Source organism: Stenotrophomonas sp. Ker107b, assembly GCF_053847245.1.
In genome coordinates this window covers 1-55,506 of sequence record NZ_JBSPHX010000001.1, presented here as the reverse complement: position 1 = coordinate 55,506, position 55,506 = coordinate 1, and the positions used below count along the sequence as shown (strand labels likewise).

Sequence of the window (55,506 nt, the reverse complement as noted above, 5' to 3'; positions counted from 1 at the left end):
TTGTGCACTCCTGCGCAGCGCCGCCTGCAGCCCGGACGGCCACACGCGCTGTAGACGGTCCTGCACCCGCCTGTCGAACGCGACCGGTGCGCTGGGCTCATCGAGCTGGAAGCCAAACATGCAGCCGGACAGCACGCCCCCGTAGCCGGCCGCCGTACCGAAACCGATCACGCTGGACAGATGGTGGCCCGGGAACGCCAGGCGCGCGGCGGGATCCTGGTTGCCGGTATTGCCCACTGTGCCACTGAGGGTGCCGTCGCCGTATTCCAGGCCCAGCCTATCCACCGCGTAACCATGCTGCACCAGCACCGCACGGACGTGCCCTCGCTCGACGATGTCGTCAATGCTGAAAAATGCCCCGCCAGCCCCGCCGACATGCACCGCATCGACGCGATCGGGCCCCTGCCCGGCAGCGTAGGAGAGGGTCAGCCCGTCCACGAAAACGTAGCCCTGCAGCGTGATGCTGCGGATCGGCCCGGTGGGTGGTACTGGAAGCGTCACCGTTGCCGGCTCAGGCACCCTGTCGTCGTAATAGGAGCCGATCAACATGCTGAAAAGCTCACGATCCAGCCGCACCTGTATGGCATCCGGATAGCGGGCCGTGTCGAAGTACGCCCAGCAGTCGCGCATGTCGCCCAGGCTGATCTGCAATTGGCTCCGCAGCGTGTAGACCGACGCCAACGGCTCATTGCGATGGCGCCCGCCGTCGTGAGGATGCGCCTTGGCAGTCGCCTGCAGCTGCTGCTCGACGACGGCATCGTAGTAGGCACCGTAATCCGCAATGCCGGACTGCAGCTGCGCCTGATAATCCAGGATCACGGCGGCAGGAAAGCCGCGACGATGCCCTTGCTGCACCGCCTGCCGCAACAGCCCCAGATGCAGGTTCGCCACCGGCACGAACAAGGGCAGCAGGCGGGCCTCGTGGCCTTTCAGCATGAACCCCTGGATGGAGGCGGTGAATGACACGTTCATGGCATCGATGACGCTGCGGATGTGCTGCGCATCGCCGGTCTGCAGCGCCGACAGGAACAAGCGCGTCGTGCGGGTGAATCCGACCAGCGATGCCTGCACCTGGAGATAGATCGCGTCGTCGAGCTTCTGGTCAACGATCCGGTTGACTGCGTCGATGTACTGCCGCCATTGCGCATCCTCACTGTCGAACAGGTGGGTGGGAATGAACAGTCCGCCGAAGAACGAGAGAATGCCGCCGACCTCAGGCACGGCTGCCAGTGCCTTCAAGGTGAGTGCGCGAAAGGCTCCCCACCACCAGTCGCCATCGAAGGTTGCGGTGGGCGCCGCCTCCAGATGCTGTGCCAGAGAGGTGGTGGGCAGGGCCAGACCGGTGCCTCCCAGCGCGGCCAGGCCGAGGAAACGACGCCGGTTCAAGACCGGTGGGCGGAGCATCATGGGCTTGACCGTTGAGCGGAAACGGCCTGCAGAATAGGCAGCGCTCGAGGCAGGGACGTAAACCTTGCGTTATAACGGCCGCACGATCAAAACAAAATGCTGATCACGACATCTCGATCATCGCCACGTATTGAATTATCGTCCCGGCGTGCGTGCCCGCTGCGATCAGGGTCAGACACGGATGGATGTGCATGCAGACTCGAATCAGGCGCTGGAAATGAGCCCACCGGATCAAACCCGTATCGACAATACGCTGCACATCGGCCTGTTTTTCGATGGCACGCGCAACAATGCCGACAACCTGCAGCGGGCGTCGCGCCCACCGGGCGCTACGACGCCCGTACCGCGGCCGCCGGCCGTGATGGCCGATGATGCATCGCCGTATCAAAGCCGCTTGACCAGCAGCTACAGCAACGGCCTGACCAACATCGCGCGGCTGCAGGCCCTGTATCCGGACCATAGGCAGATGCCAGCAACCGGCGACACGCTGGCGCTGTCGATCTACATCGAGGGCGTGGGTACGCGCACGGGTGAAGACGACGACCTGATGGGGCTGGCGTTCGGGATCGGCCGCACCGGCGTGCGCGCCAAGCGGCGCCGGACGCTGGAGCAGCTGCTGCCCGAAGCGCTGCGCCAACTGGCCCGCGCGCAGCCCGGCCGCGCAGTGAGCAGTGTGCACGTGGATCTGTTTGGTTACTCGCGCGGCGCGGCCAGCGCGCGCGATGCGGTGGCCTTTCTCAACGCAGCCGGAGCAGCCGCCTGGCTGGCCGAACAGCTGGTGCGGTGCGGCTGGTCGCTGGCACCGGGTTTCCCGGGTGCCGCACGGCTGGTGCGCTTCGTGGGGCTGCTCGATACCGTGGTGGCGATCAGCCGCCAGCACCGTGATGAGATGCCGGTGGTGGCGCTACCGGCGGGCTGCGCCGACAAGGTGGTGCAGCTGGTCGCACGCGATGAACACCGCGAGCATTTCGCGCTGACCAGCGTGGCACCCGAGCATGAGGAGATCGTCCTGCCCGGCGTGCATGCCAACATCGGCGGTGGCTACGACCAGCGCATCGAAGGGCCCAAGCTGCTGAGCCGCCCGCAGGGGCAGCTGCTGCGTGGCACCGGGCTGGCGGCAGGAGAGGTACCACCGCTGGCGCTGCTGCGCACGAGCACGGTGTACCGCAACGCGCAGGCCACGTGTCGGCGCTGGCAACGCGCGCTGGGGCTGGGAGAGGAGGCGATCTGGGTCGATGTCTGGCACCAGTGGCAGCAGCAGCGTGTCGCCGGCAGCCGCAGTGTCCTGCCGCAACTCACCTTGCGTGCGTACGCCGCAGTGGTCCTGCGCCGCGAGATCGATGCGCGTTACCAGTTCATCGCGCTGCGGCTGCTGCACCAGCGTGCCGCGGCAGCAGGTGTCGCGTGGACGACCTCACCGGACGCATTGCCCGCACTCGCACTGCCCGCGGAACTGCAGCCCATCGCGGCGCGGTTGCTGGCCGGCCAACCGCTGGAGGTCGCGCAGGAGCTCACACTTCGCCAGCACTACCTGATGCAGTCGGCACATTGGAACTTCGATGCTTTGGGCGATACCGCCCTGCTCTATGCGGCTGATGCGGGCACCCAGGAGCTGCCGTATCGGCCGGGCCCGGGGCTGTTCTACGTGAACCGGCCAACCGGAAACGGTCAGCGCGTGGTGCTGGCCAACACCTGACCGCGCAGTTCGGTCTGTTCGATCAGCTCGGCCAGTTCTTCTTCGTCGAATCCGGCCAACAGGCGCGCTTCCAGGTTGAACGGGCCATAGAGGAAGCCGCCGGCGTACTCGCGCAGCAATGCCATGAACCGCGGGCGTGGCTCGACGTTCTCGCGCGTGCAGTACCAGCGGTACCACCGCGAACCAGCGGCCACGTGCGCCACCTCTTCGCGCAGGATGATCTCCAGCACATCGGCGGTGGCATGGTCGCCACCAGCACGCAGCTTCACGATCATCCCCGGGGTGACATCCAGCCCGCGCGCTTCGAGCACGCGCGGCACCAGCGCCATGCGCGCCAGCCCGTCGTGCGCGGTCTTCTCGCACATTTCCCACAGGCCGTTGTGCGCGTCGAAATCGCCGTAGGCATAGCCGTTGGCCTGCAGCCGATCGTGCAGCAGCATGAAGTGGCGCGATTCGTCATCGGCCACGCTGACCCAGTCGGCATGGAAGGAGCTCGGCAGGCCGCGGAAACGGTAGACCGCATCCCAGGCCAGGTCGATCGCATTGAGTTCGATATGCGCGATGGCGTGCACGAACGCGGCACGCCCTTCCACGCTGCCCAGGCCACGACGCGGCAGATCGCGCGGGTGGACGAGTGTGGGCCTGGCCGGGCGGCCCGGCATCCGGATCGGCTCCGGTGGCGGCGCATCGGCCGGTGCCTTCAGGCGACCGGCGCGGAACTGCACGGCGTAGTGCTGGGTCAACGCGACCTTGCGCAACGGATCCGGCTCGGCCAGGCACTGCTGCGCGGCCTGCAGCAGATCACCGGCCGCGCTGTCCAACACGTCACTCATGCCCTGCCCTCAGGCGCGACGCTTGTGCTTGGCATCGTCCGAACGCAGCTGCTGGATGCGCTCGAAGTACCCCGGCTCGATGCCGGTGGGGTAGACGCCGTTGAAGCACGAGGAATCGAACGACTTCAGCTCCGGGTTGCCTTCGCTCACCGCCGCTTCCATGTCCTCGATGTCCTGGTAGATCAGCCAGTCGCAGCCCAGGTGCTTCTCGATTTCTTCAATGCTGCGGTTGTGCGCGACCAGTTCTTCGGCCGCCGGCATGTCGATGCCGTAGATGTTCGGGTAGCGCACAGGCGGCGCGGCGCTGGCCAGGTAGACCTTGCGGGCACCGGCGTCACGCGCCATCTGCACGATCTGCTGGCTGGTGGTGCCGCGCACGATCGAGTCGTCCACCAGCAGCACCACGCGGTTGCGGAACTCCAGGTGGATCGGGTTGAGCTTGCGGCGCACCGATTTCACCCGTTCACCCTGGCCCGGCATGATGAAGGTGCGGCCGATGTAGCGGTTCTTGATGAAGCCTTCGCGGTACTTCACCCCGAGCGTGTTGGAAATCTCCAGCGCGGCATCGCGCGAGGTATCCGGGATCGGGATGATGGTGTCGATGTCGTGATCCGGGCGCAGGCGCAGGATCTTCTCGCCCAGCTTGATGCCCATGCGCATGCGCGCCTTGTGCACCGAGACGTTGTCGATCATCGAATCCGGGCGGGCGAAGTACACGTACTCGAAGATGCACGGGCTGTGCTCGACCGGCTCGGCGCAGACTTCGGAGAACAGCTCACCCCGCGCGGTGATCACCAGCGCTTCGCCCGGGCGCACATCACGCACACGCTGGAAGCCGAGCACGTCCAGTGCGGCCGATTCGGAGGCCACGATGTATTCGTCGCCTTCGGCGTGGGCACGCTTGCCCAGCACCAGCGGGCGGATGCCGTGCGGATCACGGAAGGCCACCAGGCCCAGGCCCAGCACCACGCTGATCACCGCATAGCCACCCTTGACGCGGCGGTGCACGGCGGCCACGGCGCGGATCGCCGCTTCCGGGGTCAGCTGGCGCTGTGCGTCCAGTTCGAACGCGAACACGTTCAACAGCACTTCGCTGTCCGAGTCGGTGTTGACGTTGCGGCGGTCCTGCTCGAACACCTGCTGGCGCAGGGCTTCGGTATTGATCAGGTTGCCGTTGTGGGCCAGCGCGATGCCGTACGGCGAGTTCACGTAGAACGGCTGCGCCTCGTCCATGCCTTCCGAACCGGCCGTGGGATAGCGCACATGCGCGATGCCGACGCGGCCTTCCAGCGTGGACATCCGCTTGGCATCGAACACATCGCGCACCAGGCCATTGGCCTTCTGCACGCGCAGGCGGGTGCCGTCGGCGGTGGCGATGCCGGCCGCGTCCTGGCCACGATGCTGGAGGACGGTCAGGCCGTCATACAACTGCCCGGCGACGTTCTGGTTGCCGACGATTCCGACGATGCCACACATGGTGCGAATTCTCCGCTGGGCTGCGCCCATCTACAGTGAAGGTGGCCGTGCCTGGCCGGGGGTACCGTTCCGTGCCGGAGCGGTGTCGTCCGGACGCGGTTGCGCCGGCTCGATATTGACTGGCAGTGTGGAAGCCGGCCCGCGCGCCGCAGCGTCGGCAGGTGCCGTCTCCCTCCCCTCGTCAACGGGACGCGGCCATCCGCGCCCTGCCACTACTTCGCCAAGGACGCCATTATCGCCTGTCGCGAGCGGCTTGCCCAAATCCATCGTCGGCAGTTGCGGCAGATTCACCTCCGGCAACGCCATCTCCGGCAGCTGCGCCTGCATCCAGCGCACGCCGGGTTGCAGCAGTGGCCGCACCTGCGAGGTCTGCCAGGCCGGCTCCTGCGGCAGCGGCGTGAACGCAGCCAGCATCAGCAGCACGCAGCCCAGGAAGGCGCCGCGGACCAGGCCCAATGCGCCGCCCAGCAGGCGGTCGGCGCCGGTCAGGCAGGTGACCTTCACGGCCGCCTTGATCAGCATGCCGATCAGGCCGACGGCGATCATGACGATCAGGAACACCCCCAGGTAGCCGGCAACGTAATGGCCGGTGCCCGGTTCCAGCGGCGCCGCCCACCACTGGGCTGCGTCATTGCCGAACAGGAACGCGGCCCAGCCGGCCAGCAGCCAGGACAGGGTGCTGACCACGATGCCGACAAAGCCGCGCATCAGGCCCAGCAGGACCGAGGCCCCGATCAGGACCAGCAGGACGATGTCGATCATGCCGGCAGGCCGAACGGTCCGGGCCGTCCAGCGGGTGCGGGGCGGCGTGGATCAGGCATCAGGGGTGCGGGCGGACCATGCCGGCCACACCGACCTTGGCGGCCACCTGCGCCTTGAGGTTCTCGGCATCGGCGCGGTTGGCGACCGGCCCGACGCGGACCCGGTTGAGGGTGCCCTTGTCGGTACGGACCTGCTCCACGAAGGCGCTGAAGCCGGCGGCGCGGACTTTGTCGCGCAGCGCGTTGGCCTCGGCCGCCTGGCCGAAGGCACCAAGCTGCACGGCGAAACCGACGCTGCTGGCGGCCGGGGCAGCCGGAGCAGCCGGTGCCGCGACGGCCGTCTCGGGCTTGGGCGCCGGGGCCGGTTTGGGCTCGGGCTTGGGCGCGGCCGGCTTCGGTTCCGGCTTGGCGGCCGCGACCGGCTCGGCCGGCAGGGATTCGGTTTTCACGGTAGTGCCCGCCGGCGCGGCGGCAGCGCTGGAGGCCGACGGGGTCGGTGCAGTCGCAGCCGGCGTGGCGGCAACCGCGGTATCGGCGCGAGCATCCAGGGTGATGACCTCGGCCTTGACGTCGTTGCGCACCTTCACCGCCTGCAGACGGCCGGCTTCGGCCAGCGCGCGATCGGCGTAGGGGCCGACGCGCACGCGCCAGGCCTGCCGGCCATTGATCGTGGCCGGCTCGCGGAAGCCCGCCAGCTGGGCGCTCTTCAACGAGGCGATGACGCGGTCGGCATCGGCTTCGGTGGCATAGGCACCGAAGCTGACGGCGTAGTTGCCCGCGGCCACGGCCGGCGAGGTGTCTGCCGGCGCCGGATCGGCGGCGACCGCAGCGCCGTCGGCCAGCGGCTGCGTGGTGGATGCCCCGCTCTGCAGGCCGGTGGCGCCACCGGTCGGTGCGACCAGCGGCAGCTCGCGGGTTTCGAACTGGCCATCGGACGGCGCGGCCGGTGCACTGATCGGCACGTTGGCGACACCACTGTCAGGTGCAGGGCCCTTGACCAGCATGGGCAGGAAAATCACGGCCAACGCCACCAGGACGATGGCACCAATCAGTCGCTGTTTCAGAGGAGTATCCACGTGAAGGCAGGCAGGCGGCGCGGCGGAATGCCACGGCGATTATACGGGTGCGCGCGTGTGCGGCGGCTGATGCGGCTGAACGGCGCTGCAAAGCACCCTCAGGCGCCGGGATCGAGGGCCTGCAGCGCCTGCGCGGCGGTGTGGAAGGAGCCGAACACCAGCACGCGATCGCCGGCCTTGGCCTGCGTCACGGCATGCTGCAGGGCGTCGGCGACGGTGGCATGCGGCGTAGCGCCGGCCGCAGCCGTACCGGTCAGGCGTGCCCGCAGTTCCTCGGCGCTCTGCGCACGCGCCCCCTCCAGCCCGGCCAGGTGCCACTGCTGGACCTGATCGGCCAAGGCCTCGACCACCCCGGCGGCATCCTTGTCCTGCAGAGCGGCAAACACCGCGATGGTGTCGCCGGTGACGCGACTGGCCTTCAGTGCGGTGGCCAGTTCGCGTGCGGCCTGCGGGTTGTGGCCGACATCGACCAGCACCTCCACGCCGTCACGATCGAAGGCCTGCAGACGGCCACGGATACGCGCGGCGGCGACGCCTTCGATGAAGGCGGTGCGCGGCAGCGGACGATCCAGCGCACGCAGCGCGGCGATCGCCGTCGCGGCATTGGCCCGCTGGATGGGCCCGCGCAGCGTCGGATGCGGCAGTTCGATACGGAAGCCGACATCGCGCCAGCGCCAGCGCTTGCCATCGATGGCATCGGCGAAGAAATCGCTGCCGCCACGGATGGCGTTGGCACCCACCAGATAGGCACGCGCGAGCACACTCGAGGGCGGATCGATTTCGCCGAGGATCACCGGCTTCCAGCCTCGGATGATGCCGGCCTTCTCGGTCCCGATCGCTTCACGGTCCTCGCCCAGCCAGTCGCTGTGGTCGATATCGACGGTGGTGATCACCGCCACGTCGCCATCGACGATGTTGACCGCATCCAGACGCCCGCCAAGGCCGACTTCAAGCACGGCCAGATCCAGGCCCGCCTGCGCGAACAGCTGCAGGGCGGCCAACGTGCCGTACTCGAAGTAGGTCAGCGTGGTATCGCCACGCGCGTCCTCAATGGCGTTGAAGGCCGCCATCAGAGCGTCATCGGTGGCGTCCTGGCCATCGATGCGCACGCGCTCGTTGTAGCGCAGCAGGTGCGGCGAGGTGTACGCACCGACCTTCCAGCCGGCGGCACGTGCGATGGCCTCGATGAAGGCCACGGTGGAGCCTTTGCCGTTGGTGCCACCGACCACGATGCTGCGCTCGGCCGGCGCGCCCAGCCCCATCGCCTGCGCCACGGTACGCACCCGGTCCAGCCCCATGTCGATGGTGGCCGGGTGCTGCTGCTCGATGTAGCTGAGCCAATCGGAGAGGGTCTGCGGGCGGGCGGTGGTGGTCATGGTCGTTGGATCGGAATCGTTGGGGCGGACGGCAGGATGGGACGCAGTGCGTTACAGCGCGCGGTGCTTGGCTTCGCCGAAGAACGGGGTGTGGTGCGCACAGTCGTTGAGGCGGACCACTTCCAGCTGCTCGAGGTCGGGGCCTTCGAGCAGGTTGAGGGTGGTCGGTGCCTGGCGGAAGGTCCACAGGCGCGAGATCGGCAGGCCGAGGATGCGGCACAGGATCACGCGGTTGACGGCGTCATGGGCGACCACCAGCAGGGTGTCGTGCTCGCCCAGGCCTTCAGCGGCACGGGCCAGGCCACGCCAGCTGCGCTCGAGCACCAGGCGCAGCGATTCGCCGCCGGGCATCAGCACGGTGTCCGGTTCTTCGCGCCAGGCGCGCAGGCGGGAGGGATCCTTGTCGTGGATTTCGCTGGCCAGCAGGCCTTCCCATTCGCCGTGGGCGATTTCCTGCAGGTCCGGCTCGGTCTGCAGCATCGGGGCACGCTCGGCACCGAGGGCGAGCTGGGCGGTGAGCTGGGCGCGCGAGAGCGGTGAGGCAACGGCGCGGGTGATGTCGACGGACTTCAGACGTTCCCCCAGTGCCTTGGCCTGGGCTTCGCCGATCGGCGACAACGGGATATCGATCTGGCCTTGGTAGCGGCCTTCGGCATTCCACGGCGTTTCGCCGTGACGGGCAAGCAGGATGCGCATGCGGACAAGGGGTCCTTGGGGGAGGAGGTTCCGGCGCTTCGTTCACATCCTGTGAAAGCACGCGGAACAGGGATGATACCCGGTCGCGGCTGTGAAGCTGTGTGGCTGTTTGCTCTTGATTGCTCGCTTGATGACGGATGGCTCGTAGAGCTTGGCGCCTGATTGGCCCGCATTGGCTGAGGCCGGGCAGCCTCTGGCAGGACACGCCGTGAACCCATCCCTGGGGGCTCGTACGACGGCATCCATGCCGTCGAACGGTCCTGCCAGGGGCTACCCGGCCTCAGCCACCAAGGTTTCCGTTGCTGACGCGGACACGAGGGCCAATGCCGCGGCTGCTTGTTCCCTTCCGTCGAACGGTCCTGCCAGGGGCTACCCGGCTCAGCCACCAAGGTTTTCGTCGCTGACGCGGACGCAAAGCGCAGGTGCAGTGCAGCTTCGCCTTTTTGTCCGCACACCGGCATTTGTCCAGAGCGCGCCGGGCAGGGCTGGGCGAGACCGTTCGACCGCATGGATGCGGTCGTACGAGCCCCCATGGATGGGTTCACGGCGTGTCTCGCCCAGCCCTGCCCGGCGCGCTCCCGCAGGAGAAAGCAAGACGCCACGCGTTTGACTGTCATTCGCACATGAAAAAACCCCGCAGATGTCGCTGCGGGGTTCTGGAAACCGACGTGTCGGTTTACTTGCTGAGGTTCAGTTCTTTGAGCAGCTGCGGCGCCGGCGCCACTTCCTGCATGATCCACTGCATGTAACGGCTGTCGACCGCGATCATGCGGGTCATCACCGGATCGAACACCCAGTTCGAGCTGACCGACTCCCAGTTGCCATCGAAGGCCAGGCCGACCAGCTTGCCGTTGGCATCCAGCACCGGCGAACCGGAATTGCCGCCGGTGATGTCCAGGTTGGACAGGAAGTTCACCGGCACCGAGCCGATGCGCTTGTCTTCCAGGCCGCCGTAACGCTTGGCCTTGACCGCCTCCAGCAGCGCCTTGGGCGAATCGAACGGGTCTTCGCCGGTTTCCTTCGCGGCCACGCCTTCCAGGGTGGTGAACGGGGTGTAGTTCACGCCGTCCTTGCCGTAGCCCATGACGTTGCCGAAGGTGATGCGCAGCGACAGGTTGGCGTCCGGATAGACGAACTCGCCCTTGCTCTTCTTGTAGTCGGCCACGGCCTGCAGATACAGCGGGCGCGACACCAGCGACTCGCCTTCGCGGGTCTTCTTCTGCTCTTCCTGCTTGAGCAGCGCCGGCATCACCGCCACCGCGTACTGGATGGCCGGATCGGTGCTGGCTTCGAAGGCGGCGCGGTCGGCCTTGAACCACGTCAGGCGCTCATCCAGGCTGCCCAGCCTGGTGGCCGAGAGCTTGCCGACCAGACCCTGCACGGCCGCCGCATCGCTGCCTGCCAGCCACTGGTTGAGCACCTCGTTGGTGCGCTGGGCCGCCGGCAGGGCCACGTACTGGCTCAGCCAGTAGGTCTGCAGCTGCTGGTCCATGCGCGGCACGTAACGGCGGTCCATCTGCTTCAGGCCGCCTTCGATGGAGGGCAGATCGCGCTCCTGATAGCCGACCTCACGCTCGGCATCGGCCTTGCTGCGCTCGATCGAGAGGCGGTACAGGGTGATCGCCGAGCCCACGGCCGAGGTGCTGTTGAACTGGCTGACGAACAGGTCGCGCTCACGCGTGGCCTTGCTGGTGTCCAGGTGCTGGATCAGCTGCGCATGCGCGGCCAGGGCCGGTTTGCCGGCGGCGCCACGCTTCTTCAGCCAGGCCAGCACGGCGGCTTCTTCGGCCTGCTTCTGGCCGGCCGCGTCGATGCGCTTGAAGCCTTCCAGCTGGCCGGCGTAGTTCTTGGCCACGTTGTTCATGCTGGCCGCGGTGGCGGCGTACTTCACCTTGATGTCCGGATCGGCCTTGCCGGCCTCGTCGATCATCTTCAGCACCGCGTTGTAGTGGCGCGCGATGGTCGGGTAGGTCCAGCTGGCGGTTTCATTGAACTCGCCGGCCAGCGCGTAGCGGTTGGTGCGGCCCGGGTAACCGGCCACCATCACGAAGTCGTCGGCGCCCAGCGGCTGGTCGGCGAACTTCAGGAAGTGCTTGGGCTGGTAAGGCACGTTGTCGGCCGAGAAGGCGGCCGGCTTGCCGTCCTTGCCCACGTAGGCGCGGTAGAACGAGAAATCACCGGTGTGGCGCGGCCACATCCAGTTGTCGATGTCGCCGCCGAACTTGCCGACGCTGCCCGGAGGCGCGTAGACCAGGCGCACGTCCTTGATTTCCATGTTGCGGAACAGGCGGTAGGTGTTGCCGCCGGAGAAGCTGTACAGGCGGCAGCGGAAGCCGGCATCGGCTTCACAGGCGGCGGTCTGGGCCTTGTCGAAGGCGTCCAGCGCGCGGGTACGGGCCAGCGGGTTCTTGCCGGCGGCGGCGATCGCGGCCTTGGCCTGGTCGGTGACGTCGGTGATCTGGTCCAGCACGAACACGCGGGCGTTCGGGCCGGCGCTCAACTCGTCCTTCAGGGTCGGCGCATTGAAGCCGTCCTTGATCAGGTTCTTCTCGGCCGTCGAGTTCAGCTGGATCGCACCGTAGGCGCAGTGGTGATTGGTGACCACCAGGCCCTGCGGGGAGACGAAGCTGGCGGTGCAGCCGCCCAGCGCCACGACTGCGCCCATCGGGTCGCCGGTCAGGTTGGAGATCTGCTCCGGGGACAGCTTCAGGCCGGCCTGCTTGAGCGGGCCGGCGATTTCCGGCAGCTGCTGCGGCACCCACATGCCTTCAGCGGCATGGGCGACCTGGACCAGCCCAAGGCTGGCGACGACGGAGAAGGCAAGCAGGTTCGAGCGCATTGAGCGGCCCCTGGTGAAAGAACCGCCGAGTGTAGCCCAGCCCCTGCCCCGGCCCGATCCCCGGAAGTCATGGGCCGGGCCATGCCGCCGTCCGCCGGGCATGGCCCGGCGAGCGCAGCGGCGCCGTTCGAAACGCCCATGCACCCCCGCCTTTCGTTCCGCCAGCGCACCCGCAGCGCAACATGGGAATTGCGCGCAGCCCTCTATAATCCGCGTTTTCCCCCAGACGAGTTCCACCCCGATGGCGCAGCAAACAATGAAGGCCCTGGTCAAACGCGAAGCCGCCAAGGGCATCTGGCTGGAAGACGTTCCGGTCCCCACCCCCGGCCCGAACCAGGTCCTGATCAAGCTGGAAAAAACCGCCATCTGCGGTACCGACCTGCACATCTACCTGTGGGACGAGTGGAGCCAGCGTACGATCAAGCCGGGCCTGACCATCGGCCACGAGTTCGTCGGCCGCATCGCCGAGATCGGCCCGGGCGTGACCGGCTATGAGATCGGCCAGCGCGTCTCGGCCGAAGGCCATATCGTCTGCGGCCATTGCCGCAATTGCCGCGGTGGCCGCCAGCACCTGTGCCCGAACACCGTGGGCATCGGCGTCAACGTCAACGGCGCCTTCGCCGAATACATGGTGATGCCGGCCAGCAACCTGTGGCCGATCCCCGATCAGATCCCGTCCGAGCTGGCCGCCTTCTTCGATCCGTACGGCAACGCCGCGCACTGCGCGCTGGAGTTCAACGTGATCGGCGAAGACGTGCTGATCACCGGCGCCGGCCCGATCGGCATCATCGCCGCGGGCATCTGCAAGCACATCGGTGCGCGCAACGTGGTGGTCACCGACGTCAATGATTTCCGCCTGAAGCTGGCCGCCGACATGGGCGCCACCCGCGTGGTGAACGTCTCCAACACCTCGCTCAAGGACGTGATGAAGGAGCTGCACATGGAGGGCTTCGACGTGGGCCTGGAAATGAGCGGCAACCCGCGCGCGTTCAACGACATGCTTGACTGCATGTACCACGGCGGCAAGATCGCCATGCTCGGCATCATGCCCAAGGGCGCTGGCTGCGACTGGGACAAGATCATCTTCAAGGGCCTGACCGTGCAGGGCATCTACGGCCGCAAGATGTACGAGACCTGGTACAAGATGACCCAGCTGGTGCTGTCCGGCTTCCCGCTGGGCAAGGTGATGACCCACCAGCTGCCGATCGATGATTTCCAGAAGGGCTTCGACCTGATGGAACAGGGCAAGGCCGGCAAGGTGGTGCTTAGCTGGAATTGATCACCTGTGCCCTCGGCACAGATGATCAAGTGTCTATTCCACTTTATCCCCGCACCGTTGGCGCGCCCTTTGAACAGCAAGGGGGCTGTTCTCCAGCAAGGGTTCCGGTGTGAGGTCACCATTGAAAAGGCGCCCATCCGGGCGCCTTTTCTGGTTCGCGAGGTGGTCGGCGGTGTGGGGCGCCGGTTACTGCCCGATGCCGACCGTGAACACCACACGGTTGTCGGCCAGCTTGCCGGAGTTGTCGCGGCCGTTGCCATCGGTGCCGTAATAGCCCAGACCCAGGTTGAACAGACCGAACTGGCGGCTGACGCCGACATTCCAATCGGTGTAATCCTTGGAGATGCCTTCTTCGAAGGTGCTGCGGCCGACGTTCGCGCTCAACGTGAAGTCCTGCGGCAAGGCCCACTCGCCGCCCACGGCGTAGTACCACGCATCGGTGCCCGAATTGAACACGTCATTGGTGTAGGTCACGGTCAGGCTGTACTGCTCGGCGAACGTGGTCTTGGTGATGAACTCGTTGTAGGCCAGCTCGCTCGAGCCCGGGTAGGTGTAGCGGTTGAGCAGCAGATCCAGGTTGACGTTGTCGGTCACGTCAAAGGCGTAGCCGATCAGGTAATCGACCTCGGCGTCCGGGCCGCCATCACCGAAATCCACGCCCGACCCCCAGACACCGGCGTACAGACCCACCGGCGAGGTATAGGTGAAGCCGGCCTGGATCGTCGGATCCTCGTCGGTCTGGGACACACCACGGAACACGTAATCCGAGACGCCGGTGACGTTCCAGCTGAACGGCGATTCGGCCTCGTCCTGGGCACTGGCGGCGAACGGGGCAAGCAGGGCGGCGCAGAGCACAACGGCGGCGGTACAGCGCGTGGCGTGGTTCATGCGGGGTCTCTCCAGACGTGGGGGTGGGCGGAACGGCAGCGGTTTACAGTTTTTTAACCTGATTGATATTGCGATGCAACAATCACGTCTGCAACCGTCTTCCGCCCTGCCCCGCCCATCCACCGCCGGCGGCAACCCCACCATGGCCCCCGGCAGGTAAAATCCCGGGTTTCCCGTGCCGAAGACTGCCTGCCATGACCGACGCCAGCCCCGCCTCGCTGACCCAGCACTACGTTGAAGAACTGGAGGCGATCCGCGCCCAGGGCCTGTTCAAGTCCGAGCGCATCATCACCAGCCCGCAGTCTGCCGAGATCACCTTGGACGATGGCCGATCGGTGCTGAACTTCTGTGCCAACAACTATCTGGGCCTGGCCGACCATCCGGACCTGATCCAGGCCGCCAAGGACGCGCTGGATACCCACGGCTTCGGCATGGCCTCGGTGCGCTTCATCTGCGGCACCCAGGACCTGCACAAGCAGCTGGAACAGCAGATCGCCGATTTCTTCGGCAAGCAGGACACCATCCTGTACGCGGCCTGCTTCGACGCCAACGGTGGCCTGTTCGAGCCGCTGCTGGGCGAGCACGACGCGATCATTTCCGACGCGCTCAACCATGCCTCGATCATCGATGGCGTGCGCCTGTGCAAGGCCAAGCGTTTCCGCTACGCCAACTGCGACATGGCCGATCTGGAAGCCCAGCTGCAGGCGGCCGATGCGGCCGGCTGCAAGACCAAGCTGATCACCACCGACGGCGTGTTCTCGATGGACGGCTTCATCGCCCCGCTGGATGAGATCACCGCACTGGCGAAGAAGTACAACGCGCTGGTCCACATCGACGAATGCCATGCCACCGGCTTCCTCGGCGCCACGGGCCGCGGCTCGGCCGAGGTCAAGGGCGTGCTGGAGAAGATCGACATCATCACCGGCACCCTCGGCAAGGCCATGGGCGGCGCACTGGGCGGCTTCACCTGCGCCAGCGCCGAAGTGATCGAGCTGCTGCGCCAGCGCTCGCGCCCGTACCTGTTCTCCAACTCGCTGCCGCCGCACGTGGTCGCTGCCGGCATCAAGGCCTTCGAGATGCTGGCCGCCGCCGATGACCTGCGCGATACCCTGGCGCAGAACACCGCTTACTTCCGCGAGAAGATGACCGCCGCCGGTTTCGATGTGAAGCCGGGCGTGCACCCGATCAGCCCGGTGATGCTGTACGACGCCCCGCTGGCGCAGAAGTTCGCCGAGCGCCTGCTCGAGGAAGGCATCTACGCGATCGGCTTCTTCTTCCCGGTGGTGCCCAAGGGCCAGGCCCGCATCCGCACCCAGATCAGCGCCGCACACACGCGTGCGCACCTGGACCGCGCCATCGATGCCTTCACCCGGATCGGTCTGGAACTGGGCGTGATCAAGGGTTGACCAGACGGCGGCGCTTGGCGCGCCGTCACAACAGAACGCCGGGCCATGCCCGGCGTTTTTTTATTTCTTCTTTTTCTTCTTGTCCTTGGCCTCTTCCTTGCTGGCCACCACCACCGGTGCCGCAACCGGACCATCCTGGCCATTGCCCTTGGCCACGCGGATGCCGTTGGCCTTCATCCAGGCGTCGAACTCATCGGCGCTCATGCGCTTGTCGCCATCGCTCATCAGGAAGCGGTAGCTGCCGCGACCATCCAGCTCGGGAATCTTGATCTCCACCACCTTGTCGGTCACCGGCGGATCCTGTTTGGCGATCTGTTTGTGCCCGCCACAGGCGGTCAGCAGCGCGGCCGGCAACAACAGGCAGGCGCCGCGGAACAGGGAACGGTTGAGGGTACTGACGTGCATGGTCTTACTCCCGGTGTTGAACGGAACGTCCCTTCGAAGGCCATCCATTGCCCGGGTCGATTGGCCTGCCACATGCCGGCAGGCCACAAGGTCACGGTGTGGCCGCGGCGCTGTCGGCCACGGCATGAAGCAGATCCAGATCGTGTTGGCTGAGCTCGCGCCAGGCGCCCTTGCCCAGCTCGCCGAGCGGCAGCTGGCCGATCGCCACGCGCACCAGGCGCAGCACGTTGATGTCGAATGCGGCAAGCAGGCGGCGGATATGCCGGTTGCGGCCTTCCTCCAGCACCACTTCCAGCCAGGCGGTCTTGTCGCCGCTGCGCAGCAGCGTGGCGCGCCGCGCACGCAGCACTTCGCCTTCGTCCTCGATCCCCGCGCACAACGCCTGCAGCTGCGCGGCATCGGGAATGGCATCGATCTGGACGTGATAGGTCTTGTCCGGGCCGGTGGCCGGGTCGGTCAGGCGCGCGGCCCATTGCGGATCGTTGCTGAAAAGCAGCAGCCCTTCGCTGGCCTTGTCCAAGCGCCCAACCGGCGCGATCCACGGCAAGCCGGCAGCATCGAAGCAGCGGTACACGGTGTCACGGCCGCGCTCGTCCTGCGCGGTGGTGACCAAGCCGCGCGGCTTGTTGAGCATCAGGTACACGCGCTTGGGTGCGTCCAGCGGCTGACCATCGACGCGCACGTGATGGCGCCCGTCGATGATCGGAAATTCGGGGTTGTTGATGACACGGCCGTCGACCGTGACCCGGCCGTCGACGATCCAGCGCGCGGCTTCGGTGCGCGAGCACAGCCCGGCCTTGGACAACACACGCGCCAGACCATGGCGCGGTGCACTCGGGGACGTGCTGGACGCAGTGGTACGGGCGCCTGTTGCGGGGCTCGCACGCCGCTCGGGGCGGCGTGGTCGGGACGCGGTCGCGGCGGGTGGCCGGCGTGTCGTCATCGTGCTCCGCTCAGGCGGCTTACTTCTTGTCCGCCGGCTTGGTCTCAGCCGGTGCTTCGGGAGCGGCAGCCGGCACGGCGGCGGGCACCGGGCGCGCCTTGACCACGCGCACGCCACGCGCCTTCATCCACGCATCGAATTCTTCGGCGGTCATGCGCTTGCCGTTCTGGCTCATGTCGAAGCGCCACGGCGTGTTGTCGAACTCGGTCTGCGGCTTGTAGGCGGCCGGATCGTTCGGGTTGATCACCGGTGCACTGGGGATTGCCTTGGCGATGTTCTGGCAGCCGTCGATGCGCAGGCGCTGCAGCACGCTGTCCAGCGACTGCTCGCGGTCGTAGCTGGAGGTCAGCACGCCGGCAGGCATGCCCAACTGGACGTTGCGGATGTACAGCTCTTCGGCAACCGGCGCGATCGCGGTGGCCGGCAGCGGCAGCGGCGATGCGCTGGCAGGTGCCGAACAGTCCACGGCAGCGTGGGCGGCGGGAACCAGGGCCAGGCCAAGCGCGGCGGCCAGTGCAAAACGCTGCATGGGATGCATCCAGGAAGGGGTCGACGCGGCGAGTTTAACAGCGCCACAACGTCTTTCAAGCGCCACTTTCAATGAATACGGCAACTTATTGGATTTATTGTCGATTTTCAGGATTTCGGCCTGCGGCCGACCCCTCCTCCTTGATGTCGCCCACAAGCGCAGCGCGGCCCATCGTGCCAAGCCGGACTTCGCAGCAATGAAAGGCCAGGCTTTTACGTGGACTTACAGCATGCCCAGCCCCGTAGCGGCCGGTAGGCCCCTGGGCAAAATCAAGGAGGAGACCGTCGCCGCAAGGCGGCGGCCGGGGGACATTTGCCAAGGGCCTACCGGCCGCTACGGGGCGTGAGGCTCGCGAAAGGTCCACATTGGAGAGTTGAGAAAAGACAAAAAAAAGCAGGGCCCGGCAATGCCGGGCCCTGCTTATTGAGACTGTACTACCAGAAGGATTAGTTCTGGACGTTCAGCTCGGTACGACGGTTCTTGGCGCGGCCTTCCGGGTTATCCGAACCATCCGGGTTGGCGTTCGGCGCAATCGGGCGGCTCTCGCCGTAACCGATCGGACCGACCAGACGCGAAGCGTCAACGCCGTTCTGGGTCAGATAGTTGTACACCGAGGTAGCACGACGCTCGGACAGCTTCTGGTTGTAAGCGTCGGTACCCTTGGAATCGGTGTGACCGGCCACTTCAACGCGCAGATCCGGGTAACGCTTCAGGATTTCCGAAGCCTCGCTCAGGATCGCAACCGCGTCAGGACGCAGGTTCGACTTATCGAAGTCGAAGTTCACGCCCTTCAGATCGATCGACACCGGGACCGGGCAACCGTCCGGACCGATGGTCTGACCCGGCTGGGAGTTCGGGCACTTGTCGTCGCAGTTGTTGACGCCGTCACCGTCGTCATCCAGATCGGCGCAGCTCGGGGCAACCGGAGCCGGAGCCGGCACGGCAGCGACCGGGGCCGGGCCCAGCGGGATCACGACACCGACCGAAGCCAGCACGTCGCCGAACCAGTCTTCGCTCGGAGCAGCAACGCTCTTGTCGTCGAAATCAGCGCGGTAGGCCACTTCGGCACGCACGGCGACGCGCTTTTCGAAGGTGGTCTGCAGACCGACGCCGAGCTTGGCGGCAAAGTTGCCGTCCTTGCGGTCAATCGGGCCGTTGACGGCGGAGTACTCTTCTTCCGACTTCTGGTAACCCAGACCCATCAGCAGGTACGGGTTCCAGCCGCGGCCTTCCTGGATGAAGTGGCGACGCAGATCGACGGACGCGCCGTACTGGCTCCAGTTCAGATCCTGGTTGGCATCGAAGTTCGGGTTCTGGTAGTTCAGCTCGCCGTCCAGCGACCAGTTGGGGCTGATGAACTTACCAAGGCCCAGGGTAACGAACGGAGCGTCGTTGGTCAGACGGTCGCTATCCTGGAAGTTGAAGCCGGCCGAACCGGTCAGGTACCAGCGGTCGTCAAAATCCTGCGCCGATGCAGCCTGGGCGAAAGCCAGACCGCCCAGCAGCGCGGCAGTAAGGATCTTCTTGTTCATTGAGTACAGCTCCTATTTCGGGGGTATGAAACCGGTAGAGGCATGGGCCAGCACTACTGCGTCGTTTTTCAGACTGCCGATTCAGCACGCCACCGCCGCGAACATTATGCTCAGGCGAGTGAAGGTGATGTTAACAGTCCCGTAACATGTGAAGACGACCGCTAGACCTCTACCGGGTCCAGCTGGTGGCACCCTATACAGGTTGATGAAATTCCGCAAGACCCAGACACGACAAGGGTTTTTCCCAATTCAGGCGGCGTCGCGACACATTTTTCACGGAAGGGTTCAAACCCCGGCCACAGCGTGATTCAGCGCAGAAACAGCGGCGTCGTGATCCGTATGATGAAGGTGATTCCCCCCTTCCGGAGCCGCCATGAAAGCCGTGGGATTGACGCAGTATCTGCCGATTGAAGACCCCGCCAGCCTGCAGGACCTGGATATCGCGCCGCCGGGCGCACCGCAGGGACGCGATCTGCTGGTGCGCGTACACGCCGTGTCGGTGAATCCTGTCGATGCAAAACAGCGCGCGCCGCGAGCGCAACACGAGAACCCTGCGCGGATGCTTGGCTATGACGCTGCAGGGATTGTTGAAGCGGTCGGCGAGGAGGTGAGCGCGTTCGCGCCCGGCGATGAGGTGTACTACGCGGGCGATGTCACACGCCCGGGCTGCAACGCGCAGTACCAGTGGGTCGACGAGCGTCTGGTCGGGCGCAAACCGACCACGCTGGATTTCGCCGAAGCGGCGGCGCTGCCGCTGACCACGTTGACGGCGTGGGAGCTGCTGTTCCAGCGGATGCCATTGCAGCTTGATGACTGCCGTCATCGCGGCCAACATCTATTGATCATCGGCGGTGCCGGTGGCGTTGGCTCCATTGCGATCCAGCTCGCGCGGCATGCGGGCTTCACGGTGATCGCCACGGCATCGCGGGATGAAACGCGCGCGTGGTGCCTGCAGATGGGCGCAGACCACGTGATCGATCATCGCCAGCCGCTGGCGCCGCAGTTGCAGGCACTGGGGATTGCGCAGGTGCAGGCGGCCTTGAACCTGGCCGACACCGACCATTACTGGGAACCGCTGGGTGAGCTGCTGGCGCCGCAGGGGCATGTCGGGCTGATCGTCGAGCCGCGCGGTCCGCTGCGCATCGGCGATCCTTATAAAGCCAAGTGCATCGGCATCCACTGGGAATTCATGTTCGCCCGCGCGCGCTTCCAGACGGTGGACATGATCGAGCAGCATTGCATTCTCAACCGGGCGGCCAGCCTCATCGATGCCGGTGAACTGCGCACGACCGCACACACGCACCTGGGCACGGTCAATGCGGCGAACCTGCGCGAGGCACACCGCCGGCTGGAAGCGGGCGGCGTGATCGGCAAGCTGGTGCTGTCCGGCTGGAAGTAAACCGCGCGCCGCTGTGTCATCGCACTTTCGTGCGCATCTGTATCTGTCGGCGGTACGCCGTGCCGCCTACAGTCAGTGGCCCTTCCGGTGAATCCGCCATGCCCACGTCCCTGCCCCTGCGCCTGCTGCAACTCCTGCTTGGTCTGTTCCTGTACGGCTTCGGCGCGGCGGTGATGATCCGCGCGGCGATCGGCGTGGCGCCCTGGGATGTGCTGTCACAGGGCATCGCGCTGCAGACGCCACTGTCCTTCGGTGTGGCCACCAATGTGATCGGCGCGCTGGTGTTGCTGCTGTGGTGGCCGATCCGGCAGAAACCGGGTCTGGGCACCGTGCTCAACGTGCTGCTGATCGGCCCCAGCGCCCAGTTCGGGCTGTGGCTGCTGCCGGAGGTGCATGGGCTGGCCTGGCAGATCCCGATGTTCGTGTGCGGCCTGCTGCTGGTCGCGCTGGCCACCGGCCTGTACATCGGCGCGCGCTTCGGCCCCGGCCCCCGCGATGGCCTGATGACCGGCCTGCACGCCCGCACCGGCTGGCCGATCTGGATCGTGCGCAGCGCGATCGAAGGCACCGTGCTGCTGATCGGCTGGTGGCTGGGCGGCAATGTCGGGGTCGGCACCCTCGCGTTCGCGCTGCTGATCGGCCCGCTGTGCGGCGTCACCCTGCCGCTGTTCGGCATCCGCAAGCCCAGCCCGGCCGCCGCCACGCCCTAACGGGCGTCCGTGCCGACCGATGGTCGGCAGTTGGCGGACACCTGCCCTTGCTCTTCAAGGACATTCGCGGCACCCTGCGGGCTTCCGTACGCAAGCGTATCCACATGTCGCCAGCCGCCGAATCCACCGCTTATCCGCATCTGTTCACGCCGCTCGATCTGGGCTTCACCCAGCTGCGCAACCGGGTCCTGATGGGGTCCATGCATACCGGTCTGGAAGACCGTGCACGCGATTTCCCACGCCTGGCGGCCTATTTTGCCGAGCGGGCGGCCGGCGGCGTCGGGCTGATCGTCACCGGCGGCTTCGCGCCCAACGTGGTCGGCTGGCTCAAGCCGTTCGGTGGCAAGCTGTCCTGGCCGTGGGAGGTGCGACCGCATCGCCAGGTCACCCGGGCCGTGCACGACAACGGCAGCAAGATCTGCCTGCAGCTGCTGCATGCCGGGCGCTATGCCTACCACCCCTTGTCGGTGGCACCCTCCAAGCTGAAGGCCCCGATCAACCCGTTCACCCCGCGGGCGCTGTCCGCGCGCGGGGTGGAGCGCCACATCGCGGACTACGCGCGCAGCGCGCGGCTGGCCCGCGAGGCCGGCTACGACGGCGTCGAGGTAATGGGTTCGGAAGGCTATCTGATCAACGAGTTCATCGCCCCGCGCACCAACCAGCGCACCGATCGCTGGGGCGGTGACGCTGCCCAGCGCATGCAATTCGCGGTGGAAATCGTGCGCCGCATCCGCGAGGCCTGCGGGCCGGACTTCATCATCATCTACCGGCTCTCGCTGGTGGATCTGGTGCCCGACGGCAGCAACTGGGCCGAGATCGTGCAGCAGGCACAGGCGATCGAGGCGGCAGGCGCCACGCTGATCAACTCCGGCATCGGCTGGCACGAGGCGCGCATCCCGACCATTGCGACCTCGGTGCCGCGCGGCGCGTTTGCCGGGGTCACCGCCAAGCTCAAGCCGCATGTGCGCGTGCCGGTGATCGCGACCAACCGCATCAACATGCCCGACGTCGCCGAGCGCATCCTTGCCGAGGGCGCTGCCGACATGGTCTCGCTGGCGCGGCCGCTGCTGGCCGACCCACAGTGGGCCAACAAGTCGCGCGCCGGCCGTCCGGAGGCGATCAACACCTGCATTGCCTGCAACCAGGCCTGCCTGGACCACGTCTTCGAGAACAAGACCGCCAGCTGTCTGGTCAATCCGCGGGCCGTGCACGAGACCGAACTGGTCTACCGCCCGACCAGCGCCCCGCGCCGGATCGCCGTGGTCGGGGCCGGCCCGGCCGGGCTGGCCTGCGCGACCGTGGCCGCCGAGCGCGGCCACGCGGTCACGCTGTTCGATGCCGGCAGCGAGATCGGCGGGCAGTTCAATGTCGCCAAGCGCATCCCGGGCAAGGAAGAATTCCACGAGACGCTGCGCTATTTCCGCCACAAGCTGGACGAGACCGGTGTGGAGGTGAAGCTGGATACCGTGGCCGACGTGGCCACGCTGGCCGGTTTCGACGCGGTGGTGATCGCCACCGGCATCATCCCGCGCCGGGTCGATTTCCCCGGTGCCGACCATCCCAAGGTGGTCACGTATCTGGATGTGCTGCTTGGCAGGGTCCAGGTGGGCGAGCAGGTCGCGATCATCGGCGCCGGCGGCATCGGCTTCGATGTCGGCGAGTTCCTGGTCCACGCGGGCCCCTCCTCCGCGCTGGACCCGGCACGCTGGATGGCCGAGTGGGGCGTGGACCCGACGTTCGAGGACCGCGGCGCGCTCGCCAAGCCGGCGCCTGAGGCACCCGCACGCAAGGTCTGGCTGCTGCAGCGCAGTCCGGGCAAGCCCGGCGCGCGGCTGGGCAAGACCACCGGCTGGATCCACCGCGCCACGCTCAAGGCCAAGGGCGTGAGCATGCTAGGTGGCGTGGCTTACCTGGGCGTGGATGACAGCGGCCTGCGCATCGGCGTGGATGGCCAGGAACAGCTGCTGCCGGTGAGCCACGTGGTGGTCTGCGCCGGCCAGGAACCGCGCCGTGATCTGCACGCCGCGCTGCAGGCCGCCGGCATCCCTGCGCAGCTGATCGGCGGTGCGGATGTCGCCGCCGAACTCGACGCCAAGCGCGCGATCGATCAGGGCAGCCGGGTCGCCGCCGCGCTCTGATCCGGGTCGAAACGGACCTGAATACGGGGCTGAACCGCCGATTCAGCCCCACCTCCGAACCTGAATGTCAAGGGTTCGGGTTCAGGATGTATTGGGAAATCCCCCCCTATCGTGCGCCAACTTTCCCGCTCACCACCCAGTTCGAGTGAGCGCGCGGACCCCACGTCTATTCGGGTCCGCCCCCGGGCGGCCCTGATGGCCGCCTCCCCATGACGCCAAGTCGTACCCACGCCCCGTCCGCATGATCGGATGGAACAGCCAGGTGCGGCCCACACGGAGCAAGGAGATTTATGAAACTGGCCTGGATTCTCTGGCTGTCACAGTTGTTGCCGCAGCCTGCCGCCGATTCGTTGTGCCTGAGCACGACCGTCTACCTCGAAGCGCGTGACCAGACCCTGCGCGGCCAGCAAGCCGTCGCGGAAGTGGCCCTGCGCCGCCTGGACAGCGGCCTGTGGGGCGACTCGATGTGCCAGGTGGTGACCGCCCGCAAGCAGTTCGCCCCGACCATCGTCGCGCCGGGCACCCAGCTCGGCAACGCCGATGCCTGGCAGGAAGCGATGACCGTGGCCTTCGATGCCGAACGCAACTGGGCCCTGCCGGCCGGTGAGCGCAAGGAGATCGTCCCGGGGGCGAGCCACTTCGCCGCCCTGGCGATCGCCAACCCGAGCTGGCGCAACGCCTACCAGGTGGCCACGATCGGTGATCACACCTTCTATCGCGTGCAGAAACTCAAGCCACGCGCGTCGTAACGGTCTGTTACGGCCATACCGTTGAGGATGCGGGGCCCGCTCTGGAATAGTGGGCTGCTGATCGTCCACCCATCTGCAACGGAGTTCCCATGAAGCTGTACAGCAAGCCCGGAGCCTGCTCCACCGCCGACCACATCGCCCTGCAGTGGACCGGCCAGCCGTTCGAGGTGGAACTGCTCGACAAGGAGACCCTGAAGGCCCCCGCCTTCCTGGCCATCAATCCGGCCGGCTCGGTTCCGGCCGTCGTCGACGGCGATTTCGTGCTGACCCAGAATGCCGCCATCCTGGGCTACATTGCCGATACCTACCCGCAGGCCGGCCTCACCGGTGACGGCAGCCCGAAGCAGCGCGCCGAAGCCACCCGTTGGCTGTCCTTCGTCAACTCGGACCTGCACCCGGCGTTCAAGCCGCTGTTCGGGCCCGGCAACTTCCTCGAAGACGACACTCAGTTCGACGCGCTCCGTGCCACCGCCCGCAAACGCCTACGCGGCCTGTTCGAGCGCGCCGATGCGCAGTTGGCCGACCGCCCCTGGCTGGCCGGGTTCCGCAGCTTCGCCGACCCGTACTTCTACATCACCCTGCGCTGGGCCGCGGGCGCGAAGATCGACCTGAGCGGCTTGAACAACATCGCTGCCTTCAACCAGCGGATGGACGCCGATGCAGGCGTGCAGGCGGTACTGAAGGCCGAAGGCCTGAGCTGACCGGTGCGGCTGACGTAGACGGATAAGAAGAAGCCCGGCAGTGCCGGGCTTTTTCGTTTCCAGCGCGCGCGAGGCGATCAGCCAACGATCTCGACCACAATGCCCTCGGCATCGCGCAGTTCGCTCGGCTCCACCACCACCTGCAGCGCCGGCCAACCCGGGATCGCATAGGTCCCGCGGCGTGGCATGACCGTGGCGACCAGCGCCTGCACCGTGGCCGGGGCCAGCTGGCAGTCCAGCGCATCGCCCTCGACCACCAGCGCGTTGACGGCCGCCGGCGACAGCGTGATCTGCCGATCGTTGCCGACCAGCGTCAATGGCTGGCCGAACAGCAACCGCGCCGGCAGCAGCGCGAGCAGCGATTCCACCTGACGCGCGCCCAGCGTCACGGTCAACTGCTGGTCGGCGCCCTCGCCCTGCACCGATCCGCCCAGCTTCTCCAGGAACAGATAGGCCGTGTGCGAGCCTTCGCGTGCCGCACCCTCTGCCACGGCGGCAGCGAGCGCGGGGTCGTCCAGCAGCGAGCCACGCGCGATATCGATGATCCACAGCGGCATCTTCGGCAGCAGCGCTTCGAGCACGCCCGTGGTCGACCAGCGCTTCACCGCCTCCATCTCGTCATCGGCCAGCCCGATCACCTGCAGGAACGCCAGCGAACCGTTGGGCGTCTCGCGCGGCGGCAGTTGCGGGTCGCGCATGAAGGCGACGTGCCGCAGCAGCGTATCGGTGTCGGCGGCGATCGGCCCGCCCGCATTGAGGTAGTGGCCCTGCTGGAACACCTTGCCGTTGGCGAACACGTAGCGCGCCAGGTTCTGCAGGAAGTTCATCGCCCACGCCGGTGGCTCGCTGCCCGCCGCGGCGGCAACCCGGACGCTCAGCTCGAAGCCGTAGCCACTGGTGGCCGGATCATCGCTCTCCTTTTCATACAGCTCGGAGAAGCCGTAGCTGACGAAGTGCCAGTGCGGCAGCGGCGCATCGTTCCAGTACGCGCTGATGCCGTCCAGCGGATCCTCGCCACCCAGCAGCGAGCGCAGCACCGGGCCGTAATGCTGCGGCGCCTGCGTGGGATACACCGCCTTCAACGCGGCATCGATGGCATCCCACCCGGGGGCGCCGTCGTCCTCGATCTCGATCTCGTCCACCATCACCGCTCTCCTGCAACAGAACAGCGCGCATTCTAAACAGCGCGCTGGCTGGCCGCCGTCGACGTGCCGCCTCAGGCGATCACGGACTCGGTGTGCAGCAGCGCGTGCGTTTCTTCCAGCCAGCGGTTGGCCAGTGCCGGGCTTTTCGCCTTGCTGATCGCGGCGGCCATGTCCGGCCACAGCTTTTCCAGGCTGCCGGCATCGGTGCAGCGCTCGACCTTCAACTGCATGAAATAGCCCTTCAGACCGAGGTGTCTGCGCACCGATTCGCTCATCCAGTCATACAGCCGCTTGTACAGCTCCGGATCCTGCTCGCGTCCGGCGGTCAGCGCTGCGGCGACGACCGGTGCGGCACTGCCGCCGACGATCTCGATCAAGCCCATCGCCGAGAGCTGCGCCAGCGCATCGTCCGGCGCACGCAGGCCCGGCAACAGCGCGGTCAACGCGGTGTCATCGCGCTGACCATCGACCATCAGCAGAATCGACCGCAACGCCGGCGGCAGGCGCCGTGCACGATCCTCGATTTCCTGACGGCCAGCGGCCGTCTTGGCATGGATGTAGGCCATGTGCTCCCCCTTCACGTGGTGCATCACCGCGCGTGGCACCGGCCGTTCGCCGCTACGTGCGCGCCCCCTTGCAACGATCACCTGCGCAGCTTACCCGACCCTCCGCATCGACTGTAATGCGCTGCAGCACGGGCTGGTCGGCGCGCGGCGGGCATGAAAAAGCCCGCCTCTCCGAGGAGGCGGGCCCGGGGGCGCACGAGGCTGTCCGCGCCCTACGTCCCCAGTGCGCGTCGGATCTCGTCCAAGGCCGCCGGGTCGTCCAGGGTCGACAGATCGCCCGGATCACGCTCCTCGGCCAGCGCCTGCAGCGAGCGCCGCAGCAGCTTGCCCGAGCGCGTCTTGGGCAGCGCGTTGACGATATGGATGTGCGCCGGCCGTGCGACCGCGCCCAGGGTATTGGTCACCCGCTGCATCATCTCGGCCGCCACGGCACTGCCGTCGCCCTGCAGGGCCTGCTTGAGGGTGACGAATACCAGCGGCACCTGGCCCTTGAGTTCATCCTTGACCCCGATCACGGCGGCCTCGGCCACCAGCGGATGGCCGGCGATGCATTCTTCGATCTCGCGCGTGCCCAGGCGGTGCCCGGCCACATTGATGACATCGTCGGTGCGGCCGAGGATGAAGGTGTAGCCGTCTTCGTCCTGGATCGCCCAGTCCAGCGAGCTGTAGAGCAGTTCCTTGAAGTGGCTGAAGTAGCTCTGGATGAAGCGCGCATCGTCCTTCCAGACGGTGGTCATGCAGCCCGGCGGCAAGGGCGGGATCATCACCAGCACGCCCTTCCGCCCCGGCGCGACGCTCTCGCCGGTGTTCTCGTCGATCACCTTCATCCGGTAGCCGAGGTTCGGAAAACCGGGCGAGCCGAAGCGCACCGGTTTCATGTCCACGCCCGGCAGCAGGGTCAGTGCCGGCCAGCCGGTTTCGGTCTGCCAGTAGTTGTCGATGATCGGCTTGCCGAGTGCATCGTTGATCCAGTGCGCGGTCGGCTCATCGAGCGGTTCGCCGGCGAGGAAGACGTACTTCAGTGCTTCCAGATCGTGGCGGCGGATGAAATCGGCATCGTGCTTCTTGAGCACGCGGATCGCGGTCGGCGAGGAGAACAGCGTGCGCACGCCGTACTGTTCGCACAGCGCCCACCAGATGCCCGGGTCCGGGTGAGTCGGCAGCCCTTCGTACAGCAGCGAGGTGCAGCCGCCGATCAGCGGGCCGTACACGTTGTAGGAATGCCCGACCGCCCAGCCCACATCCGAGGTGGAGAACATCACCTGGCCGGGCTTGCAGTCGAACACCGTCTCCATCGACTGCGCCATCGCCACGGCGTAGCCGCCGACATCGCGCTGCACGCCCTTCGGCTTGCCGGTGGTGCCGGAGGTGTAGAGCAGATAGCTCGGCTCGCTGGATTCCAGCCACACCACCGGTACATCCTGGTCACCCACCTCGGCACGCAGCGTGGCGTAGTCGACGTCGCGGCCGGGCACCTTCGGCTCGGCCGCGTCCAGCCCGCGTGAGACGATCAATACATGCGGTGGCGGCGAGGCGGCTTCGGCGCAGGCGGCATCGACCATCGCCTTGTACGGAATCACTTTGCCACCGCGCTTGCCGGCATCGGCGGCGATCAACAGCTTCGGTTCGGCGTCATCGATGCGCAGTGCCAGGTTGTGCGCGGCGAAACCGCCGAACACCACCGAGTGGATCGCCCCGATGCGCGCGCAGGCCAGCATCGCGAACACGGCCTCGGCCATGTTCGGCATGTAGATCACCACGCGGTCGCCGCGCTGCACGTCCAGCCGCTGCAGCACGGCGGCGAAGGCATTCACTTCGCGGTGCAGTTCGCGGTAGCTGATCTCGCGGGTAACGCCGGTTTCGCTGGAGATGGCAACCAGCGCGAGCTGGTCGGGACGGTCGACCAGATGGCGGTCCACCGCGTTGTAGCAGAGGTTGGTTTCCCCGCCCACGAACCAGCGCCGGAACGGCGGGTTGCTGTAGTCGAGGATCTGCTGCGGCGGGGTATGCCAATAGATGCGATGGGCCTCTTCGCCCCAGAACGCCTCGGGTTCATCGACCGAACGTCGATAGACATCTTCGTAACGCATGACAGCCCTCCCAGACAAAGTCATGGGATCGAGCATAGTCCGATGGTGAGGCGCGGGCCGTCCGACCTTGGTCGTAGGGCCGGTCGGTGGGTGGGGCGCTGGCCCCCCATACCCTTTCCGGCGAATGTCCTCCGGCGTCGGCCTGCGGCCGCCCCCTCCTCCTTTATTTCGCCTACAAGGGCATGGGGGGCCAGCGCCCCACCCACCGACCGCCGCGCGGAAAAGACTCAGTACGCGCCTTTGCACCGCCTATGGGCGAAGAACAAAAAAAAACGCCGGGCAATGCCCGGCGTTTTTTCCATTCGTACCGACCAACGATATTCGCGCCGTCCTGGCGCTCACCCTTCGGGCCGGCGCTTTGCACCGTTGAGAACGGCTCCTGCCGTTCTCTTCGGCACCCACCCGTGTGAGTGATCAGCCCAGCAGGTGGGCGACGCCGGAGCGCTCTTCTTCCAGCTCGGCCAGGGTCTTGTCGATGTACTTCTGGCTGAAGTCGTCGACCGGCAGATCCTTGACCAGGGTGTACTCGCCGTTCTCGGTGGTGACCGCGAAGCCGAAGATCACGCCTTCCGGGATGCCGTAGGAGCCGTCGGACGGCACGCCCATGGTGACCCACTTGCCGTTGCTGCCCAGCACCCAGTCACGGATGTGGTCGACGGCGGCATTGGCGGCCGAGGCGGCCGAGGACGAGCCACGGGCTTCGATGATCGCCGCGCCGCGCTTGCCCACGGTCGGGATGAAGGTGGAGGCGTTCCATTCCTGATCGTTGATCGCCTCGGCGATGGAGGCACCCTCGGCGGTGGCGAAACGGTAATCCGGGTACATGGTCGGGCTGTGGTTGCCCCACACGATCAGCTTCTCCATGCCACCGACCGGCTTGCCGAGCTTGGTCGACAGCTGGCTCAGCGCACGGTTGTGGTCCAGGCGCAGCATGGCGGTGAAGTTGCGCGGGTTCAGATCCGGTGCCGACTTCATGGCGATGTAGGCGTTGGTGTTGGCCGGGTTGCCGACCACCAGCACCTTGACGTCACGCTTGGCGACCTTGTTCAGCGCCGCGCCCTGGGCGGTGAAGATCTTCGCGTTTTCCAGCAGCAGATCCTTGCGCTCCATGCCCGGGCCGCGCGGACGCGCGCCGACCAGCAGGGCGATGTCGGCATCCTTGAAGGCCACTTCGGCGTCATCGGTACCGACCATGCCGGCCAACAGCGGGAAGGCGCAGTCTTCCAGTTCCATCATCACGCCGCGCAGGGCGGCCTGGGCCTTGTCGACCGGCAGCTCGAGCAGCTGCAGGATGACCGGCTGGTCCTTGCCCAGCATGTCGCCGGAGGCGATGCGGAACAGCAGGGCGTAGCCGATCTGGCCGGCGGCGCCGGTCACGGCAACACGAACAGGTGCTTTCATGGGGATTTCCTCTGCTAAGAATCGTAAAAACGGCCCCCTTCACAGGGGGCCGTCGGGATCGGATCAGGCGCTGGGGATGAGCTTGTTCCACTCCGCCACGCGCTCGGCCTGGGCGGCCAGCACGGCGTCGGTGTCGCCTTCCAGGGTGATCGAATGGATCACGTCGCCCTGCTTGACCGAGTCCACGATGGCCTGGCCGTCGAGCACCTGGCCGAACACGGTGTGCTTGCCGTCCAGCCAATCGGTCTTGATGTGGGTGATGAAGAACTGGCTGCCGTTCGTGTTCGGGCCGGCATTGGCCATCGACAGCGAACCGACCTGGTGCTTCACGCCATTCTTTTCATCTTCGAACTTGTAGCCCGGGCCGCCGGTGCCCTGGCCCTTGGGGCAGCCGCCCTGGATCATGAAGTCCGGGATCACGCGGTGGAAGACCAGGCCGTCATAGAAACCGTGCTTGACCAGGTTGACGAAGTTGGCGACCGTCAGCGGGGCCTTGTCGGCGAACAGCTCGACCTTGATCGGGCCCTGGGTGGTGTCGAAAGTGGCGATGAGGGACATGCAAATCCTTGGGGTACGGGGGTTTGTCGTTAGCCCCATAGGATACACCCGTGGTATGCGCCACCGCATGCGCGCTGCGGCCCCACGCTTCGCTGCGCGAACCGCGGGCCCCTCTTGCCAGCACCCACACCCCCGCCGCTTCGCGGCAGCCCCCTGACTCAGGGGGCGGTGGTGCTTCCTGCAGCATCGCGGCCGCCCGGACAGGCGCCCCTCACACAGCTGAATGCCCGTCCGGCAAGGCTTGCGACGTACTTTTCGCGATTGGTCATCTTGGCCGTATAATGTTGGACTTCTTTTTCCAAATCCGGCGCCGACTGGCCCCCTTTCGCATGTCTATCGAAAATCTTCGCAACATCGCCATCGTCGCCCACGTCGACCACGGTAAGACCACCCTCGTCGACCAGCTGCTCAAGCAGTCCGGCACCCTCTCCGAGCGCACCGTGCTCGCCGAGCGCGTGATGGACAGCAATGACCAGGAAAAGGAACGCGGCATCACCATCCTGGCCAAGAACACGGCCATCACCTGGGAAGACAAGAAGACCGGTATCAAGAACCGGATCAACATCGTCGACACCCCGGGACACGCCGACTTCGGCGGCGAAGTGGAGCGCGTGCTGTCGATGGTCGACACCGTGCTGATCCTCGTCGACGCGATGGACGGCCCGATGCCGCAGACCCGCTTCGTGACCCAGAAGGCCTTCGCGATGGGCTTCAAGCCGATCGTCGTGGTCAACAAGGTCGACCGCCCGGGCTCGCGTCCGGATTGGGTGATCGATCAGGTCTTCGACCTGTTCGACAAGCTCGGCGCCACCAATGAGCAGCTCGACTTCCCGATCGTCTACGCCTCGGCCCTGAACGGCTACGCGGGCCTGGAAGACACCGTGCGCGACGGCGACATGACCCCGCTGTACGAAGCGATCATGCAGCACGCGCCGATGCCGGAAGTGGACCCGGAGGGTCCGTTCCAGATGCGCATCAGCCAGCTGGACTACAACAACTTCGTGGGCGTGATCGGCATCGGCCGCGTGCAGCGCGGCACCCTGAAGAAGAACATGCAGGTCGCGGTCATCGATCGTGAAGGCAAGAAGCGCAACGGCAAGGTCGCGCAGGTGCTGGGCTTCCTGGGCCTGGAGCGCATCGAGCAGGACACCGCCGAGGCCGGCGACATCGTCGCCATCTCCGGTATTCCGGAACTGACCATCTCCGACACCCTGTGCCACCCGGACACCCCGGAAGCACTGCCGGCGCTGACCGTCGATGAACCGACGATCTCGATGACCTTCCAGGTCAACAACTCGCCGTTCGCCGGCAACAAGGACCTGTCCGGTGGCAAGTTCCTGACCAGCCGCCAGATCAAGGATCGTCTGGACCGCGAGCAGGTCCACAACGTGGCCCTGAAGGTCGAACAGCTGGAAGACGCCGACAAGTTCCTGGTCTCCGGCCGTGGCGAACTGCATCTGTCGGTGCTGATCGAGAACATGCGTCGTGAAGGCTACGAGCTGGCCGTGTCGCGTCCGGAAGTGATCATCAAGCAGATCGACGGCCAGGCCATGGAGCCGATCGAACAGCTGGTGGTGGACATCGAAGAGCAGCACCAGGGCGGCGTGATGGAAAAGCTGGGCACCCGCAAGGGCCAGCTGAAGAACATGGAGCCGGACGGCAAGGGCCGTGTGCGCCTGGAATACCAGATCCCGGCCCGTGGCCTGATCGGTTTCCAGAACGAGTTCAAGACCCTGACCCAGGGTTCGGGCCTGCTGTTCCACGTGTTCGACCATTACGGCCCGAAGGAACAGGGTTCGATCGCCAAGCGCCAGAATGGCGTGATGATCGCCAATGCCCCGGGTGCCACCCCGGCGTACTCCCTGGGCCCGCTGCAGGAACGCGGCAAGCTGTTCGCTGCTGAAGGCGACAACGTGTATGAAGGCCAGCTGGTCGGCATCCACTCCAAGGACAACGACCTGACCGTCAACGCGATCAAGACCAAGCCGCTGACCAACATGCGCGCCTCGGGCAAGGACGATGCGATCCAGCTGACCCCGGCGATCAAGTATTCGCTGGAACAGGCCCTGGACTTCATCGAAGACGACGAGCTGGTCGAGATCACCCCGAAGGAAATCCGTCTTCGCAAGAAGGGCCTGACCGAAAGCGACCGCAAGAAGGCATCGCGCGGCGGCTGATCGGACCCATTGTCGTGATCGACAAGCCCTACAACCCGGATCCTCACAAGCATCCGGGGCTTCACCTGATCGCCTTGCTGGAAGCCAGCAAGGCGGTTCTGGCGCTGTTGGCTGCGACCGGGCTGGAAATGCTCGGTCCGCAGCCCCTGCGCGATGCGGTCAATGCCTTGATCCGCCGGTTCAGCCTGGACCCGGATCACGGCACCCTGCCTTCGCTGCTCAACATGATCAGCCCCGATGCCGTGCATCTGGCGGCTGCTGCGATGGTCGCCTACGGCGTCCTGCACCTGTTCGAGGCCTGGGGCCTCTGGCGCGCCAAAGCCTGGGCTTCCTGGCTGGGCTGCGTCACCGCCGGCATCTACCTGCCGTTCGATATCTACGCCATTCTCCGCCATCCGGGCTGGGCCTCGTGGTCGGTGCTGGTGATCAATCTGATCGTGGTCGGCGTACTTGCCCGCGATATCCGCAAACGCCACGGCACGATCGCCAACGCGGCTTGAGTTGCCAAGCGCCGCCTGTGCTGGTTAGCCTGTCGGCCGGTTCGGGGGAACAGGCATGCGCCTGACACTGACGTCATTGATGCTCATCGCACTGGCCGGCTGCAGCCCGGGCCCGGCGCCCCTGCATGCCCGCGAATCGCCCACGCCCTCACCCGTCACCGCGCTCCCGTTCGCCTACGCCGAGGCCGACATCAGCGCGCTGCAGTCGCGCATGGCCAGCGGCGAGCTGGACAGCGTCACCCTGGCCCGCGCTTACCTGGACCGCATCGCCCGCCTCGACCGGGCCGGCCCGCGCCTGCGCGCGGTGATCGAGCTCAATCCCGATGCGCTGCGCGAAGCTGCCCAGCTGGACGCCGAGCGCCGCCAAGGGCAGCTGCGCGGCCCGCTGCACGGCATCCCGCTGCTGCTCAAGGACAACATCGGCGCCAGCCCCATGAGCACCACGGCCGGTTCGCTCGCGCTGGAAGGCTTCCGCCCCGACGATGCGTTCCTGGTCAAGCGGCTGCGCGCGGCCGGTGCGCTGATCCTGGGCAAGACCAACCTCAGTGAGTGGGCCAACTTCCGCTCCAGCCAGTCGATCTCCGGCTGGAGCGCGCGCGGCGGCCAGACCCGCAATCCCTACCGGCTCAGCCATAACCCGTGCGGCTCCAGCAGTGGCAGCGCGGTGGCGGTCTCGGCCAATCTGGCGGTGGCCGCGATCGGCACCGAGACCGACGGCAGCATCGTCTGCCCGGCCGCGGTCAACGGCGTGGTCGGCTTGAAGCCAACCGTGGGACTGGTCAGCCGCGAAGGCATCATCCCGATCTCCTTCAGCCAGGACACCGCCGGCCCGATGACGCGCAGCGTGGCCGATGCGGCCGCCCTGCTGACCGCCATGGCCGGCCGTGACGAGGCCGACCCGGCCACCGCGACCATGCCCGGCCGCGCCGTGTACGACTACACCTCGCGCTTGAACGCCGATGGCCTGCGCGGTGCGCGGATCGGCGTGCTGTATGGCGACCTGCAGCAGAAGCCGGGCATCGCGCCCGCCCTGCAACATGCGGTGGCCGTGCTGCGCGACGCGGGCGCGACCGTGGTGCCGGTGCAGTTGCCGACCCAGGGCCAGTGGCAGGAGGCTGAGCAGATCGTGCTGATGCATGAGTTCAAGGCTGGGCTGCAGCGCTACTTCACCACCTACCAGGCGCCGGTGCGCACGCTGGACGACGTCATCGCGTGGAACCGGCAGCATGCTGGCAAGGAGCTGGCGCTGTTCGATCAGGACCTGATGGACACCGCCGCCACCATGGGCGGCCTTGGCAGCCCGGCGTACATCCGCGCGCGCAGCGATGCCCGCCGGTTGGCCGGTCCGGACGGCATCGATGCGGTGCTGCGCGAGCAGAACCTCGATGCGCTGGTGGCACCGACCACCGGGACGGCCTGGCCGATCCGGCCCGGCCGCGGCGATGACTTCCCCGGTGAAAGCTACAGCGCGGCCGCGGTGGCGGGGTACCCCAGCCTGACCGTGCCGATGGCGCACGTGAACGGGCTGCCGCTGGGGCTGCTGTTCATGGGCACCGCATGGAGCGAGCCGCGGCTGATCGAGCTGGGCTACGCCTACGAGCAGCGCACCCGCGCGCGTCGCCCGCCGCGGTTCCAGACGGACACCCTGCTGACGAACGGCATCGCGCCCTGAACGGCGTGTACCGGCCCACGGCCGGCATTACCGGGATACGTCACCCGGCTCTGGCAGGACCGCCGGCTCACCATCTTCGGCACCGGGCGACCGCACGTCCTCGGCGGGCTGCGAACGCGCGCGGCGCGTCGGCGTGGCCTCCTGATTGAGCTCGGCGCGGGTGCGCGGCAACGACTGAGGATGTTCGCGCGCGAGGAAATCGAGCATGCGTTCGCGCACGATGCAGCGCAGATCAAAGGCATCGCCGGAGTTGCGTGCGCTCACCAGCAGACGCACCTGGAGGGTGTGCTCGCTGGTCTCGGTCACCTGGGTCACGCAGACCTGGCCATCCCATAGCGCCTCGCCTTTGCAGATGCGCTCCAGTTCGGCGCGGATCGCCGGGATCGGCGCGGTGTAATCCAGCCACAGGAAGGCGGTGCCGAGCAGATCGGCGCTGCGCCGCGTCCAGTTCTGGAACGGGTGTTCGATGAACCAGGTCAGCGGCACCACCATGCGTCGCGCATCCCAGATCCGCACCACCACGTAGCTGCTGTTGATCTCTTCCACACGGCCCCACTCGCCCTCGACGATCACCACATCGTCCAGCCGGATCGGCTGGGTCAAGGCGATCTGCAGGCCGGCGATCAGGTTGCCGAACACCGGCTTGGCCGCGATACCGGCGACCAGGCCGATGATGCCGGCCGAGGCCAGCAGCGCGGTGCCGATCTGGCGCACCATCGGGAAGGTGAGCAGGATCAGCGAGACGCCGACCAGGATGATCGCGCCCATCAACACGCGGCTCAGCACCCGGGTCTGGGTCTGGATGCGGCGTGCTTCGAGGTTGTCGGCCACCTCCATCGGATGGTCGCGCAGGATCGCCTGCTCGCCCGCGGCCACAGCCCGCACCAGCAGCCAGATGACGCAGCCGGTCACACCGATGTGCAGCAGCCGCAGTGCCTGTTCAAGCCGGTGCTCCTGCAGCGGCGTCGCTTCGAGTGCGGGAATCAACAGCAACAGCGGCAGAGCGAACGCCAGCGGTCGGCTGATCACGCGCGCGATGCGGGCGCGGCGGTAGTCGCGGTCTTTCAGCCGCCGCGTCAACGCCATCAACAACCACCAGCCGCTGATCCCGATCGCCAGTGCGATCGAGATCGGCCATAGATACAGCGCTGCCTGCTGCCAGTCCACGGTCACTGCACGCTCCTGTGTTCTTCGCAAGGAAGTGCACAGCATGCCGGTGCCACCATGACCATCGTGTCAGGCGAATGTAAGGTGCGTGTCGAGGACACGCACCGGTATCAGTCGGCGTAGTGCGCCTGTTTGCGCACAATCGCCATCGCGATTTCCAGCGACTGCTCGTAGTTCAGGCGCGGATCCACCGACGAGCGGTACGCGCGTTCCAGGTCACGCTCGGTCAGCTCACGCGCACCGCCAGTGCATTCGGTCACGTCCTCACCGGTCAGCTCCAGATGCACGCCGCCCAGCCGCGTGCCGGCCGCGGCGTGCAGGTCGAAGGACATCTCGACCTCGCCACGCACGTTGTCGAAACGCCGCGTCTTGTAGCCGTTGCTGGTGCTCTCGGTGTTGCCATGCATCGCATCGCACACCCACAGCACGCGCCGGCCATCGCGCTTGACCGCATTCAACAGCGGCGGCAGTTTTTCGGCGATCTGTGCCGCCCCCATGCGGTGGATGAAGCTCAGGCGGCCCGGTTCGTCCTCGGGGTTGAGTACATCGATCAGGCGCAGCAGTTGGTCCGGCTGCACCGACGGGCCCACCTTGATCGCGATCGGGTTGCGCACGCCACGCAGATACTCCACGTGTGCGCCATCGAGAGCGGCGGTGCGCATGCCGATCCACGGGTAATGCGTGCTCAGGTTCAACCAGCCCTGCTGGCGCGGCACCTGGCGGGTCAACGCCTGTTCGTAGGGCAGCAGCAGCGCTTCGTGCGAGGTGTAGAAATCGATCCGGTTGAGGTTGTACACCTGCGTGCCGGACAGGGTTTCCATGAAACGCACCGCATCGCCGATCGAGGACACCATCTTCTGGTAATCGGTGGCCAGCGGCGAATGCCGCACCCATTCCAGGTTCCAGTATTCGGGGTGGTGCAGATCGGCGAAGCCGCCATCGATCAGCGCCCGCACGAAGTTCATCGTCATCGCCGAGTGCGCATGCGCCTGCAGCATCCGGCGCGGGTCCGGCAGGCGGGCGGCCTCGGTGAACTCCGGCGCATTGATCACATCGCCGCGGTAGCTCGGCAGGGTCAGGCCGTCGCGGGTTTCGGTATCGGCCGAGCGCGGCTTGGCGTACTGCCCGGCGAAACGCCCGACCCGGATCACCGGCTTGCGCATGCCGTGCACCAGCACCAGGCTCATCTGCAGCAGCACCTTGAGCCGGTTGGAGATGGTGGTGGATTCGCAGTCGCTGAAATTCTCCGCGCAGTCACCGCCCTGCAGCAGGAAGCGCTTGCCTTCCTGGGCATCGGCCAGCTGCTGCTTGAGCGCCAGGATTTCCCAGGAGGTCACCAGCGGCGGCAACCGCTTCAGTTCGTGCAGGGCGGCATCCAGCGCCAGCGGGTCCGGGTAGGTCGGCATCTGCAGCGCCGGCTTGCCACGCCAGCTCTCCGGCGACCAGGCAGCGTCGACAGCGGTCGCGGCGGGATCGGCTACAGGCGGGGCGGACAGGCTCATCACGGACTTCCGGGGTGTGGGGCCGGTCATGGTCGCAGAGCGCGCCCCCGGCGCAAAGGGGCGGGCCCGTGCCCGGAGGCTGAACGCTGAAGAAAGGACACCACGATCGGCCAGATCGCGCATGGTCCAGCGGCATCGGACAGGCGCATGATTTGTTACGGAGTAACACTTGCCAGGCCGGCCCCTCCTCCCTTTGCCCAGCCAAGCCATCCTCATGAAGCCCTCCCTGCTTGCTACCGGTATTGCTGTTTCCCTGGCCCTGACCGGCCTGCCCGCCCTCGCCACCACCCCCACCAGCGCCGCCCCTGCGGTGACCGATCTGGATGCGGTCACGGTCAGCGCCAAACTCGACCAGGCGCGCAATGCGCTGTCGCCGGATATCGGCAGCAGCCAGTACCAGATCACCGCCGAAGACATCCAGAACCTGCCGCTGGGCGCCTCCACCCCGTTGAACCAGGTGCTGCTGCAGGCCCCGGGCGTGGTCCAGGACTCCTACGGCGGCGTCCACGTGCGCGGCGACCACGCCAACCTCCAGTACCGCCTCAACGGCGTCCTGCTGCCCGAATCGATCTCCGGCTTCGGCCAGACCCTGGATGCCCGCGCGATCAAGAGCATCCGCCTGATGGACGGTGCGCTGCCGGCGCAGTTCGGCGAGCGCACCGCCGCCGTGGTGGACATCACCACCCGCAGCGGCGCCGAGCTGGGCGATGGTGGCAGCGCCGGCCTGACTGCCGGCTCCTACGGCAAGGTCAACCCCAACGCCTCGTGGTGGGGCAGCCAGGGCCGCTGGAGCTGGTATCTGACCGGCAACTACGACCAGAACCAGGTCGGCATGGAAAACCCCACCGCCTCGCGCACGCCGGACCACGATGACACCCACCAGGGCAAGGCGTTCGCCGACCTGACCTATCTGGTCAACGACGACACCCGCCTGAGCCTGTTCGCCGGGTTCTCCAACAACCGCTTCCAGATCCCGGTCAACCCTGGCCAGACTCCGCAGTTCGGCTACCTGGATACAGTCACTGCGGACTCCGCCGCGCTGGACGAAACCCAGCGCGAGACCACCCGCTTCGGCATGCTGGTGCTGCAGGGTGCGCTGGGCAGCACCGCCTACCAGGTCTCGGCCGGGCAGCGGTACAGCGACCTGTCCTTCAACCCGGACCTCGCCGGCGATCTGATCTTCAACGGCGTCGCCTCACAGGTGGAGCGCAGCAACCGCGCCAACACCGTGCAGGCCGATTTCTCCACCCCGCTCGGTGAAAACCACACGCTGCGCTACGGCCTGTACGTCAACGCCGAGCGCGCCCGCGCCGGCAGCGACACCTGGGTGTTCCCGGTCGACGCCGATGGCCAGCAGGCCAGCACCACGCCCCTGCGCATTCCGGAGGCGAGCGCCTTCAACGCCACCACCACCGCGGTCTATCTGCAGGACGAATGGCGCCTCGGCGAGGACTGGACGGTCAATTACGGCTTGCGCGGTGACCGCTACAAGGCGTTCGGCGGCACCGAAGGCCAGCTCAGCCCGCGGGTGGGCGTGGTCTGGAACGCCACCGACAGCACCACCGTGCACGCCGGGTACTCGCGCTACTTCACCCCGCCGGCCAGCGAACTGGTGGCCAGCAGCGACATCGCGCTCTACGACGGCACCACCAACCAGCAACCGGCCGGGGGGAGCACCACGCCGCTGTCCGAGCGCAGCGACTACTACGACATCGGCGTCTCCCAGCAGGTGGGCGAACACCTCACCCTGGGCCTGGACGCTTACGACCGCAAGGTCGACCGCCTGCAGGACGAAGGCCAGTTCGGCGCCGCCTACATCTACTCCACCTTCAACTATCGCCTCGGCCACATCCACGGCGTGGAGTTCAGCGCCGACTACAGCAACGGCCCGCTCAGCGCCTACGTCAACGCCGCTTACAACAAGGCCATGGGCAAGCAGGTCATCACCGGCCAATACAACCTCGATCCCGAGGCACTGGCCTACGTCCAGAACAACTGGATCCATCTGGACCACGACCAGAAACTGACCTCGTCCGGCGGCATCAGCTACGCCTTCGCCGGGCACAACCGTCTTGGCGCGGACTACGTCTTCGGCAGCGGCCTGCGCTCGGATGCCGATGGCGTTCCCAATGGCGGCGAACTCCCTGCCTACCTGCAGCTCAACCTCAGCGCCGGCCACGACTTCAACGCCGACAGCGGCCACCCACTGCATGCACAGCTCGCCCTGGTCAACGCACTGGACCGCAGCTACCAACTGCGCGACGGCGGCGGCATCGGCGTCTTCGCCCCGCAATGGGGTCCCCGCCGCGGCGCCTACCTCAGCCTGCAGCAGGACTTCTGAGCTGCGCGAGGAAGCCCTGCCACTCGATCAGATCAGACGCATCCAGACCTGATCGCAACACCCGGCCTGGCCGCGCAACGCGTGCCAGGTCGGGGTAACCGAGTTGAGAAACGCCTCAGTGGCGACGACGTGCACGGAACGCCGTCACCAGCGCCCACACCGCCAAGGCCGCGAACCACACCAGGCTCCACATCGGCATCGTCAGGCCCAGGAACTGCCAATCGATGTTGCCGCAGTTGCCGGTACCGGTCAGCACGGTGCGGAACACCTCGAACGGCCCCATCGTCTCACTGAGGAAACTCAGCGGCGGCCCGCAGCTCGAGCCCATGTCCTGCGGCAGCAACTGCACATACACGTGACGACCGGCAATACCGATACCGACCGCGGCCGCGATGAAGGCCAGCACCCCATACGTCTTCCGCCCGGCCGGATCCCGCGGACCATGCAGCGCCCCGATCAGGAACAGCAGCCCCAGCGCCGCGAACGCAATCCGCTGGAAAATGCACAACGGGCACGGCTCCAGCCCCATCTTCAACTGCAGGAAGATCGCATACCCCAACAGTGCCGCGCAGACCAGAAACCCCAACAGGAACTGGGCGCGGAAACGCCAACGCAATGGATTCATTGCCAACACTCGTGAAAGTCCAGGCCCCAAGATTAACAGGGCCGCGACCGCTCACGTCCATGCGCACCTGCCGACCATCGGCGCAGCGGACCGGACAGCGTGTTCCGTCCAGCAAGCGGAACCACCCGAACGTAGCGACGGTACTGAGGAGCCGGCCAGGGGCCGGCACTACCCACGCACCGCGACCGCCATATGCTTTGCTTTACCCCCATGCGCACCGACCCAGTGTGCAGGCGTTGGCGCCATCACACCCCAGAAACGGAAAAACCCGGCACAAGGCCGGGTTCTTCACCGAATAACAGGTACAGCTCGAAGATTACTCTTCGACGGCTTCAGCCACAGCAGCCGGACGATCGACCAGCTCGACATAGGCCATCGGCGCATTGTCGCCAGCGCGGAAACCGCACTTCAGCAGACGCAGGTAACCGCCCGGACGGGTCGCGTAACGCGGGCCCAGGGTGGTGAACAGGTTGCCGACGGCTTCGTTGTCACGCAGGCGAGCGAACGCCAGACGACGGTTGGCAACCGAATCAACCTTGGCCAGGGTGATCAGCGGCTCAGCAACGCGGCGCAGTTCCTTGGCCTTCGGCAGGGTGGTCTTGATCAGCTCGTGCTTGAACAGCGACGCGGCCATGTTCTTGAACATTGCTTCGCGATGGGCGCTGGTGCGGTTGAACTTACGACCGGACTTCATATGACGCATGACGGTGATTCCTGAAGTGAATGTTGGATCGGTTGAGTATCGCTGTCGCCATCCTGGCGTTGCTGCTTGGACTGCGGATGGTCCGGTGCCAGCCGTCCTGGCTGGCCGTCACCGCAGGCTATCGACCTGTCGGTGCGGGGTGTTGCGGGTGAAGCCCCCGCACCCGAAGGTGCGGGGTCAAGCATCTTGCGTAGCGCTGGATCAGCCGAGCATGCCGTGCTGGGCGACACCGGCCGGCGGCCAGTTCTCCAGCTTCATGCCGAGCGAAAGACCGCGCTGTGCGAGGACTTCCTTGATCTCGGTCAGCGACTTCTTGCCGAGGTTCGGGGTTTTGAGCAGCTCCACTTCGGTCTTCTGGATCAGATCGCCGATGTAATAGATGCTCTCTGCCTTGAGGCAGTTGGCCGAACGCACGGTCAGTTCCAGATCGTCGATCGGGCGCAGCAGCACCGGATCCACGCCGTTGTTGGCCGGCTTTGCCGCACCGCGGTCGCGGTGGGTGAAGTCACCGAAGACCGACAGCTGATCGCTGAGGATGTCGGCGGCAGTGCGCACGGCTTCCTCGGCATCGATCGTGCCGTTGGTTTCGATGTCCAGCACCAGCTTGTCCAGATCGGTACGCTGTTCAACGCGGGCCGCTTCCACCGAATAGGCGACGCGACGGACCGGCGAGAACGACGCATCCAGAACCAGACGACCGATGGCACGGGTTTCTTCATCCGGACGACGACGAGCGGCGGCCGGCTGGTAGCCGAAACCACGCTCGATCTTCAAACGCATATTGATTGCCGTGTCCTTGGTCAGGTGGCAAATGATATGGTCGTTGTTGAGGACTTCGACGTTGTGGTCCAGCTTGATATCAGCAGCGGTCACAACACCCGGACCCTGCTTGGACAGCGACAACGTAGCGTTGTCACCGGTATGCATACGGATCGCCACGTCCTTCAGGTTGAGCAGGACTTCCAGCACGTCCTCCTGCAAGCCTTCGAGCGTGGTGTACTCGTGCAGTACGCCATCGATTTCGACTTCCGTGATGGCGAAGCCCGGGATGGACGACAGCAGCACGCGACGCAGGGCGTTGCCCAGCGTATGCCCGTAACCACGCTCCAAGGGTTCGATGACGACCTTGGCGCGGGTATCGGTAAGGCGTTCGATCTGCGGACCGCGAGGACGCAGAACCTGGTTGGCGGTAACCGTCATGTTGCGGGTTCTCCTGCGAACCTCCGGTGTGACCCGGAGGTTCTCCAATGTGAATTACTTCGAATACAACTCGACGATCAGCGCTTCGTTGATATCCGCAGGCAGGTCCGAACGATCCGGCACGGCCTTGAAGATGCCGGCGAACTTGCCGGAATCAACTTCAACCCACGACGGACGCAGGTCATGCGTAGCGGACACGGTCAGGGCTTCCTGAACGCGCAGCTGCTTGGCAGCCTTCTCGGACAGAGCGACGGCGTCGCCAGCCTTGACCTGGTACGAAGCCAGGTTGACCGACTTGCCGTTCACGGTGACACCGCGGTGCGAGACCAGCTGACGGGCAGCCGGACGGGTCACTGCGAAGCCCATGCGGTAAACGACGTTGTCAAGACGGGTTTCCAGCAACTGCAGCAGGTTCTCGCCGGTGTTGCCCTTCTTGGTCGAGGCCTTCTTGTAGTAGTTGCGGAACTGACGCTCCAGCAGACCGTAGATACGCTTGACCTTCTGCTTTTCACGCAGCTGGGTAGCGTAGTCGGACAGCTTGCCCTTACGGGCAGTGGCGCCGTGCTGGCCGGGCTTCTGCTCCAGCTTGCACTTGGAGTCCAGCGCACGGGCCGGGCTCTTGAGGGAAAGGTCGGCGCCTTCGCGGCGGGCGAGCTTACAGGTAGGACCGATATAACGAGCCATTTCTTATCGCTCCTTTAGACGCGACGCTTCTTCGGCGGACGGCACCCGTTGTGCGGGATTGGCGTCACGTCGATGATGTTGGTGATCTTGTAGCCCACGTTGTTCAGCGAGCGCACGGCCGACTCACGACCCGGACCCGGGCCCTTGATGCGGACTTCCAGGGACTTGACGCCGTAGTCGAGCGCGGCACGGCCGGCTTTCTCGGCAGCCACCTGGGCAGCGAACGGGGTGGACTTACGCGAACCGCGGAAGCCAGCGCCACCGGAGGTCGCCCACGACAGAGCGTTGCCCTGACGGTCGGTGATGGTCACGATGGTGTTGTTGAAAGAAGCATGGACGTGGGCGACGCCGTCAGTGACGACGCGCTTGATCTTCTTCTTGGTCTTAGCGACGGGCTTAGCCATTTCTTAGGTCCCTTACTTCCTGATCGCCTTGCGCGGGCCCTTGCGGGTGCGGGCGTTGGTACGGGTGCGCTGGCCACGAAGCGGCAGACCGCGACGGTGACGCAGACCGCGGTAGCAGCCCAGGTCCATCAGGCGCTTGATCGCGATACCGATTTCACGGCGCAGATCGCCTTCCACGATGTACTTGCCGACTTCGAGACGCAGACGCTCGATTTCCGGCTCCGACAGATCGCGGATCTTGGTGGTCGAGGTCACGCCTGCGGCGTCGCAGACCTTCTTCGAACGGGTACGGCCGATGCCGTAAATGCTTTGCAACCCGACCCAGACGTGCTTCTGGGCTGGCAGGTTGACGCCTGCAATACGCGCCATGACGCGGTTCTCCAGCTGAGTGATGGCCGACAGCGCACCATGGGCGCGCCAATCCGGCAGGATGGATCAAAAAAGTGAACTAGCGATTCTATCAAGGTCTCGGTTTACTTGGAAGCCCGTGGAACCTTGAGGTTCCATGGACCCGGCGTGGGGAGTGTGCCCATGCTCCGGCGCCGGATGTCGTTGACTGCAGAGGTTGCCCTCGCCGCCGCCCGCGCTACTCCCGCGCGGGACCACCACATCACACCCCCACCCGAAACCGCTGCAGGGGCCGCCCTTCGATTTGGAAGGCCAGTCCGGGAACCGGAGGGCCTTCGCAACAAGAAGACTAGTGTAACAGGTCAATCAGCCGCGGGCAAAACCGCCGCGGTTGCCGCCCTTCAGGTTGGCCTTCTTCAACAGGCTCTCATACTGGTGCGACATCAGGTGCGCCTGGATCTGGGCAATGAAGTCCATCACCACCACCACCACGATCAGCAGCGAGGTGCCGCCGAAGTAGAACGAGGCGCCGAGCTGGGTGCGCAGGATTTCCGGCAGCAGACAGACGATCACCAGGTACAGCGAACCGGCCGCGGTCAGACGGGTCAGCACGGCATCCACGTAGTCGGCGGTGGCCTTGCCCGGACGGATGCCCGGAATCAGCGCGCCCGACTTCTTCAGGTTGTCGGCGGTTTCCTGCGAGTTGAACACCAGCGCGGTGTAGAAGAACGCGAAACCACTGATCAGCGCAGCGAACACGATCATGTGCAGCGGCTCGCCCGGCCCGAGGGCGTTGGCGACCTTCTGCAGCCACGTGGCCGAACTGGCCTGGCCGGACCACATGGCCAGCGTCGTCGGGAATGCCAGGATGCTCGAGGCGAAAATGGCCGGGATCACGCCCGCCATGTTCAGCTTCAGCGGCAGGAACGAGGTCTGGTTCATGTACGCGTTGCGGCCACCCTGGCGACGTGCGTAGTTCACCGTGATGCGGCGTTGGCCGCGCTCGACGAACACCACGAAGTAGGTGAAGGCCAGCACCACCAGCACGATCAGCAGCAGGGCAATGAAGCTCATGTTGCCGTCGCGGTAGGCTTCCACGGTGTGGATGACCGCGCCCGGCAGACCGGCCACGATGCCGGCGAAGATGATCAGCGACACACCGTTGCCGATGCCACGCTCGGTGACCTGCTCACCGACCCACATCAGGAAGATGGTACCGGCGGTCAGCGCGACGATGGCAGTGAGCACGAAGCCCATGCCCGGTGCGTAGACGACCGGAGCACCGCCCGGGGAGACCTGGTTCTGCAGCGCCAGCGCGATGCTGCCGCCCTGCACCACCGCCAGCAACACGGCGCCGATGCGGGAATATTGAGTGATCTTGCGACGACCCGATTCACCTTCCTTCTGCATCGATTTCAATGCCGGGAAGATGTGGACCGCCAGCTGCATCACGATGGATGCCGAGATGTACGGCATCACGTTCAGCGCGAAAATGCTGAAACGGTGCAGGGCGCCGCCCGAGAACATGTTGAACATGTCCACGATGCCGCCGCCCTGCGCCTGCATGAGCGCAAGCATGGCATCGGGATTGACGCCAGGCACCGGCACATAACAGCCGATGCGGTAGACGATCAATGCCCCGATGACGAACAGCAGTCGCTGGCGGAGTTCCGTGAACTTGCCGAGCCCGCCGCCGAGGTTACCAATGCCAGCTTGCGCCATGTCTTACTCCTGTACGCTGCCGCCGGCAGCTTCGATCGCGGCCTTGGCACTGGCCGTTGCAGCGACGCCCTTCAGGGTGAATGCCTTGGTCAGGTCACCCTTCATGACGATCTTGGCACGCTTCGCGGTGCTCGGGACCAGCTTGGCAGCGCGCAGCGCGGCAAAGTCGATCTCGCCAGCTTCCAGACGCTCAAGCTGGTAGGACAGCACTTCAGCGGTGTCCTTGGCGATCTTGGAACGGAAACCGACCTTCGGCAGACGACGCTGCATGGGGGTCTGGCCGCCTTCGAAGCCTGCCTTGATCTTGCCGCCACCCTTACGGGCGAACGAACCCTTGTGGCCGCGGCCGCAGGTCTTGCCCAGGCCGGAGCCGATACCACGACCGACGCGGGTACGCTCTTTACGAGCGCCCGGTGCCGGGCTCAATTCATTCAGATGCATGGTCATTGGATTATTCCTCAACCTTGACGAGGTAGTGGACCTTGTTGATCAGACCGCGAACCTGCGGGCTGTCCTTCAGTTCACGGACATCGTTCAACTTACCCAGACCCAGCGCACGCACCGACAGGCGATGACGCGCCTGGGCACCACGCAGGCCACGAACCAGACGGACCTTGACGGTCTTGACGGTGTCATTAGCCATGGTTGAGATCCTCCACCTTCTTGCCGCGCTTGGCCGCGATGCGGACCGGGGACTGCATTTCGGTCAGACCCTTCAGCGTGGCGCGAACCAGGTTGATCGGGTTACGCGAACCGACGGCCTTGGCCAGCACGTTCTTGACGCCAACGGCTTCCAGGACGGCGCGCATGGCACCACCGGCGATGACACCGGTACCTTCCGAGGCCGGCATCATGAACACGCGAGCTGCGCCGTGGCCGGACTTCACCGGGTGCCACAACGTGCCGTTGTTCAGATCGACAGTGGCCAGGTTCTTGCGAGCCTGCTCCATCGACTTCTGGATCGCGACCGGCACTTCACGCGCCTTGCCGTAACCGAAGCCAACCTTGCCTGCGCCATCACCGACCACGGTCAGTGCGGTGAAGGTGAACTGGCGACCGCCCTTGACGGTCTTGCTGACGCGGTTGACCGCGACCAGCTTTTCGATCATGCCGTCGTCGACTTTCTCTTCGCGGCGATCGCGATCGCGACCCCGCTGCTGACGTTCTTCTGCCATGTTGATTCCTTGATTGATTGAGTATGTACGGCTCAATGCCGCTTATAGCTGTGGAATGAAGCGGTGGATCGAGCGCCCCTGCAGAAGAAGGACGTCGCCCGGCGCAACCCGCGCCGGCAGGCAGGCGGAAGCGGGGACCAGCCCCGCTTCCTTATCCCTTAGAACTGCAGGCCGCCTTCGCGGGCTGCATCAGCCAGTGCCTTGATGCGGCCGTGGTAGCGGTAGCCCGAGCGGTCGAAAGCGACCTTCTCGATGCCCGCAGCCTTGGCGCGCTCGGCGACCAGCTTGCCAACCTTGACGGCGGCGTCGCTGTTCTTGCCGTTCTTCAGGCCTTCCTTGACGTCGGCCTGGGTGGTGTTGGCCGAAGCCAGCACCTTGGAGCCATCGGCGGTGAAGACCTGGGCGTACAGGTGCTGACCGGTGCGCAGCACCGACAGGCGCGGCACGCCGAGCACACGGATGTGTGCACGGGTCGACTTGGCACGACGCAGACGAGCGATGTTCTTGTTCATGATCTTTTTCCTTGGAAAGCTGAGGACCTGAATTAGGCCTTCTTGGCTTCCTTACGAATGATGACTTCGCCGGCGTACTTCACACCCTTGCCCTTGTAGGGCTCCGGCGGACGGAAGCCACGGATCTTGGCGGCAACTTCGCCAACGCGCTGCTTGTCGGTGCCCTGGACCAGCACTTCGGTCTGGGTCGGGGTCGAGATGGTGATGCCTTCCGGCGCCACGAACAGGACCGGATGCGAGAACCCGAGCGACAGGTTCAGATCCTTGCCCTGCATGGCAGCACGGTAGCCGACGCCGACCAGCTCAAGCTTGCGCTCGAAGCCTTCGGTGACGCCCTTGACCATGTTGGCCAGGATGGCGCGCACGGTGCCGGTGAGGGCAACCAGCGAGGCATCGTTGGCGGCCAGGGTGGCAACGCCGTTGTCGACAGTGATTTCAACGCCAGCAACCTTGGCAAGCGACAGGGTGCCCTTCGGGCCCTTCACGCTGACGGATTCCGGCTGGATGTTCAGTTCAACGCCCTTGGGCAGGTTGACTGGCTTCTTGGCTACGCGGGACATAGTTGGTTCCTTCTCGCCTTAGGCCACGAAGCACAGGACTTCGCCGCCGACGCCCAACTGGCGCGCCTGCGCATCAGTCATGATGCCCTTGGAGGTGGAGATGATGGAGATACCCAGGCCGTTGAGGACCTTCGGCAGCTCGGACTTGCCACGGTACTGGCGCAGACCCGAACGCGAGAAGCGCTTCAGGGTCTCGATGACCGGCTTGCCTTCGAAATACTTCAGGACGATTTCAAGCTCGGCCTTGTTGTTCTCGATCTTGGTCACGCGCAGATCGGTGATGTAGCCTTCGGCCTTCAACACCTCTGCGATTGCCACCTTGATCTTGGACGACGGTGCTTTCACCGTCTGCTTGCCAACCGCGGCCGCATTCTTGATGCGTACCAGCAGGTCGGCGATGGGATCAGTCATGCTCATAGTCGATACCTTTGAGTGCACCGATATCCGCTTTCGCGAAAATCTTGTGTCTACCTGGAATGGGCCAGGGCCCGTCTTCACACACTGCTCACGCCTTGCGGGCGAGCAAGACGCGGGAGTATACGGCAAAAAGAGCCCGACTTGCGTCGGGCTCTCTCAATCCGGGGTAAAGGCCGGAAATCCGGCCCCTCCCCCCTGCCCTGCGCCGTGACGGCGCCGGGCAGTTGAAGGGACGAATCCCTTACCAGCTGGCCTTGCGCAGGCCCGGCACGTCACCACGCATGGTGGCTTCACGCAGCTTGTTACGGCCCAGGCCGAACTTGCTGTACACGCCACGCGGGCGGCCCGAGAGCTCGCAACGGTTGCGGTGACGGCTCGGCGACGAGTCGCGCGGCAGCTTCTGCAGCTTGATGACGGCCTCGGCCTTTTCGTCGTACGACGCGGTCGCGCTGGAGATGATCTTCTTCAGCTCTTCACGCTTGCCGGCGTACTTGACGGCCAGCTTCGCACGCTTGAGGTCGCGGTTGACCATGGAGGTCTTTGCCATTTCGGATTCCTCGACGTATCAGTTACGGAACGGGAACTTGAACGCTGCGAGCAGCGCCTTCGCTTCCGCATCGGTCTTGGCGGTGGTGGTGATGGCGATATCCATGCCGCGGATCGCGTCGACAGCGTCGAAGTCGATTTCCGGGAAGATGATCTGTTCCTTCACACCCATGTTGAAGTTGCCACGACCGTCGAAGGAACGACCCGAGACACCACGGAAGTCGCGCACGCGCGGCAACGAGATGTTGATCAGACGGTCCATGAACTCGTACATCTTTTCACGACGCAGCGTGGTCTTGCAGCCGATCGGCCAACCATCGCGGATCTTGAACGATGCCACCGAGACGCGGGACTTGGTCACGATCGGCTTCTGACCGGAGACCTTGGCCATATCGGCGACGGCATTTTCCAGGATCTTCTTGTTCGTGGCTGCTTCGCCGACACCCATGTTCAGGGTGACCTTGACCAGCTTCGGAACCTGCATCGGATTGGTGTAGCCGAACTGCTTCATCAGCGCCGGCACCACTTCTTCCTTGTAAAACTTTTCGAGACGGGAATTCATCTGCTCATTCCTCAGGCGTCGAGCGCCTCACCGCTGGAGCGGAACACACGCAGTTTGCGTCCATCCTCCAGCACCTTGAAGCCAACGCGCTCGCCCTTGCCCGAAGCCGGGTTCAGCACATTCACGTTGGAGATATGGATCGACGCTTCACGCTCGACCACGCCGCCGGCAACGCCTGCCTGCGGGTTCGGCTTGGTGTGGCGCTTGACGATGTTCACGTTGGCGACGATCACACGATCGCCGTCGACGCGGACGACTTCGCCCTGCTTGCCCTTGTCCTTGCCGGTGTTGACGACAACCTGGTCGCCCTTCTTGATACGGTTAGCCATGATTATCTCCTGTCGCTCACAGCACTTCGGGAGCGAGCGAGACGATCTTCATGAACTTCTCGGAACGAAGTTCACGCGTCACCGGTCCGAAGATGCGGGTACCGATCGGCTCTTGCTTGTTGTTGAGCAGGACCGCGGCGTTGGCATCGAAACGGATCAGCGAGCCATCGGCGCGACGCACACCCTTGCGGGTACGCACCACGACGGCGTCGAACACTTCACCCTTCTTGACCTTGCCGCGCGGGATTGCATCCTTCACGGTGACCTTGATGATGTCGCCAATGTGCGCGTAGCGGCGCTTGGAGCCGCCGAGCACCTTGATGCACATCACTTCCTTGGCACCGGAATTGTCCGCGACTTCGAGGTAGCTCTGCATCTGGATCATGAGTCAGATCTCCTTATTGAACCGCACGCGTGATGACTTCCACCACGCGCCAGTTCTTGGTCTTGGACATCGGAGCAATCTCGGTCACACGAACGACATCACCTTCGTTGCAGGTGTTGTCGGCGTCGTGTGCGTGCAGCTTGGTCGAACGCTTGATGTACTTGCCGTACAGGGCGTGCTTGACCAGGCGCTCCACCAACACGGTGACCGTCTTGTCCATCTTGTTGCTGACGACACGGCCTTCGACCGTGCGCAGCGTCTTGCTGTCGTTGTTATCGCTCATCGCGGCCATCCTTACTTGGTGCTGCCGAGCAGGGTCTTGACGCGAGCGATCTCGCGGCGAACCCGGCGGGTTTCGTGGGTCTTCGGCAGCTGGCCAGTGACCTGCTGCATACGGAGCGAGAACTGCTCCTTACGCAGGTCGATCAGGTGGCTCTTCAGGTCGTCAGCCGACTTTTCGCGAAGTTGTTTGATATCCATCAGAGCACCGTCCGGGTCACGAAAGTGGTGGTCACGGAGAGCTTGGCGGCAGCCAGGCGGAACGCCTCACGTGCCACGTCTTCTGCGACGCCTTCGATTTCATAGATCATGCGGCCGGGCTGGATCTGGGCTACCCAGTACTCCACGTTGCCCTTACCAGAACCCATTCGGACTTCGATGGGCTTCTTGGTGATCGGCTTGTCGGGGAACACTCGGATCCACATCTTGCCGCCGCGCTTGACGTAGCGGCTGATCGAGCGGCGAGCCGCTTCGATCTGACGCGCGGTCAGCTGACCATGAGCGGTTGCCTTCAGGCCGTATTCGCCGAAGCTGACAGCGTTGCCGCTCCAGCTCAGACCATCGTTACGGCCCTTGTGTACCTTGCGGTATTTGGTTCGCTTGGGTTGCAACATTGTCGTTACCTCGCTTCACGAGCCGGGCGCGACGGACGGTCACCGCGATCGCCGCGATCGTTACGATCGTTGCGCGGGGAGTCGTCCTGCTTTTCCTGGCCAACCTGGGAGAAATCGAAGACTTCGCCCTTGTAGATCCAGACCTTGATGCCGATGATGCCGTAGGTCGTCTTGGCTTCAGCGAAGCCATAGTCGATGTCGGCACGCAGCGTATGCAGCGGCACGCGGCCTTCGCGGTACCACTCCGAACGGGCGATTTCTGCGCCGTTCAAGCGGCCACCGACGTTGACCTTGATGCCCAGGGCACCGAGGCGCATCGCGTTGCCGACCGAACGCTTCATCGCGCGGCGGAACATGATGCGACGCTCAAGCTGCTGCGCGATCGACTCGGCAACCAGCTGTGCGTCCAGCTCGGGTTTACGCACTTCGGTGACGTTGATGTGCGCCGGGACGCCCATCATTTCGCTCACTTCCTTGCGCAGCTTCTCGATGTCCTCACCGCGCTTGCCGATCACCACGCCCGGACGGGCGGTGTGGATCGTCACGCGAGCGGTCTTTGCCGGACGCTCGATCAGGATCTTGCTGATGCCGGCCTGCGCAAGCTTCTTGCGCAGCATTTCCCGCACCTTCAGGTCGGCTGCCAGATAACCAGCGAACTCGGCCTTGTTGGCGTACCACTTGGAGTTCCAGTCCTTGGAAATGCCGAGGCGGATACCAATCGGATGAACTTTATGACCCATGGTGTTTTCCTTTCCGCTTACTTGCCGGCGCCCACAACCACAGTGATGTGGCTGGTGCGCTTGAGGATGCGGGTGCCGCGGCCTTTCGCCCGCGCCATGAAACGCTTCAGGGTCGGACCTTCATCTACCATGATGGTCTGTACCTTCAGCTCGTCGACGTCGGCGCCCTGGTTGTTCTCGGCATTTGCAATAGCCGACTCCACCACCTTCTTGATCAGGTGGGCAGCCTTCTTGTCCGAGAACTTCAGCAGGTTGACCGCACGCTCGGCCGGCAGGCCGCGCACCTGGTCAGCGACCAGGCGGGCTTTCTGCGCAGAGATGCGCGCGGAGCGCAGGATTGCTTTCGCTTCCATTGTCATCTCTCCTTACTTGCCGGACTTCTTGTCACCACCGTGACCCTTGAAGGTCCGGGTGATGGCAAATTCGCCAAGCTTGTGGCCGACCATGTTCTCGTTGACGAGCACCGGAACGTGGTTCTTACCGTTATGAACGGCGATGGTGACGCCTACCATTTCCGGCAGGATCATCGAACGGCGCGACCAGGTTTTGATCGGCTTCTTGCTACCCGCAGCGGCTTCCACCTTCTTGATGAGGTGGTGATCGACAAACGGGCCCTTCTTGAGTGAACGTGCCATGGTCGATTAGCCCCTACGATCGCGGACGATGAATTGCTGGGTGCGCTTGTTCTTGCGCGTCTTGTAACCCTTGGTCGGGACACCCCACGGGGTGACCGGATGCGGGTTGCCCTGGCCGGCCTTCGCCTCACCACCGCCGTGCGGATGGTCAACCGGGTTCATGGCAGCACCACGAACGGTCGGGCGGACACCACGCCAGCGCTTGGCGCCAGCCTTGCCCAGCTTTTCCAGGTTGTGTTCGTCGTTACCGACTTCACCGATGGTGGCGCGGCACTCGACCGGCACCTTACGCATTTCACCCGAGCGCAGGCGCAGGGTGGCGTAGATACCTTCACGAGCGACGAGCTGCACGGCAGCGCCGGCGGCACGCGCGATCTGAGCACCCTTGCCCGGCTTCAGTTCGATGCCGTGGACAGTGGTACCGACCGGAATGTTGCGCAGCGGCAGGGTGTTACCGGTCTTGATCGGCGCATCCGAACCCGCGATCACCTGGTCACCGGCCTTCAGGCCCTTCGGTGCGATGATGTAGCGGCGTTCGCCGTCGACGTAGCACAGCAGGGCGATATGGGCGGTGCGGTTCGGATCGTATTCGATGCGTTCCACGCGCGCCGGAATGCCTTCCTTGTTGCGCTTGAAGTCGATGACACGGTAGTGCTGCTTGTGACCACCACCCACGTGACGGGTGGTGATGCGGCCGTGGTGGTTACGACCACCGGACTTGCTCTGCGGCTCCAGCAGCGCAGCATGCGGCGCGCCTTTGTGCAGATCGGGCGTGACCACGCGCACGGCCGAACGGCGGCCGGGAGAAGTGGGTTTGAATTTCATCAATGGCATGGGATGGACCTCAGGCCTTGGCCGTTACATCGATGGACTGGCCATCGGCGAGACGCACGTACGCCTTGCGCCAATCGCCGCGGCGGCCGGTGCGGTTACGGAAGGACTTGTTCTTGCCCTTCACGTTCAGCACGTTGACCGACTCGACCTTGACGTCGAACAGCTGCTCAACCGCGGCCTTTACATCGGCCTTGGTGGCTTCGTTCGAAACTTCGAAGACATACTGGTTGGAATGTTCCTGCAGGCGCGCGGTCTTTTCGGAGACTCGCGGAGCGCGCAGCACGCTGAAGACTTTTTCGTTGCTGCTCATGCCAGCCACTCCTCGACCTTCTTGACCGCATCAGCGGTGATGACGACCGTGTCGGCACCGACCAGCGACACCGGGTCCAGGCCCTGCACGTCACGCACTTCCACGTAGGGAATGTTGCGCGCCGACAGGTACAGGTGCTCGGAAGCATCTTCGGTGACGATCAGCGGACGCTTGCCCACTTCCAGGCCGGCCAGCTTGGCGATCAACGACTTGGTGTTGGTCGCTTCGACATCGAAGGACTCCACGATCGTCAGACGGCCCTGGCGGTTCAGCTCGGACAGGATCGCGCACATGGCTGCACGGTACTGCTTACGGTTGACCTTCTGCTCGAAGCTGCGCGGCTTGGCCGCGAAGGTGACACCGCCGCCGATGAAGATCGGAGCCGTCAGTGCGCCATGACGCGCGCCGCCGCCCTTCTGCTTCTTCGACTTCTTGGTGGTACCAGCCACTTCAGAGCGAGTCTTCTGTGCCTTGGTGCCGGCGCGACCGGCGTTGCGGTAAGCAACGACGACCTGGTGAACCAGATCTTCGCTGAAATCGCGACCGAACACGGCATCGGAGACCGAGACCTTGTTGTTGCTACCCGTGATAACGAGTTCCATCGTCATCTCTCCTTATGCCTTGCTAGCCGGACGAACGATCACGTCACCACCCGCTGCGCCCGGAACGGCACCACGGATCGCGATCAGACCACGCTCGACATCGACCTTCACCACTTCAAGGTTCTGGGTGCTCTGCTGCACCGAACCCATGTGGCCGGACATCTTCTTACCCGGGAAAACGCGACCCGGGGTCTGGCGCTGGCCCAAGGAACCCGGCGCGCGATGCGACAGCGAGTTACCGTGGGTTGCATCGCCCATACGGAAGTTGTAGCGCTTGATGGTGCCCTGGAAGCCCTTACCCTTGGTGACACCCTGGACGTCGACCTTCTGGCCAACTTCAAAGATGTCCGCCTTGACTTCGCCGCCAACGGCGAAATCGCCGAGCTGCGCGTCTTCAACGCGGAATTCCCACAGGCCACGGCCCGCGTCGACCTTCGCCTTGGCGAAGTGACCGGCTTCCGGCTTGTTGACCAGGGCAGCGCGACGCGCGCCGACGGTCACCTGCACGGCGCTGTAGCCGTCAGCTTCGACGGTCTTGATCTGCGCGATGCGGTTCGGGGTAGCTTCAATCAGGGTTACCGGGATGGCCTGGCCATCTTCGGTGAACACGCGGCTCATGCCAGCCTTGCGGCCCACGAAGCCCAACGAATATTTCTTCGTCATGGTCGTAGTCCTCAGGTCAGCTTGATCTGAACGTCGACGCCGGCAGCCAGTTCGAGCTTCATCAGCGCGTCCACGGTCTTGTCGTTCGGGTCAACGATATCGAGCACGCGCTTATGCGTGCGGGTCTCGTACTGGTCACGCGCGTCTTTGTCGACGTGCGGGGAGACGAGAATGGTGTAACGCTCGATCTTGGTCGGCAGGGGGATCGGGCCACGCACTTGCGCGCCGGTCCGCTTTGCCGTTTCTACGATCTCGCTGGCCGAACGGTCGATCAAACGATGATCGAACGCCTTCAGCCGAATCCGGATCTTTTGGTCCGCCATGACGGTGGGTTCCTTCGTTAAAAGAGCGACGGACAAGGCCTCTGGGTTGCCCTGTCCCATGAATATCCTGAATGCAGACGCCGCACATTCCTGCGCGGCGACAAGATCTTTCCGTAGACCTCAAAAATCGAGGCAGACCGGTTTCCCGATCTGCCCAGACAAAAAGTATAGCGCGCATACAAGTTGGCAGTCAACAGGGGTCCTGTTGACAAAGCCTGAATGGCGCGACCCTTCCTGGTCTGGGGAACACGAGGAGCATCCTGCGCCTCTTTTCCCGTTTAGTTACGCCCCGATGCCCTACCCAGGCAACATCGGGGCGCAGATTCTAACAGATTACGCGATGATCTTGGAGACCACGCCGGCGCCGACGGTACGG

60 protein-coding genes (1 of these 60 only partly in view) are annotated in these 55,506 nt (G+C 65.3%); 12 read left to right on the top strand and 48 right to left on the bottom strand.

Translation table 11 applies throughout. The features are described from left to right. Positions 1–1,407 carry the 5' portion of an insecticidal delta-endotoxin Cry8Ea1 family protein gene (locus ACWV8V_RS00300; protein WP_259261142.1) on the bottom strand. 6 nt of this gene lie to the left of the window's left edge, so only the first 1,407 of its 1,413 coding nucleotides appear in the window; its start codon is at positions 1,405–1,407; its stop codon lies off the left edge, out of view. 217 nt (positions 1,408–1,624) lie between these two features. Here ACWV8V_RS00300 and ACWV8V_RS00295 point away from each other — a divergent pair, with 217 nt between their 5' ends. After that, positions 1,625–3,103 (top strand): phospholipase effector Tle1 domain-containing protein, encoded by a 1,479-nt coding sequence (locus ACWV8V_RS00295; protein ID WP_455898649.1) that lies wholly within the window; start codon positions 1,625–1,627, stop codon positions 3,101–3,103. Here ACWV8V_RS00295 and ACWV8V_RS00290 read toward each other — a convergent pair. The 7 genes from ACWV8V_RS00290 to ACWV8V_RS00260 all read right to left on the bottom strand — a co-directional run bounded on the left by ACWV8V_RS00290 (position 3,076) and on the right by ACWV8V_RS00260 (position 12,160). Beyond that, the gene (locus tag ACWV8V_RS00290) at positions 3,076–3,936 is read right to left on the bottom strand and encodes a ferritin-like domain-containing protein (RefSeq protein ID WP_346468468.1); all 861 of its coding nucleotides are present in this window, start codon (positions 3,934–3,936) and stop codon (positions 3,076–3,078) included. The two genes, ACWV8V_RS00295 and ACWV8V_RS00290, sit on opposite strands and share 28 nt — an antisense overlap. A gap of 9 nt (positions 3,937–3,945) precedes the next feature. Then, entirely contained in the window at positions 3,946–5,412 is a 1,467-nt protein-coding gene (purF, locus tag ACWV8V_RS00285) for an amidophosphoribosyltransferase (RefSeq protein ID WP_019185825.1), read from the bottom strand. A gap of 30 nt (positions 5,413–5,442) precedes the next feature. Beyond that, a complete protein-coding gene (locus ACWV8V_RS00280) occupies positions 5,443–6,174 on the bottom strand; it encodes a CvpA family protein (RefSeq protein WP_259261138.1) in 732 nt (243 codons plus the stop codon). A gap of 58 nt (positions 6,175–6,232) precedes the next feature. Further along, positions 6,233–7,249, bottom strand: a complete 1,017-nt coding sequence (locus ACWV8V_RS00275) for an SPOR domain-containing protein (RefSeq protein WP_259261137.1) — start codon at positions 7,247–7,249, stop codon at positions 6,233–6,235. A 98-nt stretch (positions 7,250–7,347) separates the two neighbouring features. Next, positions 7,348–8,625 (bottom strand): bifunctional tetrahydrofolate synthase/dihydrofolate synthase, encoded by a 1,278-nt coding sequence (gene folC / locus ACWV8V_RS00270; RefSeq protein WP_455898648.1) that lies wholly within the window; start codon positions 8,623–8,625, stop codon positions 7,348–7,350. Between the two features lie 51 nt (positions 8,626–8,676). Then, a complete protein-coding gene (locus ACWV8V_RS00265; protein WP_259261135.1) occupies positions 8,677–9,321 on the bottom strand; it encodes a histidine phosphatase family protein in 645 nt (214 codons plus the stop codon). A 676-nt stretch (positions 9,322–9,997) separates the two neighbouring features. Next, positions 9,998–12,160, bottom strand: coding sequence for a S46 family peptidase (locus ACWV8V_RS00260; RefSeq protein ID WP_455898647.1), 2,163 nt, complete (start codon positions 12,158–12,160; stop codon positions 9,998–10,000). 256 nt (positions 12,161–12,416) lie between these two features. Here ACWV8V_RS00260 and tdh point away from each other — a divergent pair, with 256 nt between their 5' ends. Continuing rightward, positions 12,417–13,439: an L-threonine 3-dehydrogenase gene (tdh, locus tag ACWV8V_RS00255; RefSeq protein ID WP_121042931.1), complete on the top strand. Its 1,023-nt coding sequence runs from the start codon at positions 12,417–12,419 to the stop codon at positions 13,437–13,439. A gap of 186 nt (positions 13,440–13,625) precedes the next feature. Here tdh and ACWV8V_RS00250 read toward each other — a convergent pair whose 3' ends face one another. Further along, positions 13,626–14,327, bottom strand: a complete 702-nt coding sequence (locus tag ACWV8V_RS00250; protein ID WP_123728469.1) for a TorF family putative porin — start codon at positions 14,325–14,327, stop codon at positions 13,626–13,628. Positions 14,328–14,521: 194 nt separating this feature from the next. Here ACWV8V_RS00250 and kbl point away from each other — a divergent pair, with 194 nt between their 5' ends. Continuing rightward, complete coding sequence (kbl, locus tag ACWV8V_RS00245; protein ID WP_259261131.1) at positions 14,522–15,733, top strand: glycine C-acetyltransferase; 1,212 nt, start codon at positions 14,522–14,524, stop codon at positions 15,731–15,733. A gap of 60 nt (positions 15,734–15,793) precedes the next feature. Here the strand turns inward: kbl and ACWV8V_RS00240 are convergent, their stop codons facing one another. The 4 genes from ACWV8V_RS00240 to ACWV8V_RS00225 form a co-directional block, all read right to left on the bottom strand. Beyond that, positions 15,794–16,138: a hypothetical protein gene (locus ACWV8V_RS00240; protein ID WP_123728467.1), complete on the bottom strand. Its 345-nt coding sequence runs from the start codon at positions 16,136–16,138 to the stop codon at positions 15,794–15,796. A gap of 91 nt (positions 16,139–16,229) precedes the next feature. Beyond that, positions 16,230–17,081 (bottom strand): pseudouridine synthase, encoded by an 852-nt coding sequence (locus ACWV8V_RS00235; RefSeq protein WP_259261129.1) that lies wholly within the window; start codon positions 17,079–17,081, stop codon positions 16,230–16,232. 19 nt (positions 17,082–17,100) lie between these two features. After that, complete coding sequence (locus ACWV8V_RS00230; protein WP_123728465.1) at positions 17,101–17,610, bottom strand: hypothetical protein; 510 nt, start codon at positions 17,608–17,610, stop codon at positions 17,101–17,103. 446 nt (positions 17,611–18,056) lie between these two features. After that, entirely contained in the window at positions 18,057–19,142 is a 1,086-nt protein-coding gene (locus ACWV8V_RS00225) for an OmpA family protein (protein ID WP_259261128.1), read from the bottom strand. A gap of 373 nt (positions 19,143–19,515) precedes the next feature. Between ACWV8V_RS00225 and ACWV8V_RS00220 the strand changes: the two genes are divergently transcribed. The 5 genes from ACWV8V_RS00220 (at position 19,516) to ACWV8V_RS00200 (ending at position 24,839) form a co-directional block, all read left to right on the top strand. After that, entirely contained in the window at positions 19,516–20,541 is a 1,026-nt protein-coding gene (locus ACWV8V_RS00220) for a zinc-binding alcohol dehydrogenase family protein (RefSeq protein WP_455898646.1), read from the top strand. Between the two features lie 98 nt (positions 20,542–20,639). Then, complete coding sequence (gene yczE / locus ACWV8V_RS00215; RefSeq protein WP_123728462.1) at positions 20,640–21,251, top strand: membrane protein YczE; 612 nt, start codon at positions 20,640–20,642, stop codon at positions 21,249–21,251. Positions 21,252–21,355: 104 nt separating this feature from the next. Then, positions 21,356–23,389 (top strand): oxidoreductase, encoded by a 2,034-nt coding sequence (locus ACWV8V_RS00210; protein ID WP_455898645.1) that lies wholly within the window; start codon positions 21,356–21,358, stop codon positions 23,387–23,389. A 290-nt stretch (positions 23,390–23,679) separates the two neighbouring features. Next, complete coding sequence (locus ACWV8V_RS00205; RefSeq protein WP_088435200.1) at positions 23,680–24,138, top strand: cell wall hydrolase; 459 nt, start codon at positions 23,680–23,682, stop codon at positions 24,136–24,138. Positions 24,139–24,227: 89 nt separating this feature from the next. After that, positions 24,228–24,839: a glutathione S-transferase N-terminal domain-containing protein gene (locus ACWV8V_RS00200; RefSeq protein ID WP_455898644.1), complete on the top strand. Its 612-nt coding sequence runs from the start codon at positions 24,228–24,230 to the stop codon at positions 24,837–24,839. A gap of 77 nt (positions 24,840–24,916) precedes the next feature. Here ACWV8V_RS00200 and ACWV8V_RS00195 read toward each other — a convergent pair whose 3' ends face one another. The 5 genes from ACWV8V_RS00195 to ACWV8V_RS00175 form a co-directional block, all read right to left on the bottom strand. After that, positions 24,917–25,984, bottom strand: coding sequence for a suppressor of fused domain protein (locus ACWV8V_RS00195; RefSeq protein ID WP_455898643.1), 1,068 nt, complete (start codon positions 25,982–25,984; stop codon positions 24,917–24,919). Between the two features lie 71 nt (positions 25,985–26,055). After that, positions 26,056–26,550: a hypothetical protein gene (locus ACWV8V_RS00190; RefSeq protein WP_259261122.1), complete on the bottom strand. Its 495-nt coding sequence runs from the start codon at positions 26,548–26,550 to the stop codon at positions 26,056–26,058. 212 nt (positions 26,551–26,762) lie between these two features. Further along, a complete protein-coding gene (gene prpE, locus ACWV8V_RS00185) occupies positions 26,763–28,640 on the bottom strand; it encodes a propionate--CoA ligase (RefSeq protein ID WP_455898642.1) in 1,878 nt (625 codons plus the stop codon). A 414-nt stretch (positions 28,641–29,054) separates the two neighbouring features. After that, a complete protein-coding gene (locus ACWV8V_RS00180) occupies positions 29,055–30,041 on the bottom strand; it encodes a malate dehydrogenase (protein WP_121042906.1) in 987 nt (328 codons plus the stop codon). A gap of 63 nt (positions 30,042–30,104) precedes the next feature. Next, positions 30,105–30,599: a peptidylprolyl isomerase gene (locus ACWV8V_RS00175; protein WP_121042904.1), complete on the bottom strand. Its 495-nt coding sequence runs from the start codon at positions 30,597–30,599 to the stop codon at positions 30,105–30,107. Between the two features lie 329 nt (positions 30,600–30,928). On the opposite strand from ACWV8V_RS00175, the gene typA reads away from it, so the two are divergent. From typA to ACWV8V_RS00160, 3 genes are read left to right on the top strand one after another with little or no spacing between them, the layout of a single operon-like run. Further along, positions 30,929–32,776 (top strand): translational GTPase TypA, encoded by a 1,848-nt coding sequence (typA, locus tag ACWV8V_RS00170; RefSeq protein WP_121042902.1) that lies wholly within the window; start codon positions 30,929–30,931, stop codon positions 32,774–32,776. Between the two features lie 14 nt (positions 32,777–32,790). Continuing rightward, positions 32,791–33,276, top strand: a complete 486-nt coding sequence (locus ACWV8V_RS00165; RefSeq protein ID WP_121042900.1) for a DUF2127 domain-containing protein — start codon at positions 32,791–32,793, stop codon at positions 33,274–33,276. Between the two features lie 55 nt (positions 33,277–33,331). Further along, positions 33,332–34,948 (top strand): amidase, encoded by a 1,617-nt coding sequence (locus ACWV8V_RS00160; RefSeq protein WP_455898641.1) that lies wholly within the window; start codon positions 33,332–33,334, stop codon positions 34,946–34,948. Between the two features lie 27 nt (positions 34,949–34,975). On the opposite strand, the gene ACWV8V_RS00155 is transcribed toward ACWV8V_RS00160, so the two are convergent. Together ACWV8V_RS00155 and ACWV8V_RS00150 are read right to left on the bottom strand one after the other, a co-directional pair. After that, on the bottom strand, positions 34,976–36,115 hold the full coding sequence (locus ACWV8V_RS00155; protein WP_346469103.1) for a mechanosensitive ion channel family protein: 1,140 nt from the start codon (positions 36,113–36,115) through the stop codon (positions 34,976–34,978). A 110-nt stretch (positions 36,116–36,225) separates the two neighbouring features. Next, on the bottom strand, positions 36,226–37,617 hold the full coding sequence (locus ACWV8V_RS00150) for a class II 3-deoxy-7-phosphoheptulonate synthase (protein ID WP_121042896.1): 1,392 nt from the start codon (positions 37,615–37,617) through the stop codon (positions 36,226–36,228). Between the two features lie 214 nt (positions 37,618–37,831). Here ACWV8V_RS00150 and ACWV8V_RS00145 point away from each other — a divergent pair, with 214 nt between their 5' ends. Continuing rightward, positions 37,832–39,958, top strand: a complete 2,127-nt coding sequence (locus ACWV8V_RS00145) for a TonB-dependent receptor (RefSeq protein WP_455898640.1) — start codon at positions 37,832–37,834, stop codon at positions 39,956–39,958. 115 nt (positions 39,959–40,073) lie between these two features. On the opposite strand, the gene ACWV8V_RS00140 is transcribed toward ACWV8V_RS00145, so the two are convergent. From ACWV8V_RS00140 to rpsJ, 28 genes are all read right to left on the bottom strand, one after another. Continuing rightward, a complete protein-coding gene (locus ACWV8V_RS00140) occupies positions 40,074–40,583 on the bottom strand; it encodes a disulfide bond formation protein B (RefSeq protein ID WP_455898639.1) in 510 nt (169 codons plus the stop codon). Between the two features lie 316 nt (positions 40,584–40,899). Next, the gene (gene rplQ, locus ACWV8V_RS00135) at positions 40,900–41,286 is read right to left on the bottom strand and encodes a 50S ribosomal protein L17 (protein ID WP_123728453.1); all 387 of its coding nucleotides are present in this window, start codon (positions 41,284–41,286) and stop codon (positions 40,900–40,902) included. A gap of 201 nt (positions 41,287–41,487) precedes the next feature. Continuing rightward, positions 41,488–42,486, bottom strand: a complete 999-nt coding sequence (locus ACWV8V_RS00130) for a DNA-directed RNA polymerase subunit alpha (protein WP_019186165.1) — start codon at positions 42,484–42,486, stop codon at positions 41,488–41,490. Between the two features lie 54 nt (positions 42,487–42,540). After that, positions 42,541–43,170 carry a 30S ribosomal protein S4 gene (gene rpsD, locus ACWV8V_RS00125; RefSeq protein ID WP_019186164.1) on the bottom strand — a complete coding sequence of 210 codons (630 nt, stop codon included), beginning with the start codon at positions 43,168–43,170 and terminating at the stop codon, positions 42,541–42,543. 14 nt (positions 43,171–43,184) lie between these two features. Beyond that, positions 43,185–43,574, bottom strand: coding sequence for a 30S ribosomal protein S11 (gene rpsK / locus ACWV8V_RS00120; protein ID WP_017355427.1), 390 nt, complete (start codon positions 43,572–43,574; stop codon positions 43,185–43,187). 12 nt (positions 43,575–43,586) lie between these two features. Then, the gene (rpsM, locus tag ACWV8V_RS00115; protein ID WP_019186163.1) at positions 43,587–43,943 is read right to left on the bottom strand and encodes a 30S ribosomal protein S13; all 357 of its coding nucleotides are present in this window, start codon (positions 43,941–43,943) and stop codon (positions 43,587–43,589) included. A 345-nt stretch (positions 43,944–44,288) separates the two neighbouring features. Beyond that, a complete protein-coding gene (secY, locus tag ACWV8V_RS00110; RefSeq protein ID WP_019186162.1) occupies positions 44,289–45,644 on the bottom strand; it encodes a preprotein translocase subunit SecY in 1,356 nt (451 codons plus the stop codon). 3 nt (positions 45,645–45,647) lie between these two features. After that, a complete protein-coding gene (gene rplO, locus ACWV8V_RS00105; RefSeq protein ID WP_019186161.1) occupies positions 45,648–46,091 on the bottom strand; it encodes a 50S ribosomal protein L15 in 444 nt (147 codons plus the stop codon). A gap of 4 nt (positions 46,092–46,095) precedes the next feature. Continuing rightward, positions 46,096–46,287 (bottom strand): 50S ribosomal protein L30, encoded by a 192-nt coding sequence (gene rpmD, locus ACWV8V_RS00100; protein ID WP_259261111.1) that lies wholly within the window; start codon positions 46,285–46,287, stop codon positions 46,096–46,098. After that, the gene (gene rpsE / locus ACWV8V_RS00095; protein ID WP_019186159.1) at positions 46,280–46,819 is read right to left on the bottom strand and encodes a 30S ribosomal protein S5; all 540 of its coding nucleotides are present in this window, start codon (positions 46,817–46,819) and stop codon (positions 46,280–46,282) included. The genes rpmD and rpsE overlap by 8 nt, the downstream gene beginning before the upstream one ends. A 158-nt stretch (positions 46,820–46,977) precedes the next feature. Next, the gene (gene rplR / locus ACWV8V_RS00090) at positions 46,978–47,331 is read right to left on the bottom strand and encodes a 50S ribosomal protein L18 (RefSeq protein ID WP_123728451.1); all 354 of its coding nucleotides are present in this window, start codon (positions 47,329–47,331) and stop codon (positions 46,978–46,980) included. Between the two features lie 32 nt (positions 47,332–47,363). Beyond that, entirely contained in the window at positions 47,364–47,891 is a 528-nt protein-coding gene (gene rplF / locus ACWV8V_RS00085; RefSeq protein ID WP_259261110.1) for a 50S ribosomal protein L6, read from the bottom strand. A gap of 18 nt (positions 47,892–47,909) precedes the next feature. After that, a complete protein-coding gene (gene rpsH / locus ACWV8V_RS00080; RefSeq protein ID WP_019186156.1) occupies positions 47,910–48,308 on the bottom strand; it encodes a 30S ribosomal protein S8 in 399 nt (132 codons plus the stop codon). Between the two features lie 241 nt (positions 48,309–48,549). After that, positions 48,550–48,855: a 30S ribosomal protein S14 gene (gene rpsN / locus ACWV8V_RS00075; protein WP_121042878.1), complete on the bottom strand. Its 306-nt coding sequence runs from the start codon at positions 48,853–48,855 to the stop codon at positions 48,550–48,552. Positions 48,856–48,873: 18 nt separating this feature from the next. Beyond that, complete coding sequence (rplE, locus tag ACWV8V_RS00070; RefSeq protein ID WP_019186154.1) at positions 48,874–49,416, bottom strand: 50S ribosomal protein L5; 543 nt, start codon at positions 49,414–49,416, stop codon at positions 48,874–48,876. Between the two features lie 11 nt (positions 49,417–49,427). Further along, positions 49,428–49,745, bottom strand: a complete 318-nt coding sequence (rplX, locus tag ACWV8V_RS00065; protein WP_017355416.1) for a 50S ribosomal protein L24 — start codon at positions 49,743–49,745, stop codon at positions 49,428–49,430. Between the two features lie 16 nt (positions 49,746–49,761). Beyond that, the gene (gene rplN, locus ACWV8V_RS00060) at positions 49,762–50,130 is read right to left on the bottom strand and encodes a 50S ribosomal protein L14 (protein WP_017355415.1); all 369 of its coding nucleotides are present in this window, start codon (positions 50,128–50,130) and stop codon (positions 49,762–49,764) included. A 13-nt stretch (positions 50,131–50,143) separates the two neighbouring features. Then, complete coding sequence (gene rpsQ / locus ACWV8V_RS00055; RefSeq protein WP_121042876.1) at positions 50,144–50,413, bottom strand: 30S ribosomal protein S17; 270 nt, start codon at positions 50,411–50,413, stop codon at positions 50,144–50,146. Between the two features lie 11 nt (positions 50,414–50,424). After that, on the bottom strand, positions 50,425–50,610 hold the full coding sequence (gene rpmC, locus ACWV8V_RS00050) for a 50S ribosomal protein L29 (RefSeq protein WP_019186151.1): 186 nt from the start codon (positions 50,608–50,610) through the stop codon (positions 50,425–50,427). Beyond that, on the bottom strand, positions 50,610–51,023 hold the full coding sequence (gene rplP, locus ACWV8V_RS00045; protein ID WP_019186150.1) for a 50S ribosomal protein L16: 414 nt from the start codon (positions 51,021–51,023) through the stop codon (positions 50,610–50,612). The genes rpmC and rplP overlap by 1 nt, the downstream gene beginning before the upstream one ends. Before the next feature lie 5 nt (positions 51,024–51,028). Continuing rightward, complete coding sequence (rpsC, locus tag ACWV8V_RS00040; protein WP_121042874.1) at positions 51,029–51,763, bottom strand: 30S ribosomal protein S3; 735 nt, start codon at positions 51,761–51,763, stop codon at positions 51,029–51,031. A gap of 17 nt (positions 51,764–51,780) precedes the next feature. Beyond that, on the bottom strand, positions 51,781–52,116 hold the full coding sequence (rplV, locus tag ACWV8V_RS00035) for a 50S ribosomal protein L22 (RefSeq protein WP_017355410.1): 336 nt from the start codon (positions 52,114–52,116) through the stop codon (positions 51,781–51,783). Positions 52,117–52,128: 12 nt separating this feature from the next. Beyond that, complete coding sequence (gene rpsS / locus ACWV8V_RS00030) at positions 52,129–52,398, bottom strand: 30S ribosomal protein S19 (RefSeq protein WP_019186148.1); 270 nt, start codon at positions 52,396–52,398, stop codon at positions 52,129–52,131. Between the two features lie 6 nt (positions 52,399–52,404). Beyond that, positions 52,405–53,232 (bottom strand): 50S ribosomal protein L2, encoded by an 828-nt coding sequence (gene rplB, locus ACWV8V_RS00025; protein ID WP_038690292.1) that lies wholly within the window; start codon positions 53,230–53,232, stop codon positions 52,405–52,407. Positions 53,233–53,242: 10 nt separating this feature from the next. Beyond that, positions 53,243–53,542, bottom strand: coding sequence for a 50S ribosomal protein L23 (gene rplW / locus ACWV8V_RS00020; protein ID WP_019186147.1), 300 nt, complete (start codon positions 53,540–53,542; stop codon positions 53,243–53,245). Then, on the bottom strand, positions 53,539–54,144 hold the full coding sequence (gene rplD, locus ACWV8V_RS00015) for a 50S ribosomal protein L4 (protein WP_019186146.1): 606 nt from the start codon (positions 54,142–54,144) through the stop codon (positions 53,539–53,541). Before rplD ends, rplW begins: the two co-directional genes overlap by 4 nt. 12 nt (positions 54,145–54,156) lie before the next feature. Then, a complete protein-coding gene (gene rplC, locus ACWV8V_RS00010) occupies positions 54,157–54,807 on the bottom strand; it encodes a 50S ribosomal protein L3 (RefSeq protein ID WP_019186145.1) in 651 nt (216 codons plus the stop codon). A gap of 11 nt (positions 54,808–54,818) precedes the next feature. Next, positions 54,819–55,130, bottom strand: a complete 312-nt coding sequence (rpsJ, locus tag ACWV8V_RS00005) for a 30S ribosomal protein S10 (protein WP_010341589.1) — start codon at positions 55,128–55,130, stop codon at positions 54,819–54,821. Positions 55,131–55,506 lie beyond the last annotated feature (376 nt).

Coding starts and splice junctions, on each gene's coding strand:
- ACWV8V_RS00230 (WP_123728465.1), bottom strand. CDS start 17,610: ATGCAGCGTTTTGCACTGGCCGCCGCGCTTGGCCTGGCCCTGGTTCCC.
- prpE (WP_455898642.1), bottom strand. CDS start 28,640: ATGCGTTACGAAGATGTCTATCGACGTTCGGTCGATGAACCCGAGGCG.
- rpsS (WP_019186148.1), bottom strand. CDS start 52,398: ATGGCACGTTCACTCAAGAAGGGCCCGTTTGTCGATCACCACCTCATC.
- rpsJ (WP_010341589.1), bottom strand. CDS start 55,130: ATGGCGGACCAAAAGATCCGGATTCGGCTGAAGGCGTTCGATCATCGT.
- ACWV8V_RS00225 (WP_259261128.1), bottom strand. CDS start 19,142: ATGAACAAGAAGATCCTTACTGCCGCGCTGCTGGGCGGTCTGGCTTTC.
- rpsE (WP_019186159.1), bottom strand. CDS start 46,819: ATGGCAGAAGAACGTCAGCAGCGGGGTCGCGATCGCGATCGCCGCGAA.
- rpsC (WP_121042874.1), bottom strand. CDS start 51,763: ATGGGTCATAAAGTTCATCCGATTGGTATCCGCCTCGGCATTTCCAAG.
- secY (WP_019186162.1), bottom strand. CDS start 45,644: ATGGCGCAAGCTGGCATTGGTAACCTCGGCGGCGGGCTCGGCAAGTTC.
- rplF (WP_259261110.1), bottom strand. CDS start 47,891: ATGTCCCGCGTAGCCAAGAAGCCAGTCAACCTGCCCAAGGGCGTTGAA.
- ACWV8V_RS00250 (WP_123728469.1), bottom strand. CDS start 14,327: ATGAACCACGCCACGCGCTGTACCGCCGCCGTTGTGCTCTGCGCCGCC.
- ACWV8V_RS00235 (WP_259261129.1), bottom strand. CDS start 17,081: ATGACGACACGCCGGCCACCCGCCGCGACCGCGTCCCGACCACGCCGC.
- ACWV8V_RS00175 (WP_121042904.1), bottom strand. CDS start 30,599: ATGTCCCTCATCGCCACTTTCGACACCACCCAGGGCCCGATCAAGGTC.
- ACWV8V_RS00220 (WP_455898646.1), top strand. CDS start 19,516: ATGAAAGCCGTGGGATTGACGCAGTATCTGCCGATTGAAGACCCCGCC.
- rpsM (WP_019186163.1), bottom strand. CDS start 43,943: ATGGCGCGTATTGCAGGCGTCAACCTGCCAGCCCAGAAGCACGTCTGG.
- ACWV8V_RS00240 (WP_123728467.1), bottom strand. CDS start 16,138: ATGCACGTCAGTACCCTCAACCGTTCCCTGTTCCGCGGCGCCTGCCTG.
- rpsQ (WP_121042876.1), bottom strand. CDS start 50,413: ATGAGCGATAACAACGACAGCAAGACGCTGCGCACGGTCGAAGGCCGT.
- folC (WP_455898648.1), bottom strand. CDS start 8,625: ATGACCACCACCGCCCGCCCGCAGACCCTCTCCGATTGGCTCAGCTAC.
- ACWV8V_RS00210 (WP_455898645.1), top strand. CDS start 21,356: ATGTCGCCAGCCGCCGAATCCACCGCTTATCCGCATCTGTTCACGCCG.
- ACWV8V_RS00200 (WP_455898644.1), top strand. CDS start 24,228: ATGAAGCTGTACAGCAAGCCCGGAGCCTGCTCCACCGCCGACCACATC.
- rplQ (WP_123728453.1), bottom strand. CDS start 41,286: ATGCGTCATATGAAGTCCGGTCGTAAGTTCAACCGCACCAGCGCCCAT.
- tdh (WP_121042931.1), top strand. CDS start 12,417: ATGAAGGCCCTGGTCAAACGCGAAGCCGCCAAGGGCATCTGGCTGGAA.
- ACWV8V_RS00160 (WP_455898641.1), top strand. CDS start 33,332: ATGCGCCTGACACTGACGTCATTGATGCTCATCGCACTGGCCGGCTGC.
- rpsH (WP_019186156.1), bottom strand. CDS start 48,308: ATGAGCATGACTGATCCCATCGCCGACCTGCTGGTACGCATCAAGAAT.
- rpsN (WP_121042878.1), bottom strand. CDS start 48,855: ATGGCAAAGACCTCCATGGTCAACCGCGACCTCAAGCGTGCGAAGCTG.
- rpmD (WP_259261111.1), bottom strand. CDS start 46,287: ATGGCTAATGACACCGTCAAGACCGTCAAGGTCCGTCTGGTTCGTGGC.
- rplW (WP_019186147.1), bottom strand. CDS start 53,542: ATGAGCAGCAACGAAAAAGTCTTCAGCGTGCTGCGCGCTCCGCGAGTC.
- ACWV8V_RS00265 (WP_259261135.1), bottom strand. CDS start 9,321: ATGCGCATCCTGCTTGCCCGTCACGGCGAAACGCCGTGGAATGCCGAA.
- ACWV8V_RS00130 (WP_019186165.1), bottom strand. CDS start 42,486: ATGACGGTTACCGCCAACCAGGTTCTGCGTCCTCGCGGTCCGCAGATC.
- rplC (WP_019186145.1), bottom strand. CDS start 54,807: ATGACGAAGAAATATTCGTTGGGCTTCGTGGGCCGCAAGGCTGGCATG.
- rpmC (WP_019186151.1), bottom strand. CDS start 50,610: ATGGATATCAAACAACTTCGCGAAAAGTCGGCTGACGACCTGAAGAGC.
- rplV (WP_017355410.1), bottom strand. CDS start 52,116: ATGGAAGCGAAAGCAATCCTGCGCTCCGCGCGCATCTCTGCGCAGAAA.
- ACWV8V_RS00190 (WP_259261122.1), bottom strand. CDS start 26,550: ATGGCCTACATCCATGCCAAGACGGCCGCTGGCCGTCAGGAAATCGAG.
- rpsD (WP_019186164.1), bottom strand. CDS start 43,170: ATGGCTCGTTATATCGGTCCTACCTGTAAGCTCGCCCGCCGCGAAGGC.
- kbl (WP_259261131.1), top strand. CDS start 14,522: ATGACCGACGCCAGCCCCGCCTCGCTGACCCAGCACTACGTTGAAGAA.
- rplN (WP_017355415.1), bottom strand. CDS start 50,130: ATGATCCAGATGCAGAGCTACCTCGAAGTCGCGGACAATTCCGGTGCC.
- rplP (WP_019186150.1), bottom strand. CDS start 51,023: ATGTTGCAACCCAAGCGAACCAAATACCGCAAGGTACACAAGGGCCGT.
- rplR (WP_123728451.1), bottom strand. CDS start 47,331: ATGAACAAGAACATCGCTCGTCTGCGTCGTGCCAAGTCGACCCGTGCA.
- ACWV8V_RS00195 (WP_455898643.1), bottom strand. CDS start 25,984: ATGGTGGACGAGATCGAGATCGAGGACGACGGCGCCCCCGGGTGGGAT.
- rplD (WP_019186146.1), bottom strand. CDS start 54,144: ATGGAACTCGTTATCACGGGTAGCAACAACAAGGTCTCGGTCTCCGAT.
- ACWV8V_RS00140 (WP_455898639.1), bottom strand. CDS start 40,583: ATGAATCCATTGCGTTGGCGTTTCCGCGCCCAGTTCCTGTTGGGGTTT.
- ACWV8V_RS00280 (WP_259261138.1), bottom strand. CDS start 6,174: ATGATCGACATCGTCCTGCTGGTCCTGATCGGGGCCTCGGTCCTGCTG.
- rplO (WP_019186161.1), bottom strand. CDS start 46,091: ATGACCATGCATCTGAATGAATTGAGCCCGGCACCGGGCGCTCGTAAA.
- rplX (WP_017355416.1), bottom strand. CDS start 49,745: ATGGCTAACCGTATCAAGAAGGGCGACCAGGTTGTCGTCAACACCGGC.
- rpsK (WP_017355427.1), bottom strand. CDS start 43,574: ATGGCTAAGCCCGTCGCTAAGACCAAGAAGAAGATCAAGCGCGTCGTC.
- ACWV8V_RS00205 (WP_088435200.1), top strand. CDS start 23,680: ATGAAACTGGCCTGGATTCTCTGGCTGTCACAGTTGTTGCCGCAGCCT.
- ACWV8V_RS00145 (WP_455898640.1), top strand. CDS start 37,832: ATGAAGCCCTCCCTGCTTGCTACCGGTATTGCTGTTTCCCTGGCCCTG.
- purF (WP_019185825.1), bottom strand. CDS start 5,412: ATGTGTGGCATCGTCGGAATCGTCGGCAACCAGAACGTCGCCGGGCAG.
- ACWV8V_RS00260 (WP_455898647.1), bottom strand. CDS start 12,160: ATGCGCTCGAACCTGCTTGCCTTCTCCGTCGTCGCCAGCCTTGGGCTG.
- rplE (WP_019186154.1), bottom strand. CDS start 49,416: ATGAATTCCCGTCTCGAAAAGTTTTACAAGGAAGAAGTGGTGCCGGCG.
- ACWV8V_RS00295 (WP_455898649.1), top strand. CDS start 1,625: ATGAGCCCACCGGATCAAACCCGTATCGACAATACGCTGCACATCGGC.
- ACWV8V_RS00150 (WP_121042896.1), bottom strand. CDS start 37,617: ATGAGCCTGTCCGCCCCGCCTGTAGCCGATCCCGCCGCGACCGCTGTC.
- yczE (WP_123728462.1), top strand. CDS start 20,640: ATGCCCACGTCCCTGCCCCTGCGCCTGCTGCAACTCCTGCTTGGTCTG.
- rplB (WP_038690292.1), bottom strand. CDS start 53,232: ATGCCATTGATGAAATTCAAACCCACTTCTCCCGGCCGCCGTTCGGCC.
- ACWV8V_RS00180 (WP_121042906.1), bottom strand. CDS start 30,041: ATGAAAGCACCTGTTCGTGTTGCCGTGACCGGCGCCGCCGGCCAGATC.
- typA (WP_121042902.1), top strand. CDS start 30,929: ATGTCTATCGAAAATCTTCGCAACATCGCCATCGTCGCCCACGTCGAC.
- ACWV8V_RS00290 (WP_346468468.1), bottom strand. CDS start 3,936: ATGAGTGACGTGTTGGACAGCGCGGCCGGTGATCTGCTGCAGGCCGCG.